56 protein-coding genes, 2 tRNA genes and 1 riboswitch (1 of these 59 running past the window's edge) are annotated in these 57,671 nt (G+C 43.0%); of the genes, 15 read left to right on the top strand and 43 right to left on the bottom strand.

The features are described from left to right. Positions 1–115: 115 nt before the first annotated feature. From Xmir_RS12275 to rhlE, 3 genes are read right to left on the bottom strand one after another with little or no spacing between them, the layout of a single operon-like run. Complete coding sequence (locus tag Xmir_RS12275; RefSeq protein WP_099114530.1) at positions 116–301, bottom strand: aldo/keto reductase; 186 nt, start codon at positions 299–301, stop codon at positions 116–118. A 17-nt stretch (positions 302–318) separates the two neighbouring features. Further along, positions 319–1,251 carry a tRNA dihydrouridine(16) synthase DusC gene (dusC, locus tag Xmir_RS12280; RefSeq protein WP_099114531.1) on the bottom strand — a complete coding sequence of 311 codons (933 nt, stop codon included), beginning with the start codon at positions 1,249–1,251 and terminating at the stop codon, positions 319–321. A gap of 3 nt (positions 1,252–1,254) precedes the next feature. Continuing rightward, positions 1,255–2,658 carry an ATP-dependent RNA helicase RhlE gene (gene rhlE, locus Xmir_RS12285; protein WP_099114532.1) on the bottom strand — a complete coding sequence of 468 codons (1,404 nt, stop codon included), beginning with the start codon at positions 2,656–2,658 and terminating at the stop codon, positions 1,255–1,257. 370 nt (positions 2,659–3,028) lie between these two features. Here rhlE and Xmir_RS12290 point away from each other — a divergent pair, with 370 nt between their 5' ends. From Xmir_RS12290 to Xmir_RS12310, 5 genes are all read left to right on the top strand, one after another. Next, positions 3,029–3,706, top strand: a complete 678-nt coding sequence (locus Xmir_RS12290) for a transcriptional regulator (RefSeq protein WP_099114533.1) — start codon at positions 3,029–3,031, stop codon at positions 3,704–3,706. Positions 3,707–3,829: 123 nt separating this feature from the next. After that, the gene (hlyD, locus tag Xmir_RS12295; protein WP_099114534.1) at positions 3,830–4,840 is read left to right on the top strand and encodes a secretion protein HlyD; all 1,011 of its coding nucleotides are present in this window, start codon (positions 3,830–3,832) and stop codon (positions 4,838–4,840) included. A 9-nt stretch (positions 4,841–4,849) separates the two neighbouring features. Further along, the gene (locus tag Xmir_RS12300; protein WP_099114535.1) at positions 4,850–6,586 is read left to right on the top strand and encodes an ATP-binding cassette domain-containing protein; all 1,737 of its coding nucleotides are present in this window, start codon (positions 4,850–4,852) and stop codon (positions 6,584–6,586) included. Next, the gene (locus Xmir_RS12305) at positions 6,583–7,743 is read left to right on the top strand and encodes an ABC transporter permease (protein WP_099114536.1); all 1,161 of its coding nucleotides are present in this window, start codon (positions 6,583–6,585) and stop codon (positions 7,741–7,743) included. The genes Xmir_RS12300 and Xmir_RS12305 overlap by 4 nt, the downstream gene beginning before the upstream one ends. Before the next feature lie 12 nt (positions 7,744–7,755). Then, entirely contained in the window at positions 7,756–8,862 is a 1,107-nt protein-coding gene (locus Xmir_RS12310) for an ABC transporter permease (protein ID WP_099114537.1), read from the top strand. A 96-nt stretch (positions 8,863–8,958) separates the two neighbouring features. Here Xmir_RS12310 and Xmir_RS12315 read toward each other — a convergent pair whose 3' ends face one another. From Xmir_RS12315 to moaA, 10 genes are all read right to left on the bottom strand, one after another. Beyond that, positions 8,959–10,167 (bottom strand): MFS transporter, encoded by a 1,209-nt coding sequence (locus tag Xmir_RS12315; RefSeq protein ID WP_099114538.1) that lies wholly within the window; start codon positions 10,165–10,167, stop codon positions 8,959–8,961. A gap of 12 nt (positions 10,168–10,179) precedes the next feature. Continuing rightward, complete coding sequence (locus tag Xmir_RS12320) at positions 10,180–11,460, bottom strand: tRNA lysidine(34) synthetase (RefSeq protein WP_099114539.1); 1,281 nt, start codon at positions 11,458–11,460, stop codon at positions 10,180–10,182. A 64-nt stretch (positions 11,461–11,524) separates the two neighbouring features. Further along, complete coding sequence (locus Xmir_RS12325) at positions 11,525–11,707, bottom strand: hypothetical protein (RefSeq protein WP_099114540.1); 183 nt, start codon at positions 11,705–11,707, stop codon at positions 11,525–11,527. Between the two features lie 511 nt (positions 11,708–12,218). After that, entirely contained in the window at positions 12,219–12,857 is a 639-nt protein-coding gene (locus Xmir_RS12330) for a LysE family translocator (RefSeq protein WP_099114541.1), read from the bottom strand. 229 nt (positions 12,858–13,086) lie between these two features. Next, positions 13,087–13,719: an alanyl-tRNA editing protein gene (locus tag Xmir_RS12335; protein ID WP_099114542.1), complete on the bottom strand. Its 633-nt coding sequence runs from the start codon at positions 13,717–13,719 to the stop codon at positions 13,087–13,089. A gap of 763 nt (positions 13,720–14,482) precedes the next feature. Next, the gene (locus Xmir_RS12340) at positions 14,483–15,193 is read right to left on the bottom strand and encodes a Bax inhibitor-1/YccA family protein (protein ID WP_099114543.1); all 711 of its coding nucleotides are present in this window, start codon (positions 15,191–15,193) and stop codon (positions 14,483–14,485) included. Between the two features lie 146 nt (positions 15,194–15,339). Beyond that, positions 15,340–15,795, bottom strand: coding sequence for a molybdopterin synthase catalytic subunit MoaE (moaE, locus tag Xmir_RS12345; RefSeq protein WP_099114544.1), 456 nt, complete (start codon positions 15,793–15,795; stop codon positions 15,340–15,342). Positions 15,796–15,797: 2 nt separating this feature from the next. Beyond that, a complete protein-coding gene (gene moaD / locus Xmir_RS12350; protein ID WP_099114545.1) occupies positions 15,798–16,043 on the bottom strand; it encodes a molybdopterin synthase sulfur carrier subunit in 246 nt (81 codons plus the stop codon). Next, entirely contained in the window at positions 16,040–16,519 is a 480-nt protein-coding gene (gene moaC / locus Xmir_RS12355; RefSeq protein ID WP_099114546.1) for a cyclic pyranopterin monophosphate synthase MoaC, read from the bottom strand. Before moaC ends, moaD begins: the two co-directional genes overlap by 4 nt. Before the next feature lie 34 nt (positions 16,520–16,553). After that, complete coding sequence (gene moaA / locus Xmir_RS12360; protein ID WP_099114547.1) at positions 16,554–17,534, bottom strand: GTP 3',8-cyclase MoaA; 981 nt, start codon at positions 17,532–17,534, stop codon at positions 16,554–16,556. Beyond that, a riboswitch (molybdenum cofactor riboswitch) is annotated at positions 17,524–17,680 on the bottom strand. (Overlaps the previous gene by 11 nt.) A gap of 281 nt (positions 17,681–17,961) precedes the next feature. On the opposite strand from moaA, the gene yvcK reads away from it, so the two are divergent. Beyond that, entirely contained in the window at positions 17,962–18,870 is a 909-nt protein-coding gene (yvcK, locus tag Xmir_RS12365) for a uridine diphosphate-N-acetylglucosamine-binding protein YvcK (RefSeq protein ID WP_099114548.1), read from the top strand. 89 nt (positions 18,871–18,959) lie between these two features. Here yvcK and uvrB read toward each other — a convergent pair whose 3' ends face one another. Next, positions 18,960–20,987, bottom strand: a complete 2,028-nt coding sequence (gene uvrB, locus Xmir_RS12370; protein ID WP_099114549.1) for an excinuclease ABC subunit UvrB — start codon at positions 20,985–20,987, stop codon at positions 18,960–18,962. 279 nt (positions 20,988–21,266) lie between these two features. Here uvrB and Xmir_RS25225 point away from each other — a divergent pair, with 279 nt between their 5' ends. Then, positions 21,267–21,428 (top strand): hypothetical protein, encoded by a 162-nt coding sequence (locus Xmir_RS25225; RefSeq protein ID WP_167385977.1) that lies wholly within the window; start codon positions 21,267–21,269, stop codon positions 21,426–21,428. A gap of 222 nt (positions 21,429–21,650) precedes the next feature. On the opposite strand, the gene bioD is transcribed toward Xmir_RS25225, so the two are convergent. The 4 genes from bioD to bioB are packed head-to-tail and all read right to left on the bottom strand — an operon-like array spanning position 21,651 to position 25,272. Next, the gene (gene bioD / locus Xmir_RS12380; protein ID WP_099114551.1) at positions 21,651–22,334 is read right to left on the bottom strand and encodes a dethiobiotin synthase; all 684 of its coding nucleotides are present in this window, start codon (positions 22,332–22,334) and stop codon (positions 21,651–21,653) included. Continuing rightward, complete coding sequence (gene bioC / locus Xmir_RS12385) at positions 22,324–23,097, bottom strand: malonyl-ACP O-methyltransferase BioC (RefSeq protein WP_099114552.1); 774 nt, start codon at positions 23,095–23,097, stop codon at positions 22,324–22,326. The genes bioD and bioC overlap by 11 nt, the downstream gene beginning before the upstream one ends. Continuing rightward, positions 23,081–24,232 (bottom strand): 8-amino-7-oxononanoate synthase, encoded by a 1,152-nt coding sequence (gene bioF, locus Xmir_RS12390; RefSeq protein ID WP_099114553.1) that lies wholly within the window; start codon positions 24,230–24,232, stop codon positions 23,081–23,083. Before bioF ends, bioC begins: the two co-directional genes overlap by 17 nt. Continuing rightward, positions 24,232–25,272 (bottom strand): biotin synthase BioB, encoded by a 1,041-nt coding sequence (bioB, locus tag Xmir_RS12395; protein WP_099114644.1) that lies wholly within the window; start codon positions 25,270–25,272, stop codon positions 24,232–24,234. Before bioB ends, bioF begins: the two co-directional genes overlap by 1 nt. A 96-nt stretch (positions 25,273–25,368) precedes the next feature. Here bioB and bioA point away from each other — a divergent pair, with 96 nt between their 5' ends. Further along, positions 25,369–26,637, top strand: coding sequence for an adenosylmethionine--8-amino-7-oxononanoate transaminase (gene bioA / locus Xmir_RS12400; protein WP_099114554.1), 1,269 nt, complete (start codon positions 25,369–25,371; stop codon positions 26,635–26,637). A 508-nt stretch (positions 26,638–27,145) separates the two neighbouring features. Then, positions 27,146–27,718 carry a hypothetical protein gene (locus Xmir_RS12405; protein WP_099114555.1) on the top strand — a complete coding sequence of 191 codons (573 nt, stop codon included), beginning with the start codon at positions 27,146–27,148 and terminating at the stop codon, positions 27,716–27,718. 209 nt (positions 27,719–27,927) lie between these two features. Here the strand turns inward: Xmir_RS12405 and pgl are convergent, their stop codons facing one another. After that, positions 27,928–28,914, bottom strand: coding sequence for a 6-phosphogluconolactonase (gene pgl, locus Xmir_RS12415; protein ID WP_099114557.1), 987 nt, complete (start codon positions 28,912–28,914; stop codon positions 27,928–27,930). A 161-nt stretch (positions 28,915–29,075) separates the two neighbouring features. Here pgl and Xmir_RS12420 point away from each other — a divergent pair, with 161 nt between their 5' ends. Further along, entirely contained in the window at positions 29,076–29,891 is an 816-nt protein-coding gene (locus Xmir_RS12420; RefSeq protein ID WP_099114558.1) for a pyridoxal phosphatase, read from the top strand. Positions 29,892–29,977: 86 nt separating this feature from the next. Here Xmir_RS12420 and modC read toward each other — a convergent pair whose 3' ends face one another. The 4 genes from modC to Xmir_RS12440 all read right to left on the bottom strand — a co-directional run bounded on the left by modC (position 29,978) and on the right by Xmir_RS12440 (position 33,099). Continuing rightward, a complete protein-coding gene (modC, locus tag Xmir_RS12425) occupies positions 29,978–31,042 on the bottom strand; it encodes a molybdenum ABC transporter ATP-binding protein ModC (RefSeq protein ID WP_099114559.1) in 1,065 nt (354 codons plus the stop codon). Beyond that, a complete protein-coding gene (modB, locus tag Xmir_RS12430; protein WP_099114560.1) occupies positions 31,036–31,728 on the bottom strand; it encodes a molybdate ABC transporter permease subunit in 693 nt (230 codons plus the stop codon). Before modB ends, modC begins: the two co-directional genes overlap by 7 nt. Before the next feature lie 17 nt (positions 31,729–31,745). Beyond that, complete coding sequence (modA, locus tag Xmir_RS12435; RefSeq protein ID WP_099114561.1) at positions 31,746–32,516, bottom strand: molybdate ABC transporter substrate-binding protein; 771 nt, start codon at positions 32,514–32,516, stop codon at positions 31,746–31,748. 442 nt (positions 32,517–32,958) lie between these two features. Continuing rightward, positions 32,959–33,099 (bottom strand): AcrZ family multidrug efflux pump-associated protein, encoded by a 141-nt coding sequence (locus Xmir_RS12440; protein WP_099114562.1) that lies wholly within the window; start codon positions 33,097–33,099, stop codon positions 32,959–32,961. Between the two features lie 132 nt (positions 33,100–33,231). Between Xmir_RS12440 and modE the strand changes: the two genes are divergently transcribed. The 4 genes from modE to gpmA all read left to right on the top strand — a co-directional run bounded on the left by modE (position 33,232) and on the right by gpmA (position 37,805). Continuing rightward, positions 33,232–34,023 carry a molybdenum-dependent transcriptional regulator gene (modE, locus tag Xmir_RS12445; RefSeq protein ID WP_099114563.1) on the top strand — a complete coding sequence of 264 codons (792 nt, stop codon included), beginning with the start codon at positions 33,232–33,234 and terminating at the stop codon, positions 34,021–34,023. Between the two features lie 217 nt (positions 34,024–34,240). Further along, positions 34,241–35,725 carry a molybdate ABC transporter ATP-binding protein ModF gene (gene modF, locus Xmir_RS12450; protein ID WP_099114564.1) on the top strand — a complete coding sequence of 495 codons (1,485 nt, stop codon included), beginning with the start codon at positions 34,241–34,243 and terminating at the stop codon, positions 35,723–35,725. Positions 35,726–35,922: 197 nt separating this feature from the next. Then, positions 35,923–36,750: a CPBP family intramembrane glutamic endopeptidase gene (locus tag Xmir_RS12455; protein WP_099114565.1), complete on the top strand. Its 828-nt coding sequence runs from the start codon at positions 35,923–35,925 to the stop codon at positions 36,748–36,750. Positions 36,751–37,052: 302 nt separating this feature from the next. After that, positions 37,053–37,805 carry a 2,3-diphosphoglycerate-dependent phosphoglycerate mutase gene (gene gpmA / locus Xmir_RS12460; RefSeq protein WP_047963186.1) on the top strand — a complete coding sequence of 251 codons (753 nt, stop codon included), beginning with the start codon at positions 37,053–37,055 and terminating at the stop codon, positions 37,803–37,805. Positions 37,806–37,900: 95 nt separating this feature from the next. On the opposite strand, the gene aroG is transcribed toward gpmA, so the two are convergent. After that, a complete protein-coding gene (gene aroG / locus Xmir_RS12465; protein ID WP_099114566.1) occupies positions 37,901–38,953 on the bottom strand; it encodes a 3-deoxy-7-phosphoheptulonate synthase AroG in 1,053 nt (350 codons plus the stop codon). Between the two features lie 269 nt (positions 38,954–39,222). Next, positions 39,223–39,924, bottom strand: a complete 702-nt coding sequence (gene pnuC, locus Xmir_RS12470) for a nicotinamide riboside transporter PnuC (RefSeq protein WP_099114567.1) — start codon at positions 39,922–39,924, stop codon at positions 39,223–39,225. Positions 39,925–40,241: 317 nt separating this feature from the next. On the opposite strand from pnuC, the gene Xmir_RS12475 reads away from it, so the two are divergent. Beyond that, positions 40,242–40,721 carry a scabin-related ADP-ribosyltransferase gene (locus Xmir_RS12475; RefSeq protein WP_099114568.1) on the top strand — a complete coding sequence of 160 codons (480 nt, stop codon included), beginning with the start codon at positions 40,242–40,244 and terminating at the stop codon, positions 40,719–40,721. Positions 40,722–40,771: 50 nt separating this feature from the next. Here the strand turns inward: Xmir_RS12475 and Xmir_RS12480 are convergent. The 18 genes from Xmir_RS12480 to Xmir_RS12565 all read right to left on the bottom strand — a co-directional run. Next, a tRNA-Lys gene (locus Xmir_RS12480) sits at positions 40,772–40,847 on the bottom strand. 31 nt (positions 40,848–40,878) lie between these two features. After that, positions 40,879–40,954 (bottom strand) — tRNA-Lys (locus tag Xmir_RS12485). A gap of 156 nt (positions 40,955–41,110) precedes the next feature. Further along, complete coding sequence (cpoB, locus tag Xmir_RS12490; protein WP_099114569.1) at positions 41,111–41,887, bottom strand: cell division protein CpoB; 777 nt, start codon at positions 41,885–41,887, stop codon at positions 41,111–41,113. A 9-nt stretch (positions 41,888–41,896) separates the two neighbouring features. After that, positions 41,897–42,403: a peptidoglycan-associated lipoprotein Pal gene (gene pal / locus Xmir_RS12495; protein WP_099114570.1), complete on the bottom strand. Its 507-nt coding sequence runs from the start codon at positions 42,401–42,403 to the stop codon at positions 41,897–41,899. A gap of 42 nt (positions 42,404–42,445) precedes the next feature. Continuing rightward, entirely contained in the window at positions 42,446–43,732 is a 1,287-nt protein-coding gene (tolB, locus tag Xmir_RS12500; RefSeq protein ID WP_422646015.1) for a Tol-Pal system beta propeller repeat protein TolB, read from the bottom strand. A 190-nt stretch (positions 43,733–43,922) separates the two neighbouring features. Next, positions 43,923–45,005, bottom strand: a complete 1,083-nt coding sequence (tolA, locus tag Xmir_RS12505) for a cell envelope integrity protein TolA (RefSeq protein WP_167385978.1) — start codon at positions 45,003–45,005, stop codon at positions 43,923–43,925. Positions 45,006–45,040: 35 nt separating this feature from the next. After that, complete coding sequence (tolR, locus tag Xmir_RS12510; RefSeq protein ID WP_099114573.1) at positions 45,041–45,472, bottom strand: colicin uptake protein TolR; 432 nt, start codon at positions 45,470–45,472, stop codon at positions 45,041–45,043. 24 nt (positions 45,473–45,496) lie between these two features. Next, positions 45,497–46,186 (bottom strand): Tol-Pal system protein TolQ, encoded by a 690-nt coding sequence (gene tolQ, locus Xmir_RS12515; protein WP_047963194.1) that lies wholly within the window; start codon positions 46,184–46,186, stop codon positions 45,497–45,499. Continuing rightward, positions 46,183–46,587: a tol-pal system-associated acyl-CoA thioesterase gene (gene ybgC / locus Xmir_RS12520; RefSeq protein ID WP_099114574.1), complete on the bottom strand. Its 405-nt coding sequence runs from the start codon at positions 46,585–46,587 to the stop codon at positions 46,183–46,185. The genes tolQ and ybgC overlap by 4 nt, the downstream gene beginning before the upstream one ends. 115 nt (positions 46,588–46,702) lie before the next feature. Then, the gene (gene ybgE / locus Xmir_RS12525; protein ID WP_099114575.1) at positions 46,703–46,990 is read right to left on the bottom strand and encodes a cyd operon protein YbgE; all 288 of its coding nucleotides are present in this window, start codon (positions 46,988–46,990) and stop codon (positions 46,703–46,705) included. Continuing rightward, a complete protein-coding gene (gene cydX, locus Xmir_RS12530; RefSeq protein ID WP_072061423.1) occupies positions 46,990–47,106 on the bottom strand; it encodes a cytochrome bd-I oxidase subunit CydX in 117 nt (38 codons plus the stop codon). Before cydX ends, ybgE begins: the two co-directional genes overlap by 1 nt. Positions 47,107–47,117: 11 nt before the next feature. Further along, positions 47,118–48,257, bottom strand: coding sequence for a cytochrome d ubiquinol oxidase subunit II (cydB, locus tag Xmir_RS12535; RefSeq protein ID WP_099114576.1), 1,140 nt, complete (start codon positions 48,255–48,257; stop codon positions 47,118–47,120). Positions 48,258–48,271: 14 nt separating this feature from the next. Continuing rightward, a complete protein-coding gene (cydA, locus tag Xmir_RS12540; RefSeq protein ID WP_099114577.1) occupies positions 48,272–49,843 on the bottom strand; it encodes a cytochrome ubiquinol oxidase subunit I in 1,572 nt (523 codons plus the stop codon). Between the two features lie 646 nt (positions 49,844–50,489). Then, positions 50,490–51,359 carry a succinate--CoA ligase subunit alpha gene (gene sucD / locus Xmir_RS12545; protein WP_099114578.1) on the bottom strand — a complete coding sequence of 290 codons (870 nt, stop codon included), beginning with the start codon at positions 51,357–51,359 and terminating at the stop codon, positions 50,490–50,492. Next, the gene (gene sucC / locus Xmir_RS12550; protein WP_099114579.1) at positions 51,359–52,525 is read right to left on the bottom strand and encodes an ADP-forming succinate--CoA ligase subunit beta; all 1,167 of its coding nucleotides are present in this window, start codon (positions 52,523–52,525) and stop codon (positions 51,359–51,361) included. The genes sucD and sucC overlap by 1 nt, the downstream gene beginning before the upstream one ends. A gap of 174 nt (positions 52,526–52,699) precedes the next feature. Continuing rightward, positions 52,700–53,917, bottom strand: a complete 1,218-nt coding sequence (gene odhB, locus Xmir_RS12555; protein ID WP_099114580.1) for a 2-oxoglutarate dehydrogenase complex dihydrolipoyllysine-residue succinyltransferase — start codon at positions 53,915–53,917, stop codon at positions 52,700–52,702. A gap of 13 nt (positions 53,918–53,930) precedes the next feature. After that, positions 53,931–56,738 carry a 2-oxoglutarate dehydrogenase E1 component gene (gene sucA, locus Xmir_RS12560; protein ID WP_099114581.1) on the bottom strand — a complete coding sequence of 936 codons (2,808 nt, stop codon included), beginning with the start codon at positions 56,736–56,738 and terminating at the stop codon, positions 53,931–53,933. A 331-nt stretch (positions 56,739–57,069) separates the two neighbouring features. Continuing rightward, a protein-coding gene (locus tag Xmir_RS12565; protein ID WP_099114582.1) for a succinate dehydrogenase iron-sulfur subunit crosses the window boundary here: on the bottom strand, positions 57,070–57,671 show its 3' portion. The gene runs 115 nt beyond the window's last position; the window shows 602 of its 717 coding nt (coding positions 116–717); its start codon lies off the right edge, out of view; its stop codon occupies positions 57,070–57,072.

Raw genomic sequence — 57,671 nt, forward strand, 5'->3', positions numbered from 1 at the left:
ACTGGCGAATGGCAATGAGTCGTTTTATTATTGAGTTTGGTGATCGCCTTGACGGTCATTACTAAGAAATGGCACTTACACAAAATGGTGGACAGGCTCTTTTTGATAGGGTTTTCTATTCCCTAATAGCTTCTCCAATTTCATTTTTATAGGTCGAAGCCGTATCAATCATTCTATAGCCTGTTTCTAGCGCTTTTTTGACAGCCTGTTTTACTTCCGCTTCCTCTTTTGTCTTATATACTCCTAAACCGATATTCAGCATTCCTATACCATTACAGAGTTTTATTGTTTGAGTATTCATAAAAATCTCCTTTTCTTTTATTTGCGCAAGATGATACTGGCGATTTCGGCAGATGTTTTTAATGCCCTGATTTGCATAAATAATACTTCCGCTTCATCATATTCTTTGCGCAAATACCCCAGCCATTGTTTGATACGGGCAACATGATACAGCCCTGTGTCTCCCTGCTTTTCCAAATAAGTATAGTTTTGCAATAACTTGAGCACATCGCTCCACGGCATTCTTGGCTCGTTATATTTAATGACCCGACTCAAGTTTGGCGTATGCAGTGCGCCACGCCCTATCATCACAGCGTCACATCCTGTGATTTTGATACATTCCTGGGCACTCTGCCAATCCCAGATTTCCCCATTGGCAATCACAGGAATGGAGAGACGACGACGAATCTCGCCAATCGCCTTCCAGTTGATACGTTCTGCCTTATAACCATCTTCCTTGGTTCGCCCATGCACGACGAGTTCTGTTGCTCCTGCCTGTTGTACGGCATCGGCAATCTCAAACTGACGTGCATCAGAATCCCACCCCAAACGCACCTTTACCGTCACTGGTAAATGTGCTGGTACAGCTTCGCGCATGGCTTTGGCACCGCTGTAGATAAATTCGGGATCTTTCAGTAATATCGCACCGCCTCCGCTGCCATTTACTGCTTTGGAAGGACAACCACAGTTTAGGTCAACCCCCCAAGATCCCAATTCAACTGCTCTGGCTGCGTTTTCTGCCAACCATTCTGGATACTGTCCCAAAAGTTGAATCCTGACTGGGGTTCCCGATGGTGTACGACTCTGATGATGCAACTCAGGACACAACCGGTAAAAAGATTTTACCGGTAGTAAGCTGTCAACCACTCGCAGGAATTCTGTGACGCAAAGGTCGTAATCGTTGACTTCACTCAACAGTTCCCTCACCAGAGAATCCAAAACACCTTCCATCGGAGCCAGCAAAACGCGCATTAATTACTCTCCCGACACCGGGGAACGCGATACTTTTGTGGTTCGCTGACGCCGCTGACCCGATGAGGTTCCTTGGTTGCGTGAGCGCTCACCATTTGGGTTAGCCTGATGTTTTGAGGATTGACCTTGCTTGCCATTTCTACGTTGGCTACGAGGCTGTTCGCTATGTGAATGGTTGTCGCGGAAGCCATTACCCCGAGCATTATTTCTACGGGGGCTATTATCACGGCTGTTACGCCCGTTTTGGATTGGCTCAGCCTTGATAGAAGGATCTGGCTCATAGCCCGAAATGGCAATGCGCGGAATTTCCCGTTTCAATAACCGTTCAATATCTTTCAGAAGCTTATGCTCATCAACACATACCAGCGATATCGCTTGTCCGGTTGCATCCGCACGGCCAGTACGGCCAATTCGGTGAACATAATCTTCCGCAACGTTTGGCAATTCATAATTGACCACATATGGCAATTGGTCGATATCCAAGCCACGAGCGGCAATATCTGTTGCAACTAACGCGCGAATTTGCCCTGTTTTGAAATCAGCCAGTGCACGGGTTCTCGCCCCCTGGCTCTTGTTGCCGTGGATCGCGGCAGCAGTCACGCCATCTTTATTCAGTTGTTCCGCCAGTCGATTTGCACCATGTTTGGTGCGAGTGAATACCAAAACCTGCTGCCAGTTCTGGTTGCCTATCATGTAAGAAAGCAATTCTCCTTTGCGTTTTTTATCTACAAAATGGATTGATTGATCAATCTGTTCAGATGCAGAGTTACGACGCGCGACTTCTACACTCACCGGATTATGCAGCAACTTATTGGCAAGGCTCTTTATTTCATCAGAAAAAGTCGCGGAAAAGAGTAAATTTTGGCGTTTTGCCGGCAGTTTATTCAATACACGTCGAATATCATGGATAAAACCCATATCCAACATACGGTCAGCTTCATCCAAGATCAGGATTTCAACGCGGGAAAGATCAACAGCATTCTGGTGTTCCAGATCCAGCAAACGCCCCGGTGTTGCCACCAGAATATCCACCCCACCACGCAGTTTCATCATCTGCGGATTAATACTGACTCCACCAAACACCACGAATGAGCGTAATTTGAGATAATTACTGTAATTACGTACATTTTCGCCAACCTGCGCCGCCAGTTCCCGTGTCGGTGTCAGAATCAATGCCCTGATCGGACGACGGCCTTTTGTCTGAATCGGGGATTCACTCAAAAGTTGCAGAATAGGTAAGGTAAACCCTGCTGTTTTTCCAGTTCCCGTCTGGGCACTGGCCAGCAGATCTTTACCAGATAACACAACAGGAATGGCCTGTTGCTGAATAGGGGTAGGTTCCGCGTAGCCTTGCTCTTCAACGGCACGCAAAATATCAGCCTTCAAGCCGAGTGACTCAAAATTCATAAATAAGAAATGCTCCAGACTTCACCATTCCTGATATCAATTCAGGGGCAGTTTTATGGGAAGAAAACAGACGCGCGATAAAACGCAAAGAAATTACACAAACTGCAATGTGCCATAAGCGCGGCATTATAACAGATATGTGATTCCAAACAGCCCTGAAAAGCTAATAATTGGCACGAAATCTCATTGAAAGTGCCCACTTACGAGAATTGACCCAAAATAGGAAAATTATTTTTTATAGGTGTCTATTAAAAAGACAATTTGTGTCAACTTTACATCAACTTACTTTAGTCTTAAAGTTAATCATACGATTGATATATTTACGACACTCTCAGCAATTCTTTTTCTTTATAACAGGATATCCTTTAACATGGCAGCGAAGACGGCTCAGACATCACGAGGCGAACAAGCCAAACAGCAACTCATTGAATCGGCAATAGAAATTTTTGGTAAATCAGGTCTGGATGGTGCCACGACTCGCAACATTGCCCAACACGCGCAACAAAATATCGCGGCCATTGCCTACTATTTTGGTTCTAAAGAAGGACTCTACCTCGCTGTCGTGCAACATATCGCCGATAAGCTAAAATCGGAATTTTCCCCGTTAATCGAATCAATTGACCGTTTTTTTGCCGAAACACCGAAACCCTATCCACAAGAAAAAATTCTGGAATTTATTCATCAAGGCATGGTTAGCTACAACCGCCTGATTTTCGAGAAAAGCAGTATCAATATCAGCCGCATCATGTCACATGAACAACTGACGCCAACAGAAGCTTACAGTGTCATACATGAACAAGGGCTGGCCCCGATTTATTCCCGTATCAATAAGTTAATCGCTAATTATATCGGCGTTGATGAACGTGAGATTTCAACCCAAATCCATACTCACGCCCTATTAGGGGAAATTCTTTCTTTCCGTCTGGCACGGGAAGCCTTATTGCGCCAAACAGGCTGGGATAATATTGGCACTAAAGAATATGAGTTAATTAATCAAGTTTTATCTCAACACATCAACTTATTGCTTGAAGGGTTACGAAAAAAATAAGGCAACAAGAAATACAGCAATAAATAGTTATAGACTCAAAAATGTGCATACCTGATAAATTTCAAATGACAGTTAATCATTTGAAAAATAAGGGTATAAATTGAACAAGGCATAAGGGATAGTATGAACAGTAAAAAGTTTGCTCTTGCCCTATTGGCGCTCATTGTTGTTATCGGTGCTATTGTTGGTATCTATTATTATCAAGAACAAAATGGCAGGGAACTGACCCTGTATGGCAATGTCGATGTCAGAACAGTGAATCTTGGTTTTCGGGTTGCAGGTAAACTGGCTGAACTACAAGTAGACGAAGGTGATGCCATTACTGCGGGACAAACACTCGGCCATCTTGATGATGCTCCCTTTATTAATGCCTTGAATCAATCCAAAGCCGCCCGGGATGTCGCCAAGGCAAATCTTGCCAAAGCAGAAGCGGGTTACCGTACTGAAGAAATCTCCCAAGTGCGTGCAGAAGTGGCTCAGAAAGAATCTGCATTCCGCTTTGCCGATAGTTTCCTGAAACGCCAGCAGGGATTGTGGCAAAGTAAAACTATTTCAGCTAATGATTTAGAAAATGCCAAAACCGGACGAAACCAGGCATTGGCCGCTTATCAGGCAGCAAAAGATAAATTGCGCCAATTTGAAACCGGTTATCGCATAGAAGAAATTGTCGCCGCCAAAGCCCAGCTTAGCCAAGCAGAAGCGGCAGTTGCACAAGCTGAACTCAATCTGAAAGATACCCAACTCACTTCACCATCAGCAGGTATTATTCTGACCAGAGCCATTGAGCCGGGTACAATGCTGGCGGCCGGGAATACGGTTTTTGCTCTATCACTCACCAACCCTGTCTGGATCAGGGCATATATTGATGAGCCGAATCTGAATCAGGCTACCGCAGGGCGGGAAATTCTGATTTATACCGATGGACGGAAAAATCAGCCCTATCACGGCAAAATCGGCTTCGTTTCTCCAACCGCTGAATTTACCCCCAAGAATGTCGAAACTCCCGATTTAAGAACGGATTTAGTTTATCGTCTGCGGGTTATTGTTCTTGATCCTGATGAAGGCCTGAAACAGGGAATGCCTGTTACCCTGCATTTTGCTGGTACAAATTCTACTGAAGCCAACAATAAGTAAGGCGATAACATGAGCAGTTCAGCTTATACGATCAAACTGAACGGCGTGGAGAAAACTTTTCCAGGATTGGACGCTCCTGCTGTCTCCCATCTACGGGCAGAAATTCAGGGCGGATCTGTCACAGGGCTTGTCGGCCCTGATGGCGCAGGAAAAACCACGTTGATACGAATGCTGGCCGGATTATTGAAACCTGATAGCGGCAATATTGAAATCATGGGGCTTGATCCCATCAAAGATAGTGTCCAAGTCCGTTCTGAACTCGGCTATATGCCGCAAAAATTCGGCCTGTATGAAGATTTAACTGTCATGGAAAATCTCACTTTATATGCCGATTTACGTGGTGTACTTGGCGAGGAGCGCAAAGCCACATTTCAAAAATTACTCACCTTTACGGATTTAACCCGTTTTACTGAACGTCTGGCGGGAAAATTATCTGGCGGCATGAAACAAAAACTGGGGCTTGCCTGTACTTTACTGGGTAGCCCGAAAGTTCTGTTACTTGATGAACCGGGCGTGGGCGTTGACCCTATCGCCCGCCGTGAATTATGGCAGATGGTACATGAACTCGCTTCCGAAGGAATGCTTATCCTATGGAGTACCTCTTATTTGGATGAAGCCGAGTTATGTCGTGATGTTTTGCTAATGAACCGGGGTGAGTTGCTCTATCGCGGTCAGCCACAAAATTTGACTCAGAATATTGCCGGACGATCTTTTTTACTTGATGTTAAACAGGGCGACCGACGCAAAACGCTCCAACATGCCCTCATCCTGCCCCAGGTGACTGATGGCGTGATTCAAGGCAGATATGTTCGTTTAATCTTAAAAGAAGAAGCAGATAAAAGCGTATTACTCCAACAAATAGGGCTATCCGAAGCCAATATTCTTGAGGCCGAACCGCGTTTCGAAGATGCTTTTATCGATTTGCTGGGCGGCGGCCCATCCCACCGTTCCGAATTGGCTGAAATAATGCCTCAGATTCCGCCCAATCCGACAGAAACCGTGATAGCAGCCTGTAACCTGACTAAGAAATTTGGGGATTTTGCCGCCACTGATTATGTGGATTTTCAGGTGAAACGCGGGGAAATTTTTGGTCTGTTGGGACCAAATGGTGCCGGAAAATCCACAACGTTTAAAATGATGTGTGGGTTGATGATCCCCACTTCCGGTAAGGCGCTGGTTCTGAATATGGATTTAAAAACCAGCTCAGGCAAGGCGCGCCAACGTCTTGGCTATATGGCTCAGAAATTCTCGCTCTATGGCAACCTGACGGTTGAGCAAAATCTTAAATTCTTCTCCGGTGTTTACGGGCTGAAAGGCCGGCATCAGAAAGAAAAAATGTCAGATATGATCCAGGCCTTCAATCTTGGGCCAATTTTGCAACAAAAAACAGATAGTCTTCCGCTCGGTTTTAAACAACGCCTTGCCCTTTCCTGCGCATTGATGCACGAACCTGACATTCTGTTTCTGGATGAACCCACTTCCGGTGTCGATCCGCTGACCCGCCGTGAATTTTGGCTCCATATCAACGGCATGGTAGATAAAGGGGTTACCGTGATGGTAACAACCCACTTTATGGAGGAAGCAGAATATTGTGACCGTATCGGGCTGGTATTTCGGGGAAAATTGATTGCAGCCGGAACCCCTGATGAGCTGAAAAAATTGGTTGCCACGGATGAGCGGCCTAACCCTTCGATGGAAGATACGTTTATCGATCTCGTGGTGAATTACGATAAGGAGCCACAATGAGCCGTTCTGAACATGCAGCATCCCAAAAAGCCATCAATTTCTCATGGCGTCGATTGAAGGCTCTCTGCATCAAAGAAACTAAACAGATTATCCGCGATCCCAGTAGCGCGTTGATTGCGGTGGTGATCCCGCTGATGCTGTTATTTATTTTTGGCTATGGCATAAACCTTGATTCCAGCAAACTTCGCCTCGGTATTCTGATGGAGCAGCAAAGCGAAGATGCCCGTGAATTAGTTCACGCATTTACGGGATCGCCTTATATTGATGCCACCATCAGCGATAATCGCCACTTCTTAATCAAGAAAATGCAAGAGAACCAAATTCGGGGCATTATCGTCATTCCGGTAAATTTTGATGCCCTGCTTGCCCGCGCAGATAGCCATGCGCCTATTCAGGTCATTACTGATGGCAGTGAACCCAATACCGCCAACTTTGTTCAAGGTTATACCAAAGGTATCTGGCAAATCTGGCTCCAACAACGGGGACAAAACCGGGGTGTCTCAACCACGCCATTGATTGATACACAAATCCGCTATTGGTTTAATCCTGCTGCCATTAGCCGGCACTTCCTCATTCCCGGGGCTGTTTCCATTATCATGACCGTCGTAGGCGCCATTCTCACTTCACTCGTGGTTGCCCGTGAATGGGAACGCGGAACTATGGAGGCGTTACTTTCAACCCAAGTCACCCGAACCGAATTACTGCTCGCCAAGTTATTGCCTTACCAAGTTTTAGGCTCTTTTGTCATGGTGCTTTGCATGATATTCACGGTTTTTGTACTGGGTGTTCCTTATCGTGGCTCACTTTGGATATTGGCGTTAGTCTCCAGTCTCTATCTTGCCACTGCCTTGGGCATGGGGTTATTGATCTCAACTCTGACGCGCAATCAGTTCAATGCAGCGATGATTTCCCTTAACGCCGCTTTTTTGCCTGCCATTATGTTGTCTGGCTTTGTTTTCGAAATAGACAGTATGCCGGTACTTATTCAGGCTTCGACGTATATCGTCCCCGCGCGCTATTTTGTCAGTGGCCTACAGACACTTTTTCTGGCGGGTAACATCGGTACGGTATTAATCACAAACCTGCTCCTGCTGATTGCCAGCTCCATCGTTTTTATTGGCTTAACTGCGTGGAAAACTCGTCGGCATCTGGATTAAAAAGGAAAGAGCATGTTTCATCGCCTGTATACGCTAATCATGAAAGAGTTGCAGTCTCTTCTGAGAGAGCCGCAAACACGGAATATTTTGATTTTACCCGTCATTCTGCAAATGATCTTATTTCCATGGGCAGCAACGCTGGAAGTCAAAAATGCCACTATTGCTATTTATAATGAAGACAAAGGGCAGGCTTCGATTGAATTAACCCAACGGCTGGCAAAATCGAAAGCATTTCCTGATGTTATTTTACTGACCAGTTCGCAAGAAATCCGTCCTACACTGGATAACCGCAAAGCGCTGTTATTGGTGCGTTTTCCTCAGAACTTCAGTGCCAATATTGCCGCTCATAAACCGACATCAATTCAAGTTTTGCTGGATGGGCGTAATTCAAATAGTGCCCAGATTGCCGCTAACTATATCCAGCAAATTGTGATGGATTATCAGAAACAGTTATTGGGGAGTGCCCCTGGTTTCAATAACAGTGAGCTAATCATCCGTAACTGGTATAACGCCAACTTGGATTATAAGTGGTTTGTCGTGCCATCGCTGGTTGCCATGATTACCACGATTGGCGTTCTGATCGTCACGGCTTTGTCTGTCGCACGTGAGCGGGAACAGGGAACGCTGGATCAATTGCTGGTTTCACCATTAGCGACATGGCAAATTTTCCTTGGCAAAGCCATTCCGGCACTGGTCGTCGCCACTATGCAGGCAACCATTGTTTTACTGATTGGAATTCTGTGTTATCAAATCCCCTTCGCTGGTTCATTATTGCTATTTTATGGCTGCATGTTGATTTATGGATTATCTCTGGTTGGTTTCGGGTTGCTGATTTCTGCGGTTTGCTCCACCCAACAACAGGCATTTATCGGCGTGTTTGTGTTTATGATGCCGGCGATTTTACTTTCCGGCTACATTTCCCCAGTCGAGAACATGCCCGTCTGGCTGCAAGATATAACATGGATTAATCCAATCCGGCATTTTACTGATATTACCAAACAGATTTATTTGAAAGGGGCAGATTTATCCGTCATTTGGCCGAATTTATGGCCTTTGTTGATCATTACTGCGACGACGGGGGGGATCGCTTATCGGCTGTTCCGCAGTAAGATTGCTTGATGAAAATGCAAATAGGAAAGAGAGCAGGATGTGGATAAGTGGTGTTCTCTTTCCTCGGTTTCTCCCTTACTCTCCCGATTTAAGAGCTAACATTCTTTAGCTATTGTGTTTTTCCTGAACTTTCTGACTTATTTTTCCTGTGATAAGTAATGATCCCATTGCTGAAAAAGCCAAAAAACATAAGATAAAATTCACTGAAATTATAGGAATTAAAGACATAATGACAACGCCTAATAAAGATTGATAACTACGCGATATGACATCTGATGCAGCAATAATCTCAGCCAAATACTCAGGTGGGGTCAACTCTTGACCCGAAGCATAAAGCGATATTCTGAGAAAAGACAACCCCAAAAATAATATAAAGCTCCCTATACTATAATATAGCAATTGAAAATCATGATACGGATAAGACCAAAAAATACACCCTAAAGAAACAAAAAAAGCCCCCAGGAAAAAAGAAAGTCTGATTTTCTCCAAACTGAAAAAACGCCCTGCAATAAAATTCCCAAATAACAAAGACAATGCAGAGATAAATGAGAAAAAGGCCAATACATCAGAATAACTAATCATAAAAGATAAGTCCACAAAGCTTGTCATTTTAGAGTAGTCCATTGTTATAATATATGTAGAGATAATTTGATAAGAAATCATTGAAGTTAAAATACTTATCCTAAAAAAAAGAATATTCCTCTGCACTGGTTCTTTTAAAAGATATTTTAATCCAATAAGCCTTTGATTGTTATTTTTTGAGTCTTTTTCGTCTCTCCATTCTGAGACGCCGAAGATAGTCAAAGTAGAAATAAGAAAACATATTGATTCAACAACAAAAACCTGATTTAAAGAAACAAATTTAATCAATAAAGCTGCAAAAAAGGGAGAAAATAAAGTCAACAAACTATACAATGATTGTTGCTTCGATATAAATTTTATTCTTTCATCAGACCCAACAAATTTTTGATAAGCTACGCTCCTTACTGCTATATTTAATCCAGAAAAAAATGAAATAAAAAAGGCGATAATAAAAATGTTGTAAATATCATTCACAATGATAGCTAACAATATTATAAAAGCTCTGATAGAATCAGAAAAAACACAAATCCATTTCATATTAAGATATTTCATTAAATAACCAGTAAGAAAAAAAACAAGTAAGCTGCCAAGCAATCTTATTGATATAAGCAAGGAGGTACAAGAAGCGGAGTGAGTTATATTGAAAGCCAATGTTAATAACGCCACTTCACTTACCCCAGAACCAAACATTGATATAACATCAGAGGTTAACAACTTGTTTTTGTTTTCCATTTTTTTCTCTTGTTAGTTAACTTTTCTTACCAATGAAATTTCTCCTACTTCTATTAAGTAAGAACAGTGACTACAAACATGTTTGTATTTTCTATTATCTGTATCATCACCGTAGGCATGTGTATATGTGATTCCACAATTATTACAAACATCATATTTAGGTCTGGCTATAGCGTAATTTTTAGTCAATCTTTCAAGAGACTCAAAAAAATTAAAACCCAATCCAGGCCATACGCCTGAAAGGAGATCTGCGATAAAATAATTAATATCTCTATTATGATCACCACGATCATAATCAGTAGGAGATCCCTGTTTTGAATGCCTTTCTGGAGCAACAAATTTCAAATAGAGTGTTAACTCTTTTTTTGTTATTGTCCAGAGCGGTGATACATGAGTAAATTCCCCCCACGTTTTTAATGGTACAGATTCACCTAATAAGGTTCCAAGAATATATGTTCGAAAAATACTTGTGAATAAATCTTCAAAATGATACCCAAAAGAAATATTATATGTATTTCTTTCTCTTGCAAACTTTTCTATACATGCCCTCATGATATGGTGCCACAGAGTAATAGAATGACCACGTCCTTCTGTTACCAAAACCTTTTCTATTGCATGTTCAAAACCATGTTTAAAATTCATAGTCTTGTTAATATATTCTAAGGGAAGAATTGTATAATCCTTAACACCTAAGGTAATTATGGCTTCTGTAGCCACGTTAACATCTTCTGAAGAGGCTGCTGTATCAGCCACAGTAACCCCTATCAAATCATGGATTGGTAACTTATCTTTATTCCTTCTTAGTAAATAAAGTAAAGCTAAACTATCTCTTCCTCCTGAAAGTGCAAGCACGATCTTATCTCCAGAAGTAATGAGATTTTTTTCCAAAACTCCCTGAACAAACATATCATCTATGTAATTAACAAAACTATCTTTATCAAACTGTGACTCCTTAAGATCACAAATACCATTATCATTAAACCAAAGAATACGCTTAGTATAAATTGAGTCAGCATTTTCTTTTGTTGTTTCTACTCCTGAATCTTCCCATAATCTTAATGTCCTACAATATTCTGGTAGTTGATAAGCTCTAACCATATCTAAAACAATTTTATCATTTTTATTAATAATATAAGTTTGATCATCTACAATCTCTCCATTGACATAACTGATAACAGAATCTTGAGGTATGTAATTTATTTTTAAAAACTGCCTAAGTGGAATGTCAATATCAGTTTTAATTATATGAACTTTATCTAATCTATCTTTAAGCAAAATAGTTGCACTTTTCATAAAAACCTCAGTTAATATAATCAAATAAAGCCTGCTTAACAGATAGTAAGCAGGCTTAATTTATTTAAATATGAGCAACCGTGTCACTAACACTCATTAAAAGACCAGCATCTCGTTTTATACGTCTTTTAATCATTTTATTAATTACTCTAAAACTGATTTCATCAGAGGAAACAACAAATAACTTAATAGGCTCTGATTTTCTAGAAAATACAGGCTGATAGAGTTTTTGAGCTGTAGATTTCATACTTACACTCTCCACGATAAAAATATAATGCAATACGACCAACTAGGATGGTCTATTTAAATATACAAAAAACAAAATCAAGATTTCAATCAACAATAAGTAAACAGATTTAATTTTTTTCAAAAAATGAAAATTTTAATCCACATATAATTCATGAAAATAAAAATTAAATTAATATATAAATTAGCAATATAAAAAAGAGAAGAGAAAAATATTTCTTCTTATAAGGTAATAGTGAATTATCAAAATAACTGTTACTCATATTCAGTTTTCATATCTTCTCATGTTATTTACTCCCTTAAGTTGCTGGTAACAAACTAAGTTAGTATTTAGTATGGACATCTTACGGGCAAAACCCACAGGAACGATCACCACCTCCATAGAAGGTGGTTTTAGAATGACAATAAAACGACGAATTATTTTAATGTAGTTTAAAATGTAAGTTTTGTTCTTATTTCCGTAAAGAATCCTTATTTATCAATACCGGAATTCTGATACAATTAATGAAAACTTATACAGACATAAACAATAGCCTGATAGCAAATCCGATCAAAACTAATCCCATAACTCGTTCGAACCAATAGCCCTTTTGTATAAATTTTTGTCTAATCATAAAATTGGAAAAGATTATACTGACCAATACAAACCATATCGCATTGATCATACACATCCATATTCCATAAATGATTTGTACCGATATCGGCGTATTACTACTTACCACAGTGGTAAAGACAGCCAAAAAGAACAAAGTGGCCTTGGGATTAGTCGCATTTGTCATGAATCCCACCAGAAATGCTTTCCATCTACTTTGCAGAACCTGCCCACCTCCCTCAGCTTCTAAAGCAGTAGGATCGGCAGGTTTACTCCTAATAAAATTGATGCCAAGCCAGATGATGTAAATCCCTCCTACTAATTTTGCCAGCTCCATCAACCACGGAGTGGCATGCATCAGTGCACTAATACCTACCAACGTATAAATAACATGAACCGATATTCCAGCCCCTATACCTACTGCCGTACATATCCCAGCCCAACGACCAAACCGTACACTCTGCCGTATAGTGACCGCAAAATCTGGGCCTGGTGCCACTACCGCCAAAAAATGAATTACTGCTAATCCTAAAAATTCACTCCAATAGTGATGTAACATGTTAACTCCAAAATGACAGCGGATTCGCTGAACCGCGATAACCAATAAAGCATGACAAACTTAAACGCAAATCGTCTGAACCAGCACTCACAGAGTGCATACATCTGGAATTAAAGAGCAGCAACTCACCGAGTTCGGGCTGAATATCCAGTGTGGCTTGCCAAGCAAGGAAGGCTCAATTACCATAATGACCAGAAAAATATTGTTATCCGCCTGACGCCGGAAACGATCAGGCAATATTGTAATAAACCGTTAAATTACTCTTCTTGATCTTCACTTCTTGTATTTTAATTCCCTTCAGTTGCCCCAGAGATGCCACGTGAGTTCCTCCACAAGGGTAAGGCGTAAAATGACCAAAACTCACTTCCCGAAACCCATCATCTCGTAGAGTGATATTGCAGGATAAATCTTGCGTAACGTAATATTCACAACTTATTTGGATGTCTTCTACCGACACATTTTTAGCACCTGCTTCTGGTTTGAATACCACTTTACTCTCACCCGGCCAATGATGAGCTTTAATTGGACGCCACATTGCAAGCTCACCAACATGACCAATAAGATGCCCAGCAGAATGTAAGCGAGAATGTAATTGACGACGCTCACCGTCAATGCGGGCAAAAACATTTCCTAATGGAACAGGTTTTGTAGTCAGATGAATAATCTCACCATTTTCTTCTGAGACATGAACGACTTCTACATCATTGAGCCAACCAATATCACTAGGCTGGCCACCTCCCTGAGGATGAAATATCGTAGAACCCAATCGAATAGAATAACGTTCATCATCACGGGGAATACAATCAATGACTTCAATATCAGCGGCCAAAGCCTGACTGGACAAATAAATACGCTCTGCCATATATAATCCTACGTTATTATCAACAATCTAGATTTATTTAATAAAAGTAATAAGACTGGGTATTTCAAAAATTGGTATTTATCTCTAACAACAGGTAGTTAGATATTTTACTAGAAATAAAAAACTGACCTGAAAATAAAAAAGTTAACTAAAATGAGTTAGTTCTTATGTAAACTAATAGATAGATAAAAATAATCAGTGTATTAATTGAATAGGTAAGCTATATTCAAGTGACTCATTAAATTTAATAGATGTAGGAAAGAAATATATTACAAACATAATAAATAAATCAAGTTATTTTAATATAAAATTCTACAGAATGAAGTATACATAAGAGTTGAAGATACTGAATCCAACTTGAGGAACTATTATAATATTCAATTAAGACAACATACTAATCAAAATAAAGCTATCAATATGTCTGAATTCAATGTATGGATAGTAAAGCATTACTTTCTTCAATTATAGATCTATATCATTGAAAAATTATTACATTTCTATAAATAGGATAATATTTATACTGCATCAATGGAAGGAGAAGAATACTGCTTCATGTATTGTCTTGTTATTTATTGCTATGATGATGACTTAATAAAAATAATTCTTTTCACTATCCTATCCTTTCTTTTCAGTTATTAAAAATCAATAACAGGAATATTCAGAATAATGGTTCTGAAGAACATATGTCATTTTCATATCTTTAATATAAAAAACCCTGCCAAAGCAGGGTTTTTATCTTAAAAAATAATTTATATATCAGTAACTAGCGGCGATCACCCAAAATACGCAGCAACATCAGGAACAGGTTAATGAAGTCCAGATACAGAGTTAGTGCGCCAGTGATAGAATATTTGCGCATATTCTCTTTATCATTAACATCGATTTGTTCACCCATTTCTTTCAGTTTCTGGGTATCATATGCGGTCAGACCCGCAAAAATAACAACACCGATATAAGTGATTGCCCACATCAGTGCCGGGCTTTTCAGCCAGAGGTTTAGCAGAGAAGCCAGAACGATACCAATCAGCCCCATAAACAGGAAGCTACCCAGACCGCTCAGGCTACGCTTGGTGGTATAACCGTAAATACTCAACGCACCAAACATACCCGCTGAAACCACGAATGTGCTGGCAATAGAGCTACTGGTATAAACCACAAATATACTGGAGAGCGTGAGCCCCGTCAGCATGGAATACAGCATGAACAGCCCGGTCGCCAACGCCCCACTCATTTTATGTACCAAACCAGACAGCACAAACACCAATGCAAGCTGTGCAATGATCAAGCCATAGAAAACAATGGAGTTACTGAAGATGGCATATAAAATTTCAGGTGTATTTGCTACATACCATGCGACAAATGCAGTTAACAACAGGCCACAAGTCATCCAACCGTAGACTTGTGCCATGTAAGTTTGTATACCAGAACCAGTTTTCTGAACAATCGAACCATTAGAACGTTGATATCGGTCCATGACGATTACCTTTTCATGACAATGTTTAGGGATTAAGAATGTTTAAAAATAAACAGTCTACTCAAAACTTATACATTAGCATAGAACATTAATAAGCGGCCAACCACTGTTTCAATACGTTGTTAAAAGTAGTTTTTATCAAGGAGTTACACCCAACGATTTGCGGCATCTTCATCACTCTTTCTTGTTTCTACCCAACGCTCGCCCTTGGCAAGAGACTCTTTTTTCCAGAAAGGTGCCTTGGTTTTCAGATAATCCATGATGAATTCAGCCGCAGTAAAGGCCATACTACGGTGAGAACTGGTAACACCAACAAATACAATTTCATCTCCCGGGTACAACTCACCAACACGATGAATAATACTGATACGTTGCAGTGACCAACGTTGACGAGCTTCATCAGCAATAGCCCGCAACATCTTTTCTGTCATACCCGGATAATGTTCCAGCGTCAGTGTTTTCACATTATCGCCCAGATTATGGTTGCGAACTTTCCCCGTAAAGGTCACAACCGCACCGTCTTCATCACATTGCGAGAGCCATTGATATTCATCACCAACATTAAATATCTCCCGTTGGACACTGATGCGGAGGTTTTCCATTCTCAACCTCCCGTGACAGGTGGGAAGAAAGCTACCTCATCGCCATCATGCAAAGGGTGTTCAGCATGGACAAATGATTGATTGACAGCAGCCAGCAATTTACCTTCCTCCAAAGCCAACGCCCATCTCTCGCCTTTTTCAATCAGTGCCTGACGAAGATGCGCTACAGTTGGATAGTCATTCGGCAATTCAAGTGAATCTGTTCCCGCCAACTCACGAACTTGAGCGAAAAAGAGTACTTTTATCATGCTTCCACCTTAAAACTTCCTGATTTACCACCGCGTTTTTCCAGCAAACGCACCGGACCAATAACCATATCTTTTTGCACCGCTTTGCACATGTCATAAATCGTCAAGGCAGCCACGGATGCCGCTGTCAGAGCTTCCATCTCCACGCCTGTTTTCCCGGTCAAACGGCAACAAGATTCGATCCTGACACGATTGTGCTCAGTTTGTGCTTCCAATTGGACTTCCACTTTACTCAGCAACAGTGGATGGCAAAGTGGGATTAATTCCCAGGTTCGTTTGGCAGCCTGAATGCCTGCAATACGGGCCGTAGCAAACACGTCTCCTTTATGATGATCACCGGCAATAATCATGGCCAATGTTTCAGATCGCATTTCAACGAATGCTTCTGCGCGCGCCTCACGCACTGTTTCCGATTTGGCGGAAATATCCACCATATGAGCTTCACCCGCAGTATTAATATGGGTTAGTTGGGACATCCTTTACTCCTGAAAAATGAATCTTGTAGTTAAATTAACCACCAATAAAAGAGAGGTTGGGAGTGATGCCACTGTCTCCCTGATGCAGAAAGTGTGTCTCACGTTTATGGCGCAAGCCACCCTGAATCCGTAGTTTCAGAGCATCAAGTGATACATCATCAGACAATAAATCACGCAACGGAATACCTTGCTCCCCAAATAAACACAAGTGAAGATTACCAATCGCAGACACCCTCAACCGATTGCAACTTAGGCAAAAATCTTTTTCATAAGGCATGATAAGGCCAATTTCACCCTGATAATCGGGATGGTGAAAAACTTGAGCCGGCCCGTCACTGCGCTCTCGTTGTTGTTGTTGCCAGCCTTGTTGCAATAGTTGGCTGCGAATAACGTTGCCAGAAAGGTGATGACGATGGAAAATGTCGCTACCTTCTCCTGTCTCCATCAATTCAATAAATCGTAATTGGATCGGACGATGTCTAATCCAGTCTAAAAAAGCAGGCAGGTTGATATCATTGACATTCTTCATCAACACTGCGTTGACTTTCACTGTGTTAAACCCTGCTTCAAAAGCTGCATCAATGCCACGCATCACCTGAAAAAATTTATCCTGACCAGTAATGGCATGAAATTGACGAGGGTCAAGGCTATCAACGCTAACGTTAATCGCTGTCAACCCTGCCTCTTTCCATTGGGATACGTCGCGCTCCATTCGGTATCCATTGGTTGTGACAGCAATTTTTTTGATTTGTGGGTTTTCATGAACTGTCGCGATAATATCGCAAAAATCACGCCGCATCGTTGGTTCTCCCCCAGTCAGGCGGATTTTTTCTGTACCAAGTTCAGCGAATGCGCGGCTGACGCGACGAATTTCCGGTAGGGAAAGAAATGATTTATGACCATGCGGCCGATATCCATCAGGCAAGCAATATGTGCAACGGAAATTACACACATCCGTAATAGATAATCTCAAATAATAAAATTTGCGCGAGAATACATCTGTAAGTTGTTCCACAATAACACCTTCCAAGTACGGGAGATGCGGGCATTTCTACCTTGCATCCTGGTGACTCAGGAGCCACGGCCAGAGCATCATATCAATGTGGTATCCATTTGATAGGACAACGACTTAGACACAGAGGCTAGGAGTTAATATCAGTTAAAAATTTATGTGAAAAATTAGGTAAGTAACAATGTGCTCGTTGAGGATTCTAACGCTTAAGATAACAAAAAGCTAATCTATACCTCGATATATACCTTACTATACAACGAGTTAGATAAAACCCATAACATCAGGTTCCTGTTGTATTTCTACGCGCCCCTAAAAAATATCAGACAAAAAATCGCACAAAATCACAGCAATTGCTAAGGGCATTATATTTTATGATAAATTATATGAGATTTATTAAAGCCCTCTACGTTTAGCCAGTAACAGGAACTCTATGCGAAATCGCACATTAGCTGATTTAGATCGCGTTGTCACCCTTGGTGGCGGCCATGGACTTGGACGCGTTATGTCTTCTCTTTCTTCTCTCGGAACCCGCCTGACCGGTATTGTCACCACAACCGATAATGGAGGGTCAACTGGCAGAATACGACGCTCAGAAGGAGGAATAGCATGGGGAGATATGCGCAATTGCCTCAATCAGTTAATCACGGAGCCAACGATTGCTTCCGCTATGTTTGAATATCGTTTCAGCGGCAATGGTGAACTGGCTGGTCATAATCTGGGTAATTTGATGCTAAAGGCGCTGGATCATTTAAGTGTCCGCCCTCTTGAGGCGATTAACCTGATCCGCAGTCTACTGAAAGTCAATGCTCATCTGATCCCTATGTCTGAACAATCGGTTGATTTAATGGCGATAGATAATCAAGGCAATACCGTATATGGCGAAGTGAATATCGATCAACTCAATTGTGTGCCGCAAGAGCTCTTACTCTATCCCCGGGTTAACGCGACTAAAGAAGCGCTGGATGCCATTGAACAAGCAGATTTGATTTTGATTGGCCCCGGTAGTTTTTTAACCAGCCTGATGCCGTTGCTATTATTGGATGACTTAACCCAGTCCCTGCGCCGCAGTAATGCAAACATGATCTATATCGGTAATTTGGGGAGAGAACTCAGCCATGCAGCAACCGAGTTATCGTTAAAAAATAAGCTTGAAATCATGGAAAACAGAATCGGCCGCAAAATGATTAATGCGCTTATTGTCGGCCCTCGTACTGATATCAGCCCCTTCAGCGACCGGATTGTAACGCAGCAAGTTTTGGAAGCGCAGGATATTCCCTACCGTCATGATCGCGAGTTATTACGACAAGCAATCGAGCACACCTTGCAAAGATTGGGCTAACAGGCAGATGGAGAGCGATATTATTCACTCTCCATAAGCTACTTATTTCGCCGTAATTACCGTCAATTCAGGTACTACAAATATGCTACTCAGGAATTAGCAATAAATTGCGCCCTCAATGTCTGTACCTGATCACGAATATTGGCCGCCTGTTCAAATTCCAGATCCCGCGCATGTTGATACATTTTATCTTCCAGTTCACGGATTTTGCTTTCCAACTCTTTCGCCGACAGTTTATGGTAATCATCCGTGCCCAAAGCAACTTTGCCTTTTCCTTTAGTTTTTCCTTTTCCGTGGGCTGGCTGACCAATTTGCAGAATGTCACCGACTTTTTTGTTCAGCCCTTTCGGTACGATACCGTGTTCTTCATTAAATTCCTGTTGTTTGGCACGACGGCGTTCTGTTTCCTCAATCGCTTTCGCCATAGAGTCTGTGATTTTGTCACCGTATAAAATCGCCTTACCATGCAGGTTACGCGCTGCGCGGCCAATAGTCTGGATCAGGGATCGCTCTGAACGCAGGAAACCTTCTTTATCAGCATCTAAAATCGCCACAAGAGAAACTTCTGGCATATCCAAACCTTCCCGAAGCAAGTTAATACCAACCAAGACATCAAATTCGCCTAAACGAAGATCACGGATAATCTCCACACGTTCGACCGTATCAATGTCGGAATGGAGATAACGGACTCGTTCACCATGCTCTTCTAAATATTCAGTTAAATCTTCCGCCATTCGCTTGGTGAGTGTGGTTACCAGCACTCGCTCATTTTTCGCTGCCCGGATACGTATTTCTGACAATAAGTCATCCACTTGAGTCGATACAGGGCGAACTTCAACTTCAGGATCAATCAGCCCGGTCGGACGTACAACCTGTTCAATCACTTCGTTGCCCGATTTTTCCAATTCATAACGACCGGGGGTTGCTGAAACATAAATGGTCTGTGGTGCCAGCGCTTCAAATTCTTCAAACCGTAATGGACGGTTATCCAGCGCTGATGGCAAGCGAAAACCATATTCCACCAGTGTTTCCTTACGGGAACGATCCCCGCGGTACATGCCGCCAATCTGTGGAATAGTTACGTGGGATTCATCCACCACCAGCAAACCATCAGCCGGAAGGTAGTCGAATAATGTTGGAGGGGGTTCACCTGTGGAACGACCAGACAGATAACGAGAGTAGTTTTCAATGCCGGAGCAATATCCCAACTCATTCATCATTTCGAGATCGAATTGTGTTCGCTGAGTGATACGTTGCTCTTCCAATAGGTTACCTGATTCCAGCAACATTTTACGTCGTTGATCCAACTCAACCTTGATTTCTTCCATTGCCTGAAGGATACGTTCACGCGGTGTCACATAGTGTGTTTTAGGATAGATGGTATAACGCGGCACATTGTACTGAACCTGACCTGTCAGCGGATCAAACAGGGAAAGGCGTTCGACTTCATCATCGAACAATTCAACACGCAAGGCATGTTCGTCCGATTCTGCGGGGAAAATATCAATCACCTCACCACGTACACGGAATGTCCCACGCTGGAACGCCTGATCATTGCGGGTATATTGCAACTCTGCCAAACGGCGTAAAATCGCTCGCTGGTCAATCAGCATGCCATTAGTTAAGTGAAGCATCATTTTCAGATAACTATCAGGATCACCCAGACCATAAATTGCGGAGACGGAAGCCACCACAACGACATCACGGCGTTCCAGTAAGGCTTTTGTTGCCGATAGACGCATCTGCTCGATATGTTCATTTACCGACGCATCTTTTTCGATAAAGGTATCAGAGCTCGGTACATAAGCTTCCGGCTGATAGTAATCATAATAGGAAACAAAATATTCCACTGCATTCTCAGGGAAAAACTCTTTCATTTCGCTATAAAGCTGCGCGGCCAGTGTCTTATTGGGTGCGAGGATCATGGTTGGCCGATTCAAGTTTGCGATAACATTGGCTACCGTGAACGTTTTACCTGAGCCTGTTACCCCCAGCAGTGTCTGATGGGCTAAACCATCTTCCAGCCCTTCCTGTAATTGGTTGATAGCCGAAGGCTGATCACCTCCAGGTCTGAAATCAGAATATAACTTGAATACCTTATTTGTTTCTTTGCTCATTTTTCCCCCGCAATCATGTACACAAGCCCCCATGCCTATCTGTGCACAAACAAAACGCTTTTATAATACTGGATAAAAAACCAGCTTCAAGTAAGTTAGTAAAATAATATTGTTTTTATTTTAAGGAGAAAGCTAAAGAGTTGCAGTAGCGAGAAATCATAAATTACCGCAAGGTGATATTAACCTTTGTTTAACATTAGTAGTGACTATTTTTATCCCCAGATAATGATCTTGCTTTTTTATATTTTTGTATTAGCTACTGAAATGATAAAGCACCGAATGGCAAAGGAAGGTAAAAAGGGATTGCTTTTATTTAATGAGTTGATCTTTATAGCAAAAAAAATCAAGGAGAGAATAACAGCAAATCTTGCGCAAGCCGCGTATTATCTTGCGTCAGCTTACTTGTCTAAAACTAATGCACAGGGTTATCCACAGGAATAGTGGATAACTCAGCAAACCCCATTGGGCATGGGAGGTTGCGGAGTTACCCTTGTTTATAAAATTCTCCAATAATGGGAAATTTTTATTCTATTTTAGAATTGAGTTGCGTTATTTTTTGTTCAAAAATAATGCAATCATTGTTGAAATAAGGCATTTTTTATAGAGAGAAACTAAATTTAACTTCTCTCCAGCCGAGGATTTTAACTAACGCAAAGTAAACAATTAGTTAACCAATACATCAATGTTTATATATTCCCCTACATTATTATTATCAATTAATTCTCCCAGATGGGGAATAATTCCCAATAAAGGTGCAGGTATCATGCGTTCCAGCGTTTCCAAATACGCCGACTGGCGTTTACCTGCCGGTTCGATTTCATTAGCAACCCAACCTGCCAATTTCAGCCCTGAATGTTGAATTGCTTTTGCGGTCAATACCGCATGGTTAATACAGCCTAACTTGACACCCACGGTCAAAATTACGGGTAAATTCTCCTGAATCACCCAATCAGCAAAGGTCGTATTTTCCGATAATGGGGTATACCATCCCCCCGCCCCTTCAATTAAAACCCAGTCAGATTTTGCTGCCAGTACTGCCAGCCCTTTTGATAATATCGAAAAATCAATGGGTTGGTTTAATTCGGCGCTCACGATATGGGGAGATGTAGGCTCCACAAATACCAAAGGATTCACTTCCTGATAAGTTAATGGCACAACACTATTACGCTGTAAAGCCAAGGCATCACCATTACGTATTCCTTCAGTTGTTACTTCACTCCCCGATGCGACCGGTTTATAACCTGCTGTTTGATATCCCTTTTTATTCGCCGCTTGCAGTAAAGCGCAACTAACCACTGTTTTACCTACTTCAGTATCAGTTCCGGTAAGAAAATATTTACTTGTCACAATGAATGACTCCAAAAGCAATTTGATAGCTTAATAGGTAGCTACCATTATTCCGTGGATATGCCTCATCAAGAGCACTCAGGCGTTTTCTGGTCATTAATCCCTGCTGGCGTCCATGATGAAGGTGCGTTGCACCGATTCCTTTCAAAGAATTCAGTAAAGGCAGGAGCTGTGAATAATGCTGACGATATTGCCGTTGAATAACTTTATGTCGATATGGTTGACATGCTTGTGTAATGGTTTTCAATGGCAAAAATTGATTAGTGTGCCGATAATCGTCTACTCGCTCCCACGCGGTTTCCAGTTCATGCAGAGAACCTTGTACGAGCGTGGAAAATACGATAAGCCCACCGGGGCAGGTAACACGATAAAGCTCCTGCAAGGCACATGACAAATCATTGCACCACTGTACTGCCAGATTGCTGAAACAGACATCTACGCTGTTGCCGGCCAATCCCAAATGTTCAATATCTCCTTGCAGATAATAATTGGCCGCTTGCTGCTCACGAGCATAATTCAGCATACCGGAAGCCAAATCCAACGCGATGACTTGTTTGCCTTGTTGTTTCCAACGGGCACTGAAAAAACCCGTTCCACAACCCGCATCCAATATGCTCATACCGATATCTTCTGCCTGCGCCAGCGCCATCAAGTATTCACCCGTTTGCTGTTGCAGTTTAGCCACCGTATCATACTTGGAAGCGGCGCGCCCAAAGGCACCGGCAATGGCGTGCTTATTAACCGATTTAACAGCCGGATCCATACAATGCCTCTAGTAATACATCAATATCCTGTTGGGTATGACTTGCCGTCAATGTAATACGCAGGCGGGCACTTTCCGGAGGAACAGTGGGAGGCCGTATCGCCGTAACCCACACATTTTTCTGCCTGAGCGAATGAGATAATTCGATACAACGTTGGTTATCGCCTACAATGAGCGGCTGAATCGCTGTTTCTGAATCCGTCAGAGCAAGAGATAAATGCCGGGCTTCATGGCGAAAGTATTGAATGTTGTTGCGCAACATTTGACGCAATTCATCCCCGGCCCTGATTTGTTGTACCGTTTCAGAGAGAGCAACTGCCTGCGCCGGTGGCATTGAAGTACTGTAAATCAGGTGTCGAGCGTATTGGAGCAAGTACTCTGCGGTTTGCTCATCACACAAGATTGCAGCGCCGCTCAATCCAAATGCTTTGCCAAAGGTGACGACCAGAATTTCCGGTTTGACATTTTTCGCCCAGCAACTGCCGCGTCCTTCTTCCCCCTGAATACCAATACCGTGGGCATCATCTACCATCAGCCAACTCTTTGCAGAACTTGCTTGTTGAGCAATAAGTTCAAGCGGAGCGCAATCTCCATCCATGCTAAAAATGCCTTCCGTTACCACCAGCGTTTTACCCGTACACTCTTTTTCCAGATGCCGTTTCAACGAATTCACATCATTATGTAAAAAACGTCGTAGCTGTGCGGGCGACTGCATAGCCGCTTCCATCAAAGAGGCATGGCTGAGGCGATCAGCAATAATGCGATCATCTTTTTCCATCAAAGCCGCAATGACACCTTGGTTGGCGGCATAACCAGAAATAAACAGCAAGGCGCGAGAGTAGCCCAACCATTCAGCTAATTGCTGTTCTAATGTGTCATGCGCTGTTGTGTAACCCGTGACATGCCCCGAGCCTCCACTGCCCACACCATATTGCTCTGCCCCTTTCTGCCACGCAGCAATAATCTGGGGATGCCGGCTCAATCCAAGATAATCGTTACTGGAGAAATTGAGATATTGACCGTCTGAGGTGGATAATAAGCGGCCATCAGAACCCAGATGGACTTGTCTGCCACGCCATAAAGAGGTAGCCCGGCGTTCGGCCAAACGTCGGGAGAGTGAATCTGACCAGTTCATCATATTGCCGCATTGTAGAATTGTTCGTTATCAGCATTATTAAAAATGGCTTCAGTCAAGTTCTGTTGCTGTTGATTGTCACCAAATGCCGTCTTTGTCTGTTGAGGGTTAATACCCAACCGGCGGAATAACTGGAGATCTTTATCTTCATCTGGATTTGGCGTGGTCAGCAATTTACAGCCGTAGAAAATGGAATTGGCACCCGCCATAAAGCACATAGCCTGAGTTTGCTCGTTCATCTGTTCACGTCCTGCGGATAGACGGACATGCGATTTCGGCATCATGATCCGCGCTACAGCAATGGTGCGGATAAAGTCAAAAGGATCGACATCTTCGTTGTTTTCCATTGGTGTTCCCTTCACTTTTACCAGCATATTGATAGGTACACTTTCTGGTGGCTTCGGTAAATTTGCCAATTGCACCAACAATGCTGCACGGTCACGTATCTGCTCCCCCAAACCCACGATACCGCCTGAACAAACTTTAATGCCTGCATCCCGGACATTATCCAGTGTATCCAGCCTGTCCTGATAACTGCGGGTCGTGATGATATTGCCGTAAAACTCTGGTGAGGTGTCTAAGTTATGGTTGTAGTAATCCAGACCTGCCTCTGCCAAACGCTGTGCCTGAGAGTGATTCAGCATTCCCAAAGTCATGCAGGTTTCCATTCCCAATGCTTTGACTTCTCTGACCATTTTTTCCAGATATGGCATATCACGTTCATGCGGGTTCTTCCAGGCAGCCCCCATACAGAAGCGGGTGGAACCCGCATTTTTAGCTTTATGCGCGGATTCAATGACTTTTTCCACTTCCATCAACCGCTCTTTTTCCAATCCCGTTTTATAGCGGGAACTTTGTGGACAGTATTTGCAATCTTCGGGACAAGCGCCGGTTTTTATCGACAGCAATGTACTGACTTGTACCTGCTGTGGATCAAAATGTTCGCGGTGTATTTGCTGTGCCTGAAATAACAATTCAAAAAAAGGTTTATCAAACAAATCCTGTGCCTGCTTGATAGTCCATTGTTGACGTTCGCTCACAATCACATCTCCAATATGAAAAAATGTTGCCAGTTTAAATAACGCCGCTATCATGTCAACTAAAACAAACGATCACAGGTTTACAAGTAATTCGTTATGAACCCTTCAGATATTGAATTTGACCTGCGCCATATTTGGCATCCCTATACATCTATGACCCATCCACTTCCTGCCTATCCTGTTGTATCTGCGACAGGTGTGGAACTGGTTTTATCAGATGGGCGCAAGCTCATTGATGGTATGTCTTCATGGTGGGCAGCTATTCACGGCTATAATCATCCTGCACTCAATGAAGCCGCAAAATCGCAGATCGATAAGATGTCCCATGTTATGTTTGGCGGCATTACCCATCCTCCTGCGGTAGAACTGTGTAAACAATTAGTGGCGATGACGCCTGATTCTCTGGAATGTGTTTTTTTGGCAGATTCGGGTTCTGTTGCTGTCGAAGTTGCCCTAAAAATGGCCTTGCAATACTGGCAAGCCAAAGGGGAAATACGCCAACGCTTTTTGACACTGCGTCATGGTTATCATGGCGATACCTTTGGCGCTATGTCTGTCTGTGATCCCGATAACTCCATGCATAACTTGTATAAAGGTTATCTGCCAAACCACCTATTCGCTGATGCGCCTCAATGTCAGTTCGGTGATAAATGGCAGCCAGAAGATCTCGATTCTTTTAAACGATTATTGTTGCAATATCATGATGAAATTGCCGCCGTGGTTCTGGAGCCAATTGTTCAGGGTGCCGGTGGAATGCGGATTTATCATCCGGAATATCTACGTCAAGTTCGCCAGCTCTGTGATGAATATCAGATCCTGCTGATTGCAGATGAGATAGCGACTGGATTTGGACGAACAGGTAAATTATTTGCCTGTGAACATGCCCAGATAGAGCCGGATATTTTATGCTTAGGCAAAGCGTTGACGGGGGGATATATGACATTATCAGCAACACTGACAACTCGTCATGTCGCTGAAACTATTAGTCAAGGTGAAGCGGGTTGTTTTATGCATGGCCCAACTTTTATGGGGAATCCACTCGCATGTGCTGTAGCCAGTGCCAGCCTCAAATTACTCTCCGATAGCCCGTGGCAACAACATATTCAATCCATTGAAACTCAACTAAAAGCGGAATTACTTCCGTTAAAATCACACGGTGCAGTCGAAGATGTACGGATATTAGGTGCTATCGGTGTTGTTGAAATGAAACGCCCTGTTGACGTAGCTTCACTGCAACGCCATTTTGTTCAACATGGCGTATGGATCAGGCCATTTGGCCGATTAATTTATTTAATGCCGCCTTATATTATTCAGCCGGAACAACTGTCAAGGCTGACAAATGCGATCACCAACTCGATGAGTTAAAGATAGTAATCAATATTGGTTGTAGCAGTAGTTTATTGAACAAAGAAATACATACCTAATAGATTTTGGGCGACATAACGGCGGTAGAAAACAAATCCTCAGGATCATAGACAATTTATGTGACTGTGATGAGTGAATGCCGCCTGAAACCATTGTCACTATCCAATCAGAAAAAAGACAATATATAACACCATCAATTATAATCGTTTAAATTCAAACTAACACCTCGGTTTAAAAACTAAAACTATTATTCCTTATTAAACCCAGTATAGGTAACGAGTCTATTTTCCATTTCTCACAGAAGACTGCCATTTATTTTTAAGATAATCCCTTTGATAATTTAACTCGCCTTTCTGATAAAAAATAAAAGTACGTTACTATATTCTCAAAAAACACTTACTGATAAATATTAGTTACCAATTTCTAGCACGTTAGGCCACTTAAAAATAAATTCTCTGATATATTCAATCTAGAAATCACATTCATTGAAATAAAACAGGAGCATATTATGAATAATGAAAATTTAATTAATCCTTCTAACGAAGAGATGCAGGCTATATTTGAACAATCTAAAAATAGCTATGAGAAAGAAATTTCACATTATGAAGCTCTGGTGAAAGAAAAACCTGAGTTAGCCCCTCTGTTTGCAGAGAATCTTAAGGAAGAGTCTTTAACATCTCCTGTACGGTTACAGCCAGAATTCGTTAGTGGATTTTTTAATATTAACACCTATTATCAATATGGAAGTTATCCCTTTATCCAAGTATCATCTTATCCTGCTATAATTGGACACGAACTCAACACAGGAAAGAGAACGAATTTTAACGGTTATATTTATGGAGGGTATAACACCCCACTGATAAATTTTAATCATATTCATCTTGGTGGGATTGTAAAAGACGCTCAATCTATTATAAATGTGCCGCTCAACTTCCAACTTTATATTTATCCAAGAAATATTATTCTGCGCCTACTTAGAGGAAATATCTATTTAGGCGATTTGCACTCTACGACTCAGAATCATATATTGATCACGTACCCCATAGTTTTATCAGGGGTTGGGAGTTTTAACTTGATTTGAGTGAAAACTGTATTAATCCATCATGCTAGAATCAATTACCTATTTAATGAAAAATAGATTCTGATTTTCAGCGCTTAATTTGTAGTACTGTGGCAAAGGAATATCCCCCAGCCACACAGTTAACTGTGTGGCTGGGGGTAATTGATCACAATTCATGTCCATAATATTGCAAATAAAATTTGCCGCGCCCAAGATAGCGCGACTCAGGTTTATAATGCTAATACCGTTACCCACATCGGACCTTTGCCAACCGAATAACGCGCCAGTTGGGTGAGCTCTCCCGAATATTTGTCAATGCGTGACACTGAAATATGATCTGATTTTTGTCCTGATGCAATTAGGAAGCTACCACTGTGATCAATGGCAAAACCACGCGGTTGGGTTTCTGTTGGGTAATGTCCGGCCAATGTCAGGTGATAACCCTCTTCTGATACAAGGAAATGGCTGATCAGGCTCTCTGAACGTTCACTGGTATAGAGATGGCGGCCATCCGGTGTAATGTGAATATCAGCCGACCAACGAACACTGGAAAAATCCGTTGGCAGGGAATCAACCGATTGCACAATGCGATATTTTTCCCATTTACGTAAAACATCAACGGTTGAATCCAACTCATTAATACAATAAATCGCCGGCTTTTTCGGATGGAAGGCCATATGACGCGGACCCGCACCTGTTGCCGTAGTGATTTCATCAGCCCTGCTTTCGGTCAGGTAACCTTGCCCATCCAAGTTGAAAATACGGATATGATCTTCTTTCAGGCATGGAACCAGTAGTTGGCGATTTTCCCGGTCAATATTGGCAGAATGTGGGGCTTGCAAACCTTCCACAACTTGAATCGGAGCCTTGACGATACCGTTTTCATCAATAGGATGAACACTTAAGTTATTGAAACTGTAAGAAGCAGAAAATAAAAAACGCCCTGCTCTGTCGGTTGAGATATGTGTAGGACTACCCGGCAATGGGGCTATTGCCTGCTGTTCAAGACATCCATCTTCCCCGATGGTATAAGTGACGATGCTGAATTGGGGGCGGATCCCCACATATAAGTGTTTGCCATCAGGATGCACTACCATCGGCTGTACTTCACCGGGTGCATTTACTGTCTGAAGAAGCGAAAGCTCTCCTGCTACATTAAGCGACCATACGTGAATTTGCCGGCTATTCGGGCTGGCTGTATAAACCACCTGTTTCATTTTCTCTCCTTAATGCTTCATTACCATTTCATTGATCTGTAATGACTCTTGAAAATTTTTGTCTGTTAGACTGCTCACATAACAGTTCAACTATTTTTAACTACTGTATAATATTTGCTTACCCATTTTGCTTACACCATAGACAACCAAGAGGCCAACTCATGTCATATCGCGTTATCGCGCTGGATCTAGATGGAACATTGCTCGATCCACAAAAAAGTATTCTGCCAGAATCACTGAGTGCCCTGAATGACGCCCGGCAATCTGGTATCAAGGTCTTAATTGTTACTGGTCGCCATCATGTCGCCATCCATCCTTTCTATCAAGCGCTACAACTCGATACCCCTGCAATTTGCTGTAATGGGGCTTATTCATATGACTACCCTGGAAAGAAGGTATTAGCTTCGGATCCCCTTTCTATTCAAGAAGCCAATCAAGCGCTTTCTTATCTGCAAGGCACGGAAATTGAGCATTTGATGTATGTTGATGATGCCATTTTATATCAATTTCCCCATACTGTAGCTCGAACCCTTGCATGGTCAGACTCTTTACCTGAGCATCAACGTCCCAATATCCAGCAAGCCAGTAGTTTTCAGGATGCAATTCAGGATGTTAATTTTATCTGGAAATTTGCTACCAACTCTTCAAATCTCGTGAAACTACATGAGATCAGCGAACAAATTGCAGAAAACGTGGGCCTTGAGTGCGAGTGGTCATGGTTTGACCAAGTTGATATTGCCAAAAAAGGTAACAGTAAAGGGATGCGTTTACAGCAATGGGTAGAATCCCAAGGCATGAGTATGAAAGATGTGGTTGCTTTCGGTGATAATTATAACGATCTTAGTATGCTGGAAACTGCCGGACTTGGCGTTGCTATGGGGAATGGTGTTGATGCAGTCAAAGAGCGGGCAGATCTTGTCACACAGGATAATACCCAACCCGGCATCGCTGAAGTTATTCGGAAATATGTACTTTAATTGCCTTTAGCACCTTAGCATCAATGGGAGAATGGGAGCGAACCAGCCATGAATTGTATTATTCCCGACTACGCTCCCCAGATATTTTATAAGTGACGATTTAACGAAACACTCTTTATCTGCGCATACAGCCATTGCCCTACGCGCAGGTTAAGCTCTTCCTGCGCCCAAGAGGTAATTCTCGCCCACAAGAAATGTTCACTCAACGCCAATTTGACATCAACCTGCCCGCCGTCTTCAAAAAACTCGATGACTTTTACCTGCAAGGTGTTACGAATGCTACTTGCTTTTGGCGGTTCCAAAACTAAAGAAATATCTGACGCATCAATGCGAATACGTAAATCAGTTCCCGGAGCTGCATCAATTTGTGGTAGCCAAAGGGCTTTATCAGCCGCTGCCACGGCAGTCATTTGATAACGCTGATGATGTTCCATCACAGACACTTTCAGTATGCTGCTCAGGCTCTCTTTTTGTAACCACGGACGCAATGCACTACTCGACCAAACATCTTCTAATGTGCCCGTCGCCCTGACCTTTCCTTTATCCATGACAATCACGTTATCCGCCAAACGCAAAATTTCATCCAAACTATGGCTGACATAGAGGATCGGAATTCTGACATCTTCGGACAGTTTTTCGAGATAAGGTAATAATTCACGCTTACGTGGTAAATCCAGTGAAGCTAATGGTTCATCCATGAGCAAGATTTCAGGCGCAGTCAGCAATGCACGACCAATCGCTACTCGCTGTTTTTCTCCGCCAGATAACGTGGCAGGAAAACGTGACAGCAAGTGCTCAATGCCTAATAAGCCAATGATATTGCTAAACTGCGGTTTCATTTCCGGAGCCATGCCGTATTGTAAGTTGCCTTTCACCCGATAGTGAGGGAAAAGACGTGCATCCTGAAAAACATACCCAATCCGGCGCTTTTCTGCTGGCAGACAGATATTTTGCTCCGTATCCACTAAGGTTCGACCATTTAAGACAATTCGGCCTTTTTGTGGTTGGGTTAATCCCGCAATAACATTAATCAATGAGGTTTTTCCCGCTCCCGAAAGGCCGAATATGGCAGTGATGCTTTCAGTCGGCAAAGTGGTATCAACCTGCATGTGCAATTCACCCAAACGCTGCTCAAAATCCAGTTCTAACATGCAGCCCCCAGACGTTTTCTACTCCAACGGGTCAGCCACTCGGAAAGCATCAATGAAACCAGCGCCAATACAATAGCCACTACACATAAACGTGCTGCTGCTGTTTCTGCACCGGGCGTTTCTATCAATGTATACATGGCAAGAGGAATGGTTCGGGTTTCCCCCGGTATATTCGAAACAAAAGTGATGGTCGCACCAAATTCTCCCAATGAACGGGCAAATGCCAGCACAACACCAACAATGATGCCCGGTAATGACAACGGCAAAGTAATGGTGAAAAAAACTTTAAGCGGACTTGCTCCCAGTGTCCGCGCAGCTTGCTCCAAACGCCTGTCTATGCTCTCCAGTGACAACCGAATGGCTCTGACCATCAGCGGAAAAGCCACCACAGCCGAAGCTAATGCCGCTCCCGTCCAGTTAAATGCAAAACTGACACCAAACCAATCATAAAGGAATTCACCAATCACTCCACGACGCCCCATGCTGATGAGCAACAAATATCCCACCACCACTGGCGGTAATACCAGTGGCAGGTGGATAATGCTGTCAAGCAGGGATTTACCAAAAAACTGACAACGAGCCAACATCCATGCCATTAAGATCCCGAATGGCAAACTGAATAACACGGCAATTCCTGAGATTTTTAAGCTCAGTAAAATTGCCTGCCATTCATATTCACTTAACATCTCCAAAAGATCAGTTCCTACAGTGGACTAAAGCCATAACGTTTAAAAATTTCAGCGGCTTCAGGGGTTTTAAGGTAGTCATAAAAATCACGCACAGCCTGTTTTTCATGACCTTTGATTATCACAATCGGGTATTCCACCGGTTTGTGGCTTTCTGGTGGAAATACGCCCACAACTTTCACTTTTTTGCTGGCAACTGCATCAGATCCGTAGACAATGCCCAGTGGCGCTTCTGCCCGCTCCACCAGCGCCATACCACTGCGTACGTTGTTGGTACGAGCCATCAGTGGATTCACCATATCCCATGCTTTCAAATATTGCAGTGATTCCTTGGCATATATACCAACAGGCACATGATCAGGATCACCGACTGCTAAGCGGCCACCTGCCAGCAAGGATTTCCATTTTGTTTCCTTATTGATATCGATTTTTTCCAACTTACTCTCTTTAGGGGCAATCAAGACAAGCTGATTACCCAACAAGGTATGGCGGGTATTCTCAGCAATTAATTGTTTATCAGAGACGTAATTCATCCATTGTTGATCGGCAGAAATAAAAATATCGGCAGGTGCTCCCTGTTCTATCTGACGTGCCAATGTTGAAGATGAAGCGTAGGAAGCAACAATATCTCCTTGTTTTTCTTTCTTATATTGCGCAGCAATATCGTCAAGTGCATTAGTCAATGAAGCAGCAGCAAAAACTGTCACTTTATCTGTTGCCCAAACGTTTCCAACCAGTGCAAAAGAAACTACGGCACCAGTCAGTAGCTGATAAACTTTCTTTTTCATTTTATATTCACCTAGAGAATCAATATGGTGCGTCGTATATAACAAGATATAACGTTAAATGAAAATGCTATTCAGATATTAATCGGCAAGTTGTGAGCCAGTTTTAGCTTTTGCATTAATTCAATGCAAAAATTGCAGTATCAAAATAGGAAAAAATATCAGCAGATAGATATAACTCATCAATGTGACACGAAGGCGAAAAGGTATTGTATACAGAGCCATATGCTGTTTTATCATAATTGCTAATGCCTGCCGCAACAATTCTGGTGGTCGTGATGGCGGTGATTTGGTCGGGGGGAAAGAAACGCGTCAAATGGATTTTATGCCGTAATTAAAAAAACAAACCCTGTTATTTCAAACGGGGTTTGTCAGCGGCCTGAACCCAGAATATACAAGCCTATGGGAAAAACCAGATAGTAGAAATGCGGCAATTAACTCAAAATTACTGTTCAATGCCTTTTGTTTCGCTTTTGGAAATGATGTTGAACACTTCCCCCAGTCCATAGATCAATCCCATAATCACTACCATCACAACAGGGATCATGACCAGTGCGAGTCCCATACTTTTAATCAATTCAAGCATACAAACCTCATATCATAAATGACCACTATCCAGTCATTTTAGACAATAAAAAAGTAACAGTAACCGACGAAACGTGCGATTCTTATAGTTATCCTATAAAAACTCTCAAATATTTGCCCGAAATGAATCACTATGCAAGCCGAAATATTGTTAACACTGAAATTGCAGCAACGCCTGTTTGCTGATCCACGACGAATCGAGCTGCTTAAACAGATTAAAATCACCGGTTCTATCAGTCAGGGCGCAAAGCAAGCAGGGATAAGTTATAAAAGCGCCTGGGATGCCATCAATGAAATGAATCAACTCGCGGATGAAGTATTGGTAGAACGTGCCACAGGCGGGAAAGGGGGGGGTGGAGCCATACTGACACACTATGGCGAACGTCTGTTACAACTTTATGATCTGCTGGCAAAAATTCAACAAAAAGCTTTTGATGCTCTTAAAGAGGATTCGCTGCCCCTAGATAGTCTGCTTGCCGCCATTTCTCGATTTTCATTACAAACCAGTGCCCGAAACCAATTTTTTGGCAACATTCTTGAGCGCAACCATGAAAATATCCAACAACACGTTCGAGTCCTGCTGGCAGATGGAAAAACATCAATCTATGCTGCCTTAACGGAACAGAGTGCAAATCGATTAAATTTAGTGACAGGGAAAGAAGTTCTGGTGTTGATTAAAGCTCCATGGATAGCCTTAACTAAAGAGCCTCTCTCCTCCGTTTCATACGATAACGCCCTGCCCAGCCAAATCAGCCACATTGAAACAGGAACAGAACACAGTGAAGTTATTCTGACGCTCAATGGCGGTGAATCCCTTTGTGTTACATTGCCTAATCAGGAAATGGAACGCCTGAAACTCCAACCAAATGATCTCGTCACCGCACTTTTCAATGCTGATAAAGTGATTATTGCAACTCTGTGCTGACGACTGGTTATTCCCTTATATCCCCTGATAAACCGCCTGGCAGGGGAATTTCAGTTCTTTTCCTCTTTCAGCAAGACAATATTCAACAGAGCCTCACAATAGATTTCAAAAATCATTACCCCTTAACTATTAACAGACAACTACACATTGACATTGACCATCATTACGCTTATTTCTGATTATTCTTTAGTTGATGTTGCTTAAATAAGGAAGAAGAATGTCTGAATTGCAAATAACGCAAGGTAGTTTCCGTTTAAGTGACACCCGTACTCTGCGGCTACCGTCACTGAAAATTATTTCTGGGGAAAATTGGGCCTTTATTGGCGCAAATGGCAGTGGAAAATCTTCATTGGCTCGAGCTCTGTCAGGTGAATTAATTCAACTGGCAGGGGAACGTTATTGCTCATTTCATACACCAATACGCCTCTCTTTCGAACAATTGCAAAAACTCATCGACGAGGAGTGGCAACGAAACAACACTGATTTACTCAGTGAAGACGAGGAAGATACTGGGCGCACTGCCGCAGACATCATTCAGCTTTATCATAAAGACAATGAGTTATGCCTTGAATTAACCAACTATTTCGGCATTAAAGATCTGCTCTCACGACGTTTCAAATACCTCTCAACTGGGGAAGTCCGCAAAGTTTTGCTTTGTCAGGCATTGATGGCTGATCCTGATTTATTGATCCTTGATGAGCCTTTTGACGGGTTGGATGTTTATGCACGAGGCCAACTTTCCCAATTATTGGAATCGCTGGCAGCAAAAGGCATTACTTTAGTTTTGATCTTAACCCGTTTCCATGAACTCCCTGATTTTGTCAAACAAATCGGTGTATTAGCAGACTGTCACCTGACTTTAGCCGGAGAAAAACAAAGTATTTTGGCGGAATCTCTCATAGCCCAATTAGCACACAGTGAAGGGCTGAAAAATATTCATCTTCCCGAAACAGATGAATACCGTGCGGATGAACAACTTCCAACCGATCAGCCATTAGTTTCAATGCGTAATGTTATTGTCCAGTATCATGACAAACCCATTTTGCACGGCCTGAACTGGCAAATGAATCCTAATGAACACTGGCAGGTCATTGGCGAAAATGGAGCCGGCAAATCGACTCTACTCAGTTTGATTACAGGTGATCACCCTCAAGGTTATAGTAATGAGTTAATATTATTTGGCCGGCAACGAGGAAGTGGTGAAACTATTTGGGACATTAAACGCCATATTGGTTATGTCAGTAACAGTATCCATTTAGAGTACCGCGTCAGCATCAGTGTCAGAAATGTCATCCTTTCTGGTTTTTTTGACTCGATAGGGCTATATCAAGCCGTTTCAGATCGGCAACAACAACTGGCTGATGAGTGGCTGAATTTACTGGGATTATCTGGGGAAACAGCAACCCGCCCATTCCACAGCCTGTCATGGGGGCAACAGCGGCTCGTTTTAATTGCCCGCGCTTTAGTGAAACACCCTGCCTTACTGATTCTGGATGAACCATTACAAGGGCTTGATCCCTTAAACCGTCAACTGGTCCTGCGCTTCATTGATATCATGATCGCCAATGGGGATACGCAGCTTCTGTTTGTTTCTCATCATCAGGAAGATGCGCCAGAATGTATTACTCATCGCCTAAGATTTATTCCTGACGGTGATGTTTACCGATATGAAACCGACAATATTTTCCAAGAAGCTCTGTAGTCTCCCCCTTTCTATACCGTGAACCTTCTCTGTGAGAGAAGGTTCTGCCGTTATCCCTCCAACCAATGATTTTGTAAAATAAAATACTATTTTTTGATATTTTTATTATTATTTTTGAATTTTTTAACGGTTGCTATAAAATCACCGCCTATTTTTAGATTATTTCGTTGTTTTTTCCAAAGATAATAGGGAATTATATGGCTTGGGCATTACTTGCCGTTTCATTGGCGCTTTTGGATAGCCGCCAGAAAATTGCTTTTTTCATCGCGTTCTTGGCTATCATTGCTGGAATCAGCACTAACGTGCTTACCTACCCCGCCATAGTCACATTAACAGTGATTACCATCTTGGGTGTAGCACACATTTACTGCAAAAAACAATTTGTTCTTAGCACTGTCATAGAGGTGGTATTAGTCATCTCTGGTATTTTGCTGTTTATACATTACCTTCCGGGCTTCCATAATCTCAAGTATCTGGACAAAGTACAGACAGGTCCACTAAGCGCACCTTTCTCAATGTATTTCAACTTTGACAAGGCACTTCTGCCATTCATCTTATTATTCTGCCTGCCCACTTTGTTTACCCGGAAACCTGTGGTTAATGCTCCCCCACATGGATGGGCGTTATTAATTGCAGCTATTCCGGCATTATTGTGGCTTGCAACCGTGTTAGGTGGATTGTCCGTTGAACTCCATCTACCCAGCTGGTTTCCTGCTTTTGTCCTTGCTAACCTTTTCTTTGTTTCGCTTGCTGAAGAAGCGCTGTTCCGTGGCTATATTCAACAAAAGTTGAGCCAGTGGATGAGTCCTTACTTAGCACTGATTATCACCTCCCTGCTTTTTGGTGCAGTTCACTTTGCGGGTGGCGGCTTGATGATGGCTTTCGCGACATTGGCTGGTTTAATTTATGGCGTAACATGGATGTGGAGTGGTCGTTTATGGGTAGCTGTTGCTTTCCATTTTTCACTTAATCTGATACATCTGTTGTTTTTCACCTATCCGATAAAATCAGTGGTCATGCACTAAGGGTCATGCACTAAGCTGAATTTTACTTGATCAGAATTGCATCCCTGTAATGGGGAATGACAATTCTGATCAAAACAATTTTGCTCAAAGCAATTTGACTCAAAACAATTTGACTCAAAACAACTCAGATCAAACATTCTTTTCCTCCCCTGAGCAAATAAGTCTCTGTCGTTACTGTCACCAAATATGATTTAAAACAGGTGTTACGAGACTATTGTTTGCCGTTTTGGTCTTTCGCGCCATATAATGCCCGCAGCGATCATTTCATTTCGTATTAAAAAGTACTGATAGGAGTTTAAGCTATGGCTGTAACTAAACTGGTTCTTGTAAGGCACGGAGAGAGCGAGTGGAACAAAGAGAACCGTTTTACTGGCTGGACTGACGTTGAATTGTCTGACAAAGGCCGCTCTGAAGCACAACAAGCAGGTCAATTGTTGAAACAAGAAGGTTTCGCTTTTGATTTCGCCTACACTTCTGTTTTAAAACGTGCCATTCACACTCTGTGGAATATTTTGGACCAAGTCGATCAGCAATGGCTGCCAGTTGAAAAAAGCTGGAAACTGAATGAACGTCACTATGGCGCATTGCAAGGTCTGGATAAAGCAGAAACGGCTGCTAAGTATGGTGATGATCAAGTTAAATTGTGGCGTCGTGGCTTTGCTATCACTCCTCCTGATTTGACCAAAGATGACGAACGTTACCCTGGCCATGATCCTCGCTATGCAAATTTGAAACCAGAAGAACTCCCAGTTACAGAAAGCCTGGCAACCACCATTGAGCGTGTTGTTCCTTATTGGGAAGAAGTGATCAAGCCTCGCGTAGAGAAAGGTGAAAAAGTCATCATTGCTGCTCACGGTAACTCTTTGCGTGCTCTGGTGAAATACCTGGATAATATGGGCGAAGAAGAAATTCTTGAGCTGAATATTCCAACTGCTGTGCCACTGGTTTATGAATTTGATGAAAACATGAAACCTATCAAGCACTATTATCTGGGCAATGCTGACGAAATCGCAGCAAAAGCTGCTGCTGTAGCCAACCAAGGTAAAGCGAAGTAATCTTCCAAGATTCAAGCAAAAACAGCACTAAGCAAACAGTGTTAAAAACATTTAGTAGAAAGCCGGAATCATCTCCGGCTTTTTTTCGTGATGAATTAGCTTCTGCGACTCTGAATAGCCTGAGATAGCTGGCGAAGTAACGTTTCCGTATCTTCCCAACCAATACAGGCATCTGTCACACTTTGACCATAAACCAAAGGCTCGCCGCTATCCAGATTTTGGTTCCCTTCGACCAGATGACTTTCAACCATCACGCCAATAATCGCATTTTCGCCATCTGCGATTTGACCACACACATCGGCTCCCACATCCATTTGTCTCTTGAACTGCTTGGCGCTATTTGCATGACTGAAATCAATCATAACACGAGGAGGCAGCCCTGATTTCTCCAATCCTTCCTTAACAGCACTGACATGTTTGGCACTGTAATTCGGCTCTTTACCGCCGCGGAGAATAATATGGCAATCGTGGTTACCTGTTGTATTGACAATCGCGGAGTGGCCCCATTTCGTGACAGATAAGAAACAATGCGATGAGCTAGCGGAATTAATGGCATCAATAGCGACTTTAATTGTACCATCCGTGCCATTTTTAAAACCAACCGGACAAGAAAGCCCAGATGCCAGTTCACGATGAACCTGAGATTCTGTTGTACGTGCACCTATCGCGCCCCAGCTCATGAGATCTGCCAAGTACTGAGGTGTAATCATATCAAGAAATTCACCCGCCGCTGGCAACCCCATATCATTAATGCTGAGCAGCAGTTTACGGGCCATACGTAATCCATCATTAATATCAAAGCTACAATCCATGTTCGGATCATTAATTAATCCCTTCCAGCCGATGGTCGTACGAGGTTTTTCAAAGTAAACCCGCATAACGATTTCCAAATCAGCTTTAAGCTCTTCACGCAATTTATTTAAGCGACTTGCATATTCTAAAGCAGCTTGTGGATCATGAATTGAACATGGGCCAATCACTACCAATAGACGATCATCTTCACCAATTAAAATGTTATGAATAGATTCACGTGCCTTACGAACAGTAACAGCACTATCTTCTGTCGCAGGAAATTTTTCGAGTAATGCAACTGGTGGTAGTAATTCCGTTATTTTTCTTATTCTTATATCGTCATTCTGGTAGTTCATTGTCCTTTCACCTAATGTGTTTACAGTTATTTGAAATAATTTTGTGATCTCAATCTAACTGTTAGGCGTGATGCTGTAAATAATCTTTGTGAGTAAAAAGAAGATACTGTTTCTACAGAAACAGTCATTTAATGTAAAAATAATGTTAACTCAGATAATTGAACTAATAAAGAAGGAATAATTTATGGTAAAAAACCAAATAATAGGCCATAGGCAGATTGAATACCTATGACCTGTTATTAGTGCTGATTTAAATTTTATTTAAACAACTACCCGTCATGTTTAGCCACCTTAATCCACAGACGTGCACCATTCAATGCAATACCCGTCAAAATAATATATTGCAACGACATCGCCAAAACGCCTTGGTGATAATAAATTACAACGCTGATGACATTGATAATGACCCATATTAGCCAGTTTTCCACATGCTTACGCGTCATCAATATCATTGCCACTATCGATAATACTGTCATTACTGAATCCCAGAATGGGAAAGCATCAGGCTGTAATTCAGGCATAGTAATACTGAAACCCATGCCCTGTAAGGCAAGAACTACAATTTTTGCCATATAGCCAAAGATTTGATCGATATTGAACGTCATAATCAATATGGCCAGTATGCAAGCTGTAGCAACCATGATCATCTGTTTGGGTTTAAGCCAACGAATTTTAAGCTCTACTTGCTTTTGATCATTAACCCGGCTCCAGGCGTACCAGCCGTAGATATTAGCAGCGAAGAAAAATATTTGTAGGATGAGACTGGCGTAGAGTTGAATTTGGAAGAAGATTACAGCAAATAGTGAGACATTAATTAACCCAAACATATAATTGATGATTTTCTCCTGACTGGCGAGCCAGATACATAATAAGCCCGCTATCGTACCTATCGCTTCAATATATGAAAGGTTATAGCCCCCTGTTCCTAATGGGATGTGTACTAATATGTTATTAATGTTGAAAAAATCCATGCTTTCTTATCCTTACCATAAGTTATGTTTAGTATATCTATACAACAAACGTCAAATTACAAGATAAATTAGCTATTTTTCTTTTTTGTGTTTTGCATACTAAACAAGATAGCGGATTTATAAATAAGATTCAACAAACACTTAACCATCCCCCATGCAGTACACTTTTAATACGAGTTGTTGATGATAGTGGTATGGAATTATCTGATACGATTTACCTTGCACTATTGGCCTTTCACTATTGGCCTTTCACATGTCCTTTCACTATGAAATTTGTCATATAACTGGCTGTGTAAATAATGATGCAGGTATAAATAATGATGCAGAATGAACTCACTCTTCTTCCTACATTTGTTTATCGTTTAGATCAACGAAGCGAACAAGAAATATTTTCCCATGGATTTACTAGCTGGGGAGCGAATGAAGATTTGGCAGCACATGTCAATGGAATCAGCACAAGAAATCGCACTTCCGCTTATATAGCAACGACGTCAGAACATGAGTATATGAGAAGACTGATGCGAATCTCCGCGATTGCACAAAACAAAATTGCTGAAAGTCCTCCTGATAAATTCTATGTATATAAAATAATCGCAGGCAATGATTTCATTAATGTTGCAAATAAGCTTGGAAATACCGCGTTACTACATATGGAAGGGTTTATAAACAGGCAACAAGAATGGGTAGCATTACGTAAGATCCCAGCTAGTAAGATAATAGAAGCAGAGGTTTATGAGCGAAAAGAAGATGGGAGATATATTAGAACTAAGATAGTTAGCCGAGCTACTAATTGGTAGATAATAAAACTTTTTGGCTATAAGAAATTTATTTCAGGCTATCATTCAGATGGTGGGTCGTGCAGGATTCGAACCTGCGACCAATTGATTAAAAGTCAACTGCTCTACCGACTGAGCTAACGACCCATCTAAGAAGTGCTTGGTTTGAGGATTTAGATGGTGGGTCGTGCAGGATTCGAACCTGCGACCAATTGATTAAAAGTCAACTGCTCTACCGACTGAGCTAACGACCCATCTAAATCTGTCTGGCAGTTATCCCTGCCAACGGCGGAATATATTACTGATTTCTCATTGCGGTGCAACGTTTATTTTAAAAAACTGGTTTAAGTGCCTACTAATCAGACAACTATCCCCCAAAAGACCGATAAGTGACCTTTCGGGGATAATTATTACATCCCAGAAAGCTTTTTTTCAGCCATTTTAGCCGCATTAGTACCAGAATATTGCTTAACAACTTGCTGATAAACCGCCTTCGCTTTATCCTTTTGCCCCTTTTCCTGCATAATTAAACCTACTTTATACAGGGAATCACTGCTTTTTTGTGACTTAGGATAATCTTTCACGACAGTCGCAAAATAATATGCCGCGTCGTCTTTCTTACCTTTGTTGTAATTCAACTGCCCTAACCAATAATTAGCATTCGACGAATATTTGGACTTAGGATAGGTTTTAACGAAATTTCGGAATGCAGCAATCGCCTTATCATACTCTTTAGTGTTAATCGCCAAAGAGACAGCGGCATCATAATCCCCTTTCTCACTTCCCGTACTCGCTGACGCAGCAGGCTGTTTATTCTCGGTTTGTGTCGAAGAGGTAGCGTTATTACTTTCTGAATTTGAACCTTCCGTACCTGATGGATTAGTAATCTTATCCACCTGCAAATAAAGATCTTTCTGGCGTTCAATAACCTGATTTAACTGATATTGGTTTTCCTGAATTTGACCACGGAGTGTATCAATATCACGTTGAGAATCAGAAAGTTGTTGCTGGAGCTGAGTTAATAATTGACTGTGAGCGTCAGAAATACGCTCTAATTGGGAGAGGCGCTCATCGGTGGAGCCTGAGCCTACATTACTGATTGGCGCTCGGGCAGTAGCGGCCCAAGGAGCCGCTACGCCAACCAATAACGACAGACCCAACACATAATGTCTGAAGTTACTGTTCATGCATTACTCTTAGTATACGACTACAGCGCGACGGTTTTTCGCGTATGCTGCTTCGTCATGGCCAAGTACAGCCGGTTTTTCTTTACCGTAAGAAACGATAGCGAGTTGATCAGCAGAAACGCCTTTGCCTTGCAGGTACATTTTCACTGCATTCGCACGACGCTCACCCAGAGCGATATTGTACTCTGGAGTACCACGTTCGTCTGCATGACCTTCGATAGTGACTTTAACAGATGGGTTAGTGCGCAGGAATGCTGCGTGTGCATCCAGCATTTGAGCAAATTCGCTGTTGATATCGTACTTATCGAAACCGAAGTATACGATATTGTTGTTTTGCAGCTCTTGCATCTGCTGACGTGCTAATTCTTCAGCAGACAGACCTGCTGCTTTAGAAGAATTATCAACAGTGCCTACACCAGACTGATCATTGCTGTCATTTTTGGTATTACTACACGCTGCTACGGCCATGATTGGTAAAGCTAACATCAGCCCTTTTAGCACTTTGTTCAGTTGCATCTCTTTGATCCTTTTATAGTTTGCCATACATATTATTATGCATCACAGATACGGCGACCAGGCAGGGAATTTGACCTGTCCATCGGTAGCCGGAAGACGCGCTTTGAAACGCCCATCAGTCGAAACTAGCTGCAATACAGTTCCCCACCCTTGAGTGGAGCTATAAATCACCATAGTGCCATTAGGTGCGATACTCGGCGTTTCATCTAGAAACGTATCTGTCAAAATTTGGACAGATCCCGTTGCCAGATCCTGCTTGGCGATATGCTGACTGCCACTTGCCGAGCTAACCATCACGATAAAACTACCGTCAGGGCTAACATCTGCATCTTGGTTCTGTGATCCTTCCCAAGTGAGGCGTTGTGGAGCACCGCCATTAATATCGATTTTGTATACTTGCGGACGCCCACCCTGATCGGAGGTATAGACCAGAGTCTGGCTATCCGGCATCCAGCTTGGCTCAGTATTATTGCTGCGGCCATCAGTAACCTGACGGATTTGACCAGAAGCTAAATCCATCACATAAAGATTCAAACTGCCTGTTTTAGATAATGCAAAGGCAAGTTTAGTCCCGTCCGGGGAGAATGCAGGTGCTCCGTTATGACGTGGGAACGAGGCTACCTGGCGTACAGCAGTGGTTGCCAGTGTTTGAATCACCAGTGCAGAACGACCGCTTTCAAATGTCACATAAGCAAGCTTGGAAGCATCCGGCGACCATGCTGGTGACATCAAGGGTTCTGGTGAGCGATGTACGGTAAATTGATTGTAACCATCATAATCAGAAACACGCAGCTCATACGGGTACTTGCCCGCACCAGTATTTTTGACAACATAAGCTATACGGGTACGAAATGCACCTTTAATGCCTGTCAGTTTTTCAAATACCTGATCACTGACTGTGTGTGCTGCATAGCGCAGCCATTTTTGTTCAATTGGAAATTGTTCTTGTGCCAATACCGTTCCCGGTGCACCAGCGGTATCGACAAGCTGGTACGAAACAAGAAACTTACCATCAGCACTGGGTTGAATATGACCAACAACCACTGAATCAATGCCCAGTGCAGACCATGCCGCAGGCGTTACCTCTGATGCGGTTGCCGGTTGTTGCGGCATACGAGTAGGATCAATGGGATTGAACTTTCCACTGTTTCTCAAATCCGCAGCAATAATTGAACCAATCGCTTCCGGCGCTTCCCCTGTACCAGTCCATTTAAATGGGACAATCCCAATAGGACGGGCAGAATCAACACCCTGTGTAATTTCAATGCGAACTTCTGCATGAGCAGCTATTGCCCACATCATCAGAAAGCCCAATATGACTTTAAACATTTGTTTAAAAGTTTGCTTCATTATCTCTCCCTTATCGCGATCTTTTTATCTGCCCGCAATAATCGCCGGATTCTAACAAACGCCAACAAACAAAACTAGATACCTAAATAAAATCTGATAATTTTGTTTGTACATATAAATTATTCGAAAGTTCACCTAGTAAATAACGCTTTTCCACCAAATATTTACCTTACTTCGGCTTAAAGTCTAGTGTGAAACTCTTGAAATGCTCATAAATCTCTTTGCTTGGTGGACGTGGCATTTTCGTCTGGTTTGCAGCAGCAAGCGCCGCTCTGCACAGCGCGGGATCACCAGCCCCTGTTGTAATATCAATCAACAATCCATCTGATGCCAGCTTTATCTTTAACTCACAGGTACGACCGATATACAAGTCTGGATCGCGAAAATTGCTCTGGATCGCAGCCTGAATCTGCCCTTTGTAATTATTGATATCCGCATCAGAAGGGCCACTTTTCTTACCGCCACCTTTCCCAGCAGCAACCGCCCCACCCTGCTTAGGTGAATTGGATGTCAGACCACCCAGCAGATCATTAACTGCTTGGGCCTGTTTTGCTTCTTCTGCTTTAGCCTTAGCTTTTGCCTTTGCTTTAGCCTCCGCTTCGGCCTTGGCTTTTGCATCTTCTGCTGCCTTAGCTTTAGCTTCTGCCTCTGCTTTAGCTTTTGCCTCAGCAGCCGCTTTACGTTTCGTGGCTTCTTCGGCTTCTTTTTTCGCCTGAGCTTCTGCTTTCTGTCGAGCTTCAGCTTGTTCTTTCAGAATCCTTTCTTTTTCTGCCTGTGCTTTTGCGGCTGCTTCTTCCGCCTGTTTTTGCTCTTCACGCGCTTTAGCCGCAGCGGTATCAGCCAGCTTCTGATCTTCACGCGCTTTTGTGGCAGCTTCATCAGCCTGTTTTTTCTGAGCCTCGGCCGCTTGTTGCGCTTTAATTCGCTCTTCTTCAGCCGACTTTAAGCGTTCCTGTTCTTCAGCTTGTTTCGCCCGCAATTCAGCGGCCTGTTGCTCAGCTTTCTTCTTCCGTTGCTGCTCAGCTAACTTTGCATTGGCCTGCTGCTGTTGTTGCTGGTTATATTGCTGGACAACCGCATTCGGATCGACCATAACCGCATCAATAACAGCACCATCCGCTCCACCGCCCCCCATTTCTGTTTTTTGCACCAAAGAACCCCAAATCAGAAACCCGATCAGGATAATGTGCAATATTACCGAAATAATAATGGCGCGATTCAGCTTATTGTTTTGTTCGCTTGTCTTTCCCACACTCGACATCCAGAAACTTTAAGTGATAGCAGCCATCAGGCCCCAATAGGTTGGGTCATTAAACCCACCGATTTTACACCCGCCTGACGAAGCATATTCAGTGCCTTGATGATTTCATCATAAGGAACATCCTTAGAACCGCCAATCAGGAAAACCGTTTTCGGATTGGCTTTCATTAAGGTTTGAGCTTCAGCAATGATTTGCTGCTCAGGTAACAATTCTAAACGTTCCTGGTTAACGACCATGTTGTACTGCCCTACCCCAGAAACTTCTACAATGACCGGTGGATTATCAGAGCTGGAAACTGTTTTTGAATCCACCGCTTCAGGTAAATCGACTTCTACGCTTTGCGTGATAATCGGCGCTGTTGCCATAAAGATCAGCAACAATACCAGCAGCACGTCCAGCAAGGGGACGATATTGATCTCGGATTTTAGCTCACGTCTGCGACTACGAGTGCGCGCCATTCGCTGATTACCCCTTACTCTCTGTTACGATTTGTTGGTATTGGAAGCAAAGGCCTGACGGTGCAGAATGGCCAAAAATTCTTCCATAAAGTTATCGTAAGTTTGTTCTAATTTGTTGACACGTTGGTTCAAACGGTTATAGGCCATCACCGCAGGAATTGCAGCAAACAAACCAATGGCTGTTGCAATCAGAGCTTCTGCAATACCGGGGGCAACCATTTGCAATGTTGCCTGCTTTACTGCACCTAAGGCAATAAAGGCATGCATGATCCCCCAAACCGTACCAAACAAACCAATATAAGGGCTGATGGAACCCACTGTTCCCAGAAACGGAATGTGGTTTTCCAGTGTTTCCAATTCACGATTTAACGAGATACGCATAGCACGAGAAGCCCCTGTGATAACAGCTTCTGGTGCATGGTTATTTGCCTGATGTAAACGGGCAAATTCTTTAAAACCAGAGTGGAAAATCTGTTCAGTACCACTTAACGAATCACGGCGTGACTGACTTTCTTTATAAAGACGAGATAATTCAATACCCGACCAAAATTTATCTTCAAATGCTTCCGCTTCACGGCTTGCAGCATTAAGAATCTTTGTTCGTTGGATAATGATTGCCCAAGAGGCGATAGAAAAGCCGATCAGAATCAACATGATCAGCTGCACTAAAAAGCCTGCCTTAAGAAATAAATCAAGGATGTTCATGTCAGTCACTGCTTAAACTCCGCGACAATAGACTTTGGAAGCGCAATAGGCTTCATTTGAGATGAATTCACACAGACAACTAAACATTCTGCGCTACTGACAACTACGTCATTGCAATCAATAATTCGTTGAATAAATGTCAGAGAAGCGCCACGAATATTCGTAATCTCGCTTTCAACAACCAACTGATCATCCAGTTTTGCTGTTTTCCGATAGTCAATAGTCATGCGGCTGACGACAAAGCCAACTTGCTCATCTAACATATACTGTTGGTGAAAACCTTTTTCACGCAGCATTTCGGTACGGGCTCTTTCGTAAAAAGCCAAATAGCGAGCGTGATAAACCACACCACTAGCATCTGTGTCTTCGTAGTAAACACGGATCGGCCAACGGAATAACATATTACTCATATAATCCTAATTAGGCGAATTGACGCTGTCACTATACTCAAGACAGTAGCGCTTTGGAATGACCTGCTAATAAAAAAAAATTTATAGGCCAACGACCTATAAAATTATAATTAGTTTACTTAAAGAAATGATATAAGCCAAAAAGAAGAATGAAAAATGCGGGTAATGGATGAAAAAACAGACGCCAGATGATTCGCTTAGGGTGAAATCCGACACCAAACGTGACACCAGAACAGACAGCCCAGATCATTAAGATGCCTTGCCATATCTGCAATGAACTGGTGTTGGCCGCAAAACGTGACGGTTCCCAGAACACACATGAGGCAAGGGCCAAGGCCATGATGAGGATAAGGGCCCTCAATAGGCCCTTATCCATAAGTTGGTAGCATTTATCAGCCAACATTATTTTTTGTCACTCTCAGTCGCTTTCTGTGATTCATTGTGCTCAAGAGCCAAAGCTGCAATAACAGCGAAACTACAAGCCAAGAGCGTTCCGAGAATCCAAGCAAAATACCACATGCCTATGCTCCTTAGTACAGTGAGTGTTTGTTGTTTTCAATGTAGCTCTTATCCAAACGCCCAAAAGTTTTGTAGTAACACCAAATGGTGTAAGACAACACAATAGGAACAAAGATAAGCGCAACAACGAACATAACTTGCAACGTCCACTGGCTGGATGTCGCATCCCACATAGTCAAGCTGACATTCGGGTCAAGACTTGATGGCATCACAAATGGGAACATGGCAATACCTGAAGTCAGAATAATGCAAGCGACCGTCAATGATGAGAACAGGAATGCCCAAGCACCTTTATCCAACCGGGTTGCCAACATAGTCAGCAGAGGAAGAAACACACCCAACGCCGGTATTGCCCACAAAATCGGATAGTTATTAAAGTTAGTCAGCCATGCACCTGCCTGCTGAACAACTTCTTTATGCAGTGGGTTAGATGGCGCATTCACGTCCAGGCCACCTGTTATCGCATAGCCATCAATACCATAAATCAGCCATACACCCGCCAACAGGAATGCCACTGCCGTTATCGCTGCACAAACATGAGTTGCAGTGCGGGAGCGCAGATGCAATTCACCCGTTGTACGCATTTGCAGGTAAGTTGCACCCTGTGTCACGATCATCATCAGGCTGATCACACCAGCCAACAGACCATAAGGGTTTAACAAACCAAAGAACGAGCCTTCATAGGAAACACGCAGATAGGAGTCCACAGCCAGAGGAACACCTTGCAACAAGTTACCAAATGCAACACCGATAACCAAAGCAGGCACGAAGCTACCAATAACCAGCCCCCAATCCCACATACTGCGCCATTTGCTACTTTCCAGTTTAGAGCGGTAGTCAAAACCGACCGGACGGAAAAACAGCGCGGCCAATACCAGAATCATTGCCACATAGAAACCGGAGAAAGCAGCGGCATATACCATTGGCCATGCAGCAAACAAAGCACCACCAGCGGTAATTAGCCAAACTTGGTTACCATCCCAGTGCGGGGCAACTGAGTTAATCATGATGCGGCGTTCGGTATCATTTTTACCGATGATTCTCAGCAGGATACCAACCCCCATATCGAAACCATCAGTCACTGTGAAACCGATCAGTAACACACCAATCAGCAGCCACCATATAAATCGTAATACATCATAATCAAGCATAAGTGGACTCCTGCTTACTCAATATTGTTCGCTGAAGAAGCTGTTTTCTGTTCAAAATGATAACGCCCGGTTTTCAGGCTGCTTGGGCCGAGACGGGCAAATTTGAACATCAAGAACATTTCCGCGATCAAGAACAAGGTGTACAGACCACAAATCAGTACCATTGAGAAAATGAGATCGCCAGCACTGCGTGTTGAAGCAGCAACAGCGGTTGGCAGAACTTCACCAATCGCCCAAGGCTGACGGCCATATTCTGCAACAAACCAACCTGCCTCAACGGCAATCCACGGTAATGGAATACTGAACAGTGCAGCACGCAGCAACCATTTATACTGACCAATGCGGTTGCGGATAACACTCAGGAATGACAGACCGATAACCAGCAGCATGATAAAACCAGCGGCAACCATGATACGGAATGCAAAATAGAGCGGTGCCACACGAGGAATAGAATCTTTCGCCGCAGCTTGAATCTGTTCTTCTGTCGCATCAGTTACGTTCTCGGTATAACGTTTCAAGAGCATGCCGTAACCAAGATCTTTTTTGCTTTCGTTGAATGCGCTACGAACACTTGGATCAATGTTGCCAGAACGCAACTCTTCCAACAGTTCATAGGCCTTGATTCCGTTACGGATACGCTGTTCATGCTGACTCATCAAATCACGCAGACCAACAACGGGGGTATCTGTAGAACGGGTAGCAATCAATCCCAAGACATAAGGAATTTGGATGGAATATTTATTTTCCATTTTGTCTTGATCAGGGAGTCCAATCAACGTGAATGAAGCCGGAGGTGGCTGAGTTTCCCACTCTGCTTCAATCGCAGCCAGCTTGGTTTTCTGCACGTCCCCCATTTCATATCCGGATTCATCACCCAGAACAATGACAGACAGTATTGCAGCCATACCAAAACTTGCGGCAATTGCAAAAGAGCGTTTAGCAAATGCAAAATCGCGCCCTTTCAGAAGATAATAAGAACTGATGCCCAATACAAAAACGGCGCCTGTAACATAACCAGCAGCAACAGTATGAACGAATTTCACCTGAGCAACCGGGTTAAGTACCAGTTCACTGAAGCTCACCATTTCCATTCGCATGGTTTCGAAGTTGAAATCGGATGCAATCGGGTTTTGCATCCAACCATTCGCAACCAAAATCCACAATGCAGAGAAATTAGAGCCTAATGCAACCAGCCAGGTAACCGCTAAATGTTGTTTCTTACTCAGACGATCCCATCCGAAGAAAAACAGACCAACGAATGTGGATTCGAGGAAGAACGCCATCAGCCCTTCGATGGCCAGCGGCGCACCGAAAATATCACCAACATAGTGTGAGAAATATGACCAGTTAGTTCCGAACTGGAACTCCATGGTCAAGCCCGTTGCGACACCCAGAGCAAAGTTAATACCGAATAACTTGCCCCAGAATTTTGTCATATCTTTATAGATTTGTTTGCCAGAAAGGACATATACCGTTTCCATGATCGCAAGCAAAAACGCCATGCCCAGCGTTAATGGTACGAACAGAAAATGGTACATGGCAGTTAAGGCAAACTGTAATCGTGACAGTTCGACAATATCAAACATCTTGACTCCTTGCTCCTAGCAGGAAGGACACCGACTTGCGGCAACCCGACTTCGTAAAACGAAAGTCTCGTAACTACCAGCAATAAATGCCTCAAACACAATAATGAATTATTAACGAAATCAAAGATTCAGTATATACCACAATAATATTACGCCTATATTCACACACAATAAATAAATTTTACGTGATTCAGCTTAGAATTCTGAATATAGGTCAACAATGCCGTGTATTCCCAGCTTAATATCTATATATCTTAGATCAATTTAATCAAGTTTAGCCAACTTATTTCATAGTAATAACTTGATTTTAGACAATTTTTTACTTGTTTTGTTAAGCTTTGCCTCTATTATTTCAATCTGGTTTACCAGTTGTTAATAGGTTGTTATTTGTAATAGGCTGTAATTTCTTTTTTGCTGTAAAAAACATTAGAAAATTAACTTTTCATTTTCATTCTTCAAAAAATATATTTTTTCGATATTTCGGGTTAAATTAATCAAATAAATGGGACCTTCCAAATCCAGTTAAATTAAATTGGAAAATAACTGACTTTATAAATGAACTAACCCACTGTTAATATTATGAATAAAAATAAAAAGCCACCCAAAGGTGGCCTTTTTCTATAAAAATGGCTTATTTTGAAACTAATTATGCCAGTAATGCTTTTACTGCTTCACCAATGTCAGCAAGGCTACGTACCGTTTTAACGCCTGCCGCTTCCAGTGCAGCAAATTTCTCATCTGCTGTACCCTTACCACCTGCGATAATCGCACCCGCATGCCCCATACGCTTACCTTTAGGCGCAGTTACACCTGCAATATAAGCTACAACAGGTTTAGTCACATGCTCTTTGATATAAGCAGCCGCTTCTTCTTCTGCTGTACCACCGATTTCACCAATCATAACAATGGCTTCTGTCTGTGGGTCTTCTTGGAACAGTTTCAGAATATCGATAAAGTTTGAGCCAGGGATTGGGTCGCCGCCGATACCAACACAGGTAGATTGCCCTAACCCAGCGTCAGTAGTCTGCTTAACAGCTTCATAAGTCAACGTACCAGAACGGGATACAATACCCACTTTACCCGCTTTGTGAATATGACCAGGCATGATACCGATCTTACATTCGTCAGGTGTAATGACTCCCGGGCAGTTAGGCCCAATCATGCGAACACCGGCTTGATCCAGTTTCACCTTCACTGTCAACATATCGAGTGTTGGAATACCTTCTGTAATCGTGATGATCAGTTTAATACCTGCATCAATCGCTTCCAGAATGGAATCTTTACAGAAAGGCGCCGGAACATAGATAACGGAAGCGGTCGCACCAGTCGCTTCAACCGCTTCACGCACGGTATTGAACACAGGCAATCCCAAATGCTCAGTACCACCTTTACCTGGAGTTACACCGCCAACCATTTGAGTACCGTAAGCAATCGCCTGTTCGGAGTGGAATGTACCTTGGCTACCAGTGAAACCCTGACAAATCACTTTGGTGTTTTTATCGATTAAAATAGACATTATTTATTCCCCGCTGCTGCTACTGCCTGTTTAGCTGCGTCTGTCAAACTGGTAGCTGCAATGATGTTCAAGCCACTGTCTGCCAGTTTTTTAGCGCCCAGTTCAGCATTGTTTCCTTCCAGACGAACGACAACCGGTACGTGAACTCCGACTTCTTCCACCGCACCAATAATGCCGTCAGCAATCAAGTCACAGCGGACGATACCACCAAAGATATTGACCAAAACAGCTTTAACATTTTCATCTGACAAGATGATTTTAAATGCTTCGGTAACACGCTCTTTTGTCGCGCCCCCCCCCACATCAAGGAAGTTTGCCGGTGCACCACCGTGCAGTTTGACAATGTCCATCGTTCCCATTGCCAGACCTGCGCCATTCACCATACAACCAATGTTGCCATCCAGCGCAACATAGTTCAGTTCCCATTGAGCAGCCTGAGCTTCACGTGGATCTTCCTGTGAAGGATCGTGCATCTCACGCAATTCAGCCTGACGGAACATGGCGTTACCATCTGCACCCAGTTTTCCATCCAGACAGACAAGATCACCCTGAGTTGTGATAACCAGCGGGTTGATTTCAACCATCGCCAGATCACGCTCCAGGAACAGGTTTGCCAATCCCAAGAAAATCTTGGTAAATTGACCAACTTGTTTACCAGTTAAACCGAGTTTGAACGCCAATTCACGGCCTTGATACGGCATAGGGCCAGCCAGTGGGTCGATAATTGCTTTATGAATCAGCTCGGGCGTTTCTTCCGCCACTTTTTCTATTTCGACGCCACCTTCAGTAGAGGCCATGAACACTACACGACGCGTACCACGGTCAACAACAGCCCCAAGATACAGCTCCTTGGCAATATCGGTTGCCCCTTCTACCAAGATCTGATGAACAGGCTGTCCCTGTGCATCTGTCTGGTAAGTAACCAGTCGTTTACCCAGCCAAAGTTCAGCAAAAGCGCGGATATCTTCCTTACTGTTGACGACTTTCACGCCACCAGCCTTACCGCGGCCACCTGCATGAACCTGACATTTAACGACCCAAGGGCCTGAACCAATCTTGGATGCTGCTTCTTCTGCTTCGCGCGGAGTGGTACAAGCATAGCCAGCAGGCGCTGGTAAACCATACCGTGCAAAAAGTTGTTTTGCCTGATACTCGTGTAAATTCATGATGTTCTATCCATAATTTAATCTAAGAAAGGTAAATTACCTTCTATTTTGTTGCTCTGGATATGACCAGCCCGAAGGCTGGCCTGCATATACATTTTTACATCAACATCGTACTACTTCAGACTTGGCGGAATTCAGCGCTCTCTACCGACAGTAATTCCACCGATAGTGATGCTACACATCCAGCAACAAACGTGTTGGATCTTCCAGCATTTCTTTGATGGTCACCAGGAAGCCTACTGACTCACGGCCGTCAATCAGACGGTGGTCATAGGACAGCGCCAGATACATCATTGGGAGGATCTCAACCTGACCATTGACTGCCATTGGACGATCTTTGATGGCATGCATGCCAAGAATCGCACTTTGTGGTGGGTTAATGATCGGGGTAGACATCAGGGAGCCGAAGACACCGCCATTAGTAATAGTGAAATTACCGCCAGTGAGTTCTTCAACGGTCAGCTTACCGTCGCGGCCTTTAATCGCCAGCTCTTTGATGCTTTTCTCAATGTCAGCCATGCTCAGTGCATCTGCATCACGCAATACTGGTGTAACCAGACCACGTGGCGTAGATACTGCAATGCTGATATCAAAATAGTTGTGGTAAACCACGTCAGTGCCATCGATGGAAGCATTCACTTCTGGATAGCGTTTCAACGCTTCAACCACCGCTTTCACATAGAAAGACATGAAGCCTAAACGCATGCCATGGCGTTTTTCAAACGCATCGCCATACTGCTTACGCAGCTCCTGAATTGGTTTCATGTTAACTTCATTGAAAGTCGTCAACATCGCTGTATTGTTTTTCGCTTCCAGCAGACGCTCTGCGACACGTTTGCGCAGACGCGTCATTGGTACGCGTTTTTCACTGCGATGTGGCAGTGAGGATTGCTGTGCAGCAGGTGCAGACGCAGCAGGTTTATCACCCTCTTTTTTATTCGCAGCAATATATTTTTCTACGTCTTCACGGACAATACGTCCACCAACACCACTACCTTTAATTACAGCAGGATCTAAATCGTGTTCTGCAATCAGGCGGCGAACAGCCGGACTCAGTGCATCATTGCTTTCTTCTTCCAAAGAAGCAGTCTGGCGCTGTGCTGGAGTTGCTTCTGTTTTTTCTTTTACTTCAGCAGGCATGCCAGCGCTGTCACCCAAACGGATGCGGCCGAGTAGTTGTTTGGACAGTACAGTGGCACCCTCTTCTTCCAAAATTGCTTCCAGAACACCGGCTTCACTTGCTGGTACTTCCAAAACAACTTTGTCAGTTTCAATTTCAACCAGTACTTCGTCACGCTCAATGGTGTCACCTGTTTTTTTATGCCATGTCGCAACAGTGGCATCTGCAACAGATTCAGGAAGGTCTGGAACCAGAATTTCTACGCTACTCATTTTCTATCCTTATTTATTCAACGTTCAGTGCGTCATCAACCAGTGCTTTCTGTTGCTTCTGGTGAACAGACGTATATCCCACAGCCGGGGAAGCAGATGCTGGACGACCTGCATAACGTAAAGATGCCCCAAATGGGATAGCTTCACGGAAATTATGTTGACTGCAATACCAAGCCCCTTGGTTCAGTGGCTCTTCCTGACACCAGACGAAGTCATGAACATGGGCATACTGCTCAAGCTGAGCCTGCAAATGCTGACGTGGGAATGGATACAGCTGTTCGATACGCACGATAGCGACATTGGTCTGTTCATTCTTACGACGCTGTTCCAACAGATCGTAATAAACTTTACCGGAACAAAGTACAACGCGTTTAACACCTTTTGGATCTAAGGCATCAATTTCACCAATGACTGGCTCAAATTTACCGTTAGCCAGTTCATCCAGGCTAGATACAGCCAATGGATGACGCAGCAGCGACTTAGGTGACATAACGATGAGCGGACGGCGCATACCACGCAGAGCCTGACGGCGCAGCATGTGATAAACCTGAGCTGGAGTTGATGGTACGCAAACCTGCATGTTTTGTTCTGCACACAGTTGCAAATAACGCTCCAGACGTGCCGATGAGTGCTCTGGTCCCTGCCCTTCATAGCCATGCGGCAGCAGCATAACCAGACCACACATACGGCCCCATTTCTGTTCACCGGAGCTGATGAACTGGTCAATCACAACCTGAGCAACGTTGGCAAAGTCACCAAACTGCGCTTCCCAAATCGTCAGGGCGCGAGGTTCCGTAGTTGCATAACCGTATTCAAATGCCAATACCGCTTCTTCTGAAAGTACAGAGTCCCATACTCTGAATGCTCCCTGGCCATTGTGAACATTTGCCAAAGGTACATACACAGAAGCATTGGTCTGATTGTGAATAACAGCGTGACGGTGGAAGAATGTACCACGACCAGCATCTTCACCAGAAAGACGCACCGGAACGCCTTCATCAACCAAAGTTGCATATGCCAGTGTTTCCGCACCACCCCAGTCAAACAATTTATTGCCGTTAGCCATTTCTGCACGGTCGGCATAAATTTTTGAGACACGTGAATGCATTTCCACTTCAGTAGGGATCGTGCTGATGCGCTTACCGAGATCCTGCAAGCGTTTCATCTCCACTTTATGCGGATGTTCTTCATCCCATTCGTGATTCAGGTAAGGTTCCCACGTGAATGAATGCAGCCCCATAGGACGCCACTCATCAACAACACATTCACCATGATCCAGAGCATCACGGTACAGGTTAACCATCTCAGTCACATCATTAGCAGCCAGCAAACCTTCTGCTATCAACTTATCTGCATAGATTTTACGTGCAGTTGGTTGTTTTTTGATTTTCTGGTACATCAGTGGCTGAGTTGCACTTGGCTCATCAGCTTCGTTATGACCGTGGCGACGATAACAAACCAGATCAATCATCACGTCACGTTTGAAGGTATTACGGAAGTCAAGCGCCAGACGAGTAACGAATGCAACTGCTTCCGGATCATCCGCGTTAACATGGAAAATCGGTGCCTGAACCATTTTCACAATATCAGTACAATATTGTGTTGAACGCGCATCTTTCGGGTTAGAAGTAGTGAAACCAATTTGGTTGTTAACCACGATACGGACAGTACCGCCAACTTCATAGCCACGCGCCTGAGACATGTTCAGTGTTTCCTGAACAATTCCCTGCCCTATTACGGCTGCATCACCGTGGATGGTGACAGGCAAGACCATGTTACTGCGGCCTTCATCAAGACGATCACGACGGGCACGTACTGAACCAATAACAACAGGGCTAACAATTTCAAGGTGAGATGGGTTAAAAGCGAGTGCCAGATGCACTAAACCACCTTCAGTTTCAAAATCGGAAGAGAAACCTTGATGGTATTTCACGTCACCCGTTCCAAGGTGTTCTTTGTGTTTACCTGCAAACTCGTCAAACAGATCAACTGGCTTTTTGCCCAAGAGGTTAACCAGAACGTTCAGACGGCCACGGTGAGCCATTCCCAGCACAACTTCGCGGGTATCTTGTTTACCTGCATGGCGGATCAACTCTTTCAACATAGGAATAAGCGCATCACCACCTTCCAAGGAGAAACGTTTCGCCCCCGGGAACTTAGCACCTAAATAACGTTCCAACCCTTCGGCTGACGTTAATTCTTTCAGGAAACGATGCTTTTCTTCGTCATTGAACTGTGAACCTACTGTTACAGACTCCAGACGTTGCTGAATCCAACGTTTTTCTTCTGTATTGGTGATATGCATGTATTCTGCGCCGATTGAACCGCAGTAAATGCGCTTCAATGCGTCATACAGATCCGCCAGTTTCATTGTCTCTTTGCCAATGGCAAAAGAGCCCACATTAAACGTTTCTTCAAAATCCGCTTTTGTTAAATTATGGAAAGCAGGATCGAGATCAGATACAGGTTCCTGTTTCCATAATCCCAATGGATCAAGGTTTGCATGTTGGTGTCCGCGGAAGCGGAATGCATTGATGAGCTGCAAAACTTTGACTTGTTTTGCATCCATTGCTGGATCGCTGACTGAAGTGTGGTAACGAGTGGCATCCTTTGCCAGACGACGGAAGTAGTCACGAGTCTGTGAGTGAAGTTGTTCCCCGCTAAGTCCTGCATCCGGTAATTGTTGGAAAATTTCTCTCCAACTCGCATCAACAGAATTAGGATCGGTTATATAGTCTTCATAGATTTGCTCTATGTAAGACTGGTTTGCACCAGCCAGAAAGCTTGAGTCCAGCCAGTCCTTCATTGCGCCGTTCTGCATTGTGATCCCTTAAGCTTTAAAAGCTTTAGTTTTCGCCGTGGTTAACAAATTCCGCTTAATTAGCGGTGCTGATAAAAGGTTCATTTGGACGTGCTTAATGCATGTTCTCTATTTGGGTTTTTCCACCCTTCAAGGAACCTTTAAAAACTGAATATCAGTTTCTAAAGGTTCCTTTATTTAGGAATATGCGACGTCTTGAGCAGCAGGCAATTTATCATTTTTCATTCTTTATGCCCTCCACCGATTTGATATTTATTTCAAAATTGTGGAGGGCAACATTATATGCAGTATTTACACGCAGTTTATGTGCTATTTATGCACAAAATTCCATTTATGCGCTGTGTTTCAGCAGCATAGATTTAATATGGCCAATCGCTTTTGTCGGATTCAGACCTTTAGGACATACGTTGACACAGTTCATGATCCCGTGACAGCGGAAAACACTAAATGCGTCATTCAGATTGTCCAATCGTGAAGTCGTTTCAGTATCACGGCTGTCAATCAGAAAACGATATGCGGCCAAAAGACCTGCTGGGCCAATGAACTTATCTGGATTCCACCAGAACGACGGACAAGACGTCGAACAGCAGGCACACAGGATACATTCATACAGGCCATCCAGTTTTTCACGTTGTTCTGGTGATTGCAGGTGCTCACGTGCAGGTGGATTTTTGCCGTCATTAATCAGATAAGGACGGATTTTTTCATATTGCGCGTAGAATTGCCCCATATCAACAACCAGATCACGAACCACTGGCAAACCTGGCAATGGGCGAATCACAATTTTCTTATTGCCACGACGCAGCGCTGAAACTGGCGTAACACAAGCCAAGCCATTTTTGCCGTTCATATTCACGCCGTCAGAGCCACAAACCCCCTCACGGCAAGAACGACGAAATGCTAAGGTTGGGTCTTGTTCTTTTAGCTGGATAA

It is taken from the genome of Xenorhabdus miraniensis (genome assembly GCF_002632615.1).

Excerpts from the sequence above, each read along its gene's own strand:
- Xmir_RS12275 (WP_099114530.1), bottom strand. The coding sequence starts at position 301 with ATGAATACTCAAACAATAAAACTCTGTAATGGTATAGGAATGCTGAAT.
- dusC (WP_099114531.1), bottom strand. The coding sequence starts at position 1,251 with ATGCGCGTTTTGCTGGCTCCGATGGAAGGTGTTTTGGATTCTCTGGTG.
- rhlE (WP_099114532.1), bottom strand. The coding sequence starts at position 2,658 with ATGAATTTTGAGTCACTCGGCTTGAAGGCTGATATTTTGCGTGCCGTT.
- Xmir_RS12290 (WP_099114533.1), top strand. The coding sequence starts at position 3,029 with ATGGCAGCGAAGACGGCTCAGACATCACGAGGCGAACAAGCCAAACAG.
- hlyD (WP_099114534.1), top strand. The coding sequence starts at position 3,830 with ATGAACAGTAAAAAGTTTGCTCTTGCCCTATTGGCGCTCATTGTTGTT.
- Xmir_RS12300 (WP_099114535.1), top strand. The coding sequence starts at position 4,850 with ATGAGCAGTTCAGCTTATACGATCAAACTGAACGGCGTGGAGAAAACT.
- Xmir_RS12305 (WP_099114536.1), top strand. The coding sequence starts at position 6,583 with ATGAGCCGTTCTGAACATGCAGCATCCCAAAAAGCCATCAATTTCTCA.
- Xmir_RS12310 (WP_099114537.1), top strand. The coding sequence starts at position 7,756 with ATGTTTCATCGCCTGTATACGCTAATCATGAAAGAGTTGCAGTCTCTT.
- Xmir_RS12315 (WP_099114538.1), bottom strand. The coding sequence starts at position 10,167 with ATGGAAAACAAAAACAAGTTGTTAACCTCTGATGTTATATCAATGTTT.
- Xmir_RS12320 (WP_099114539.1), bottom strand. The coding sequence starts at position 11,460 with ATGAAAAGTGCAACTATTTTGCTTAAAGATAGATTAGATAAAGTTCAT.
- Xmir_RS12325 (WP_099114540.1), bottom strand. The coding sequence starts at position 11,707 with ATGAAATCTACAGCTCAAAAACTCTATCAGCCTGTATTTTCTAGAAAA.
- Xmir_RS12330 (WP_099114541.1), bottom strand. The coding sequence starts at position 12,857 with ATGTTACATCACTATTGGAGTGAATTTTTAGGATTAGCAGTAATTCAT.
- Xmir_RS12335 (WP_099114542.1), bottom strand. The coding sequence starts at position 13,719 with ATGGCAGAGCGTATTTATTTGTCCAGTCAGGCTTTGGCCGCTGATATT.
- Xmir_RS12340 (WP_099114543.1), bottom strand. The coding sequence starts at position 15,193 with ATGGACCGATATCAACGTTCTAATGGTTCGATTGTTCAGAAAACTGGT.
- moaE (WP_099114544.1), bottom strand. The coding sequence starts at position 15,795 with ATGGAAAACCTCCGCATCAGTGTCCAACGGGAGATATTTAATGTTGGT.
- moaD (WP_099114545.1), bottom strand. The coding sequence starts at position 16,043 with ATGATAAAAGTACTCTTTTTCGCTCAAGTTCGTGAGTTGGCGGGAACA.
- moaC (WP_099114546.1), bottom strand. The coding sequence starts at position 16,519 with ATGTCCCAACTAACCCATATTAATACTGCGGGTGAAGCTCATATGGTG.
- yvcK (WP_099114548.1), top strand. The coding sequence starts at position 17,962 with ATGCGAAATCGCACATTAGCTGATTTAGATCGCGTTGTCACCCTTGGT.
- uvrB (WP_099114549.1), bottom strand. The coding sequence starts at position 20,987 with ATGAGCAAAGAAACAAATAAGGTATTCAAGTTATATTCTGATTTCAGA.
- Xmir_RS25225 (WP_167385977.1), top strand. The coding sequence starts at position 21,267 with ATGGCAAAGGAAGGTAAAAAGGGATTGCTTTTATTTAATGAGTTGATC.
- bioC (WP_099114552.1), bottom strand. The coding sequence starts at position 23,097 with ATGGATCCGGCTGTTAAATCGGTTAATAAGCACGCCATTGCCGGTGCC.
- bioF (WP_099114553.1), bottom strand. The coding sequence starts at position 24,232 with ATGAACTGGTCAGATTCACTCTCCCGACGTTTGGCCGAACGCCGGGCT.
- bioA (WP_099114554.1), top strand. The coding sequence starts at position 25,369 with ATGAACCCTTCAGATATTGAATTTGACCTGCGCCATATTTGGCATCCC.
- Xmir_RS12405 (WP_099114555.1), top strand. The coding sequence starts at position 27,146 with ATGAATAATGAAAATTTAATTAATCCTTCTAACGAAGAGATGCAGGCT.
- pgl (WP_099114557.1), bottom strand. The coding sequence starts at position 28,914 with ATGAAACAGGTGGTTTATACAGCCAGCCCGAATAGCCGGCAAATTCAC.
- Xmir_RS12420 (WP_099114558.1), top strand. The coding sequence starts at position 29,076 with ATGTCATATCGCGTTATCGCGCTGGATCTAGATGGAACATTGCTCGAT.
- modC (WP_099114559.1), bottom strand. The coding sequence starts at position 31,042 with ATGTTAGAACTGGATTTTGAGCAGCGTTTGGGTGAATTGCACATGCAG.
- modB (WP_099114560.1), bottom strand. The coding sequence starts at position 31,728 with ATGTTAAGTGAATATGAATGGCAGGCAATTTTACTGAGCTTAAAAATC.
- modA (WP_099114561.1), bottom strand. The coding sequence starts at position 32,516 with ATGAAAAAGAAAGTTTATCAGCTACTGACTGGTGCCGTAGTTTCTTTT.
- Xmir_RS12440 (WP_099114562.1), bottom strand. The coding sequence starts at position 33,099 with ATGCTTGAATTGATTAAAAGTATGGGACTCGCACTGGTCATGATCCCT.
- modE (WP_099114563.1), top strand. The coding sequence starts at position 33,232 with ATGCAAGCCGAAATATTGTTAACACTGAAATTGCAGCAACGCCTGTTT.
- modF (WP_099114564.1), top strand. The coding sequence starts at position 34,241 with ATGTCTGAATTGCAAATAACGCAAGGTAGTTTCCGTTTAAGTGACACC.
- Xmir_RS12455 (WP_099114565.1), top strand. The coding sequence starts at position 35,923 with ATGGCTTGGGCATTACTTGCCGTTTCATTGGCGCTTTTGGATAGCCGC.
- gpmA (WP_047963186.1), top strand. The coding sequence starts at position 37,053 with ATGGCTGTAACTAAACTGGTTCTTGTAAGGCACGGAGAGAGCGAGTGG.
- aroG (WP_099114566.1), bottom strand. The coding sequence starts at position 38,953 with ATGAACTACCAGAATGACGATATAAGAATAAGAAAAATAACGGAATTA.
- pnuC (WP_099114567.1), bottom strand. The coding sequence starts at position 39,924 with ATGGATTTTTTCAACATTAATAACATATTAGTACACATCCCATTAGGA.
- Xmir_RS12475 (WP_099114568.1), top strand. The coding sequence starts at position 40,242 with ATGATGCAGAATGAACTCACTCTTCTTCCTACATTTGTTTATCGTTTA.
- cpoB (WP_099114569.1), bottom strand. The coding sequence starts at position 41,887 with ATGAACAGTAACTTCAGACATTATGTGTTGGGTCTGTCGTTATTGGTT.
- pal (WP_099114570.1), bottom strand. The coding sequence starts at position 42,403 with ATGCAACTGAACAAAGTGCTAAAAGGGCTGATGTTAGCTTTACCAATC.
- tolB (WP_422646015.1), bottom strand. The coding sequence starts at position 43,732 with ATGTTTAAAGTCATATTGGGCTTTCTGATGATGTGGGCAATAGCTGCT.
- tolR (WP_099114573.1), bottom strand. The coding sequence starts at position 45,472 with ATGGCGCGCACTCGTAGTCGCAGACGTGAGCTAAAATCCGAGATCAAT.
- ybgC (WP_099114574.1), bottom strand. The coding sequence starts at position 46,587 with ATGAGTAATATGTTATTCCGTTGGCCGATCCGTGTTTACTACGAAGAC.
- ybgE (WP_099114575.1), bottom strand. The coding sequence starts at position 46,990 with ATGTTGGCTGATAAATGCTACCAACTTATGGATAAGGGCCTATTGAGG.
- cydX (WP_072061423.1), bottom strand. The coding sequence starts at position 47,106 with ATGTGGTATTTTGCTTGGATTCTCGGAACGCTCTTGGCTTGTAGTTTC.
- cydB (WP_099114576.1), bottom strand. The coding sequence starts at position 48,257 with ATGCTTGATTATGATGTATTACGATTTATATGGTGGCTGCTGATTGGT.
- cydA (WP_099114577.1), bottom strand. The coding sequence starts at position 49,843 with ATGTTTGATATTGTCGAACTGTCACGATTACAGTTTGCCTTAACTGCC.
- sucD (WP_099114578.1), bottom strand. The coding sequence starts at position 51,359 with ATGTCTATTTTAATCGATAAAAACACCAAAGTGATTTGTCAGGGTTTC.
- sucC (WP_099114579.1), bottom strand. The coding sequence starts at position 52,525 with ATGAATTTACACGAGTATCAGGCAAAACAACTTTTTGCACGGTATGGT.
- odhB (WP_099114580.1), bottom strand. The coding sequence starts at position 53,917 with ATGAGTAGCGTAGAAATTCTGGTTCCAGACCTTCCTGAATCTGTTGCA.
- sucA (WP_099114581.1), bottom strand. The coding sequence starts at position 56,738 with ATGCAGAACGGCGCAATGAAGGACTGGCTGGACTCAAGCTTTCTGGCT.